At 66.3% G+C, this 56298-nt stretch carries 48 protein-coding genes and 1 riboswitch (2 of these 49 cut by a window edge); of the genes, 23 read left to right on the top strand and 25 right to left on the bottom strand.

Translation table 11 applies throughout. The features are described from left to right. A protein-coding gene (gene gcvH / locus AC1DCU_RS13545) for a glycine cleavage system protein GcvH (protein WP_025877788.1) crosses the window boundary here: on the top strand, positions 1 to 262 show its 3' portion. It extends 134 nt beyond the left edge of the window; only the last 262 of its 396 coding nucleotides appear in the window; the start codon falls outside the window, past its left edge; the stop codon is at positions 260 to 262. 283 nt (positions 263 to 545) lie between these two features. Here gcvH and AC1DCU_RS13540 read toward each other — a convergent pair whose 3' ends face one another. Continuing rightward, entirely contained in the window at positions 546 to 926 is a 381-nt protein-coding gene (locus AC1DCU_RS13540; protein ID WP_152543265.1) for a hypothetical protein, read from the bottom strand. A gap of 112 nt (positions 927 to 1038) precedes the next feature. Here AC1DCU_RS13540 and AC1DCU_RS13535 point away from each other — a divergent pair, with 112 nt between their 5' ends. After that, the gene (locus AC1DCU_RS13535) at positions 1039 to 1566 is read left to right on the top strand and encodes a hypothetical protein (protein ID WP_025877789.1); all 528 of its coding nucleotides are present in this window, start codon (positions 1039 to 1041) and stop codon (positions 1564 to 1566) included. Between the two features lie 63 nt (positions 1567 to 1629). Here the strand turns inward: AC1DCU_RS13535 and AC1DCU_RS13530 are convergent, their stop codons facing one another. Beyond that, on the bottom strand, positions 1630 to 2550 hold the full coding sequence (locus tag AC1DCU_RS13530) for a LysR family transcriptional regulator (RefSeq protein WP_032974957.1): 921 nt from the start codon (positions 2548 to 2550) through the stop codon (positions 1630 to 1632). A gap of 111 nt (positions 2551 to 2661) precedes the next feature. On the opposite strand from AC1DCU_RS13530, the gene AC1DCU_RS13525 reads away from it, so the two are divergent. Then, positions 2662 to 3420: an SDR family NAD(P)-dependent oxidoreductase gene (locus tag AC1DCU_RS13525; protein WP_032974956.1), complete on the top strand. Its 759-nt coding sequence runs from the start codon at positions 2662 to 2664 to the stop codon at positions 3418 to 3420. A 117-nt stretch (positions 3421 to 3537) separates the two neighbouring features. Here AC1DCU_RS13525 and AC1DCU_RS13520 read toward each other — a convergent pair whose 3' ends face one another. Next, positions 3538 to 4938: a serine hydrolase domain-containing protein gene (locus tag AC1DCU_RS13520; protein ID WP_025877795.1), complete on the bottom strand. Its 1401-nt coding sequence runs from the start codon at positions 4936 to 4938 to the stop codon at positions 3538 to 3540. A gap of 287 nt (positions 4939 to 5225) precedes the next feature. Between AC1DCU_RS13520 and AC1DCU_RS13515 the strand changes: the two genes are divergently transcribed. From AC1DCU_RS13515 to AC1DCU_RS13505, 3 genes are all read left to right on the top strand, one after another. Beyond that, positions 5226 to 6554, top strand: coding sequence for an NTP/NDP exchange transporter (locus tag AC1DCU_RS13515; RefSeq protein ID WP_032974955.1), 1329 nt, complete (start codon positions 5226 to 5228; stop codon positions 6552 to 6554). 80 nt (positions 6555 to 6634) lie between these two features. After that, positions 6635 to 7558, top strand: a complete 924-nt coding sequence (locus AC1DCU_RS13510) for a hypothetical protein (RefSeq protein ID WP_032974954.1) — start codon at positions 6635 to 6637, stop codon at positions 7556 to 7558. A gap of 27 nt (positions 7559 to 7585) precedes the next feature. Then, entirely contained in the window at positions 7586 to 7936 is a 351-nt protein-coding gene (locus tag AC1DCU_RS13505; protein WP_282280624.1) for a DUF1304 domain-containing protein, read from the top strand. A gap of 271 nt (positions 7937 to 8207) precedes the next feature. Here the strand turns inward: AC1DCU_RS13505 and AC1DCU_RS13500 are convergent, their stop codons facing one another. The 3 genes from AC1DCU_RS13500 to AC1DCU_RS13490 form a co-directional block, all read right to left on the bottom strand. Then, positions 8208 to 8675: a hotdog fold domain-containing protein gene (locus tag AC1DCU_RS13500; protein WP_282280623.1), complete on the bottom strand. Its 468-nt coding sequence runs from the start codon at positions 8673 to 8675 to the stop codon at positions 8208 to 8210. 70 nt (positions 8676 to 8745) lie between these two features. Beyond that, positions 8746 to 11223: an acyl-CoA dehydrogenase gene (locus tag AC1DCU_RS13495; protein ID WP_025877803.1), complete on the bottom strand. Its 2478-nt coding sequence runs from the start codon at positions 11221 to 11223 to the stop codon at positions 8746 to 8748. Then, a complete protein-coding gene (locus AC1DCU_RS13490; protein ID WP_033831779.1) occupies positions 11220 to 12137 on the bottom strand; it encodes an alpha/beta fold hydrolase in 918 nt (305 codons plus the stop codon). The genes AC1DCU_RS13495 and AC1DCU_RS13490 overlap by 4 nt, the downstream gene beginning before the upstream one ends. 142 nt (positions 12138 to 12279) lie before the next feature. On the opposite strand from AC1DCU_RS13490, the gene AC1DCU_RS13485 reads away from it, so the two are divergent. Then, on the top strand, positions 12280 to 12882 hold the full coding sequence (locus tag AC1DCU_RS13485) for a TetR/AcrR family transcriptional regulator (protein WP_025877807.1): 603 nt from the start codon (positions 12280 to 12282) through the stop codon (positions 12880 to 12882). A 138-nt stretch (positions 12883 to 13020) separates the two neighbouring features. Here the strand turns inward: AC1DCU_RS13485 and AC1DCU_RS13480 are convergent, their stop codons facing one another. The 3 genes from AC1DCU_RS13480 to hslO form a co-directional block, all read right to left on the bottom strand. After that, positions 13021 to 15783 carry a TonB-dependent receptor gene (locus AC1DCU_RS13480; RefSeq protein ID WP_025877809.1) on the bottom strand — a complete coding sequence of 921 codons (2763 nt, stop codon included), beginning with the start codon at positions 15781 to 15783 and terminating at the stop codon, positions 13021 to 13023. A 375-nt stretch (positions 15784 to 16158) separates the two neighbouring features. Beyond that, on the bottom strand, positions 16159 to 17013 hold the full coding sequence (locus AC1DCU_RS13475) for an XOO1806 family protein (RefSeq protein WP_032952038.1): 855 nt from the start codon (positions 17011 to 17013) through the stop codon (positions 16159 to 16161). Between the two features lie 120 nt (positions 17014 to 17133). Next, a complete protein-coding gene (gene hslO, locus AC1DCU_RS13470) occupies positions 17134 to 18027 on the bottom strand; it encodes an Hsp33 family molecular chaperone HslO (protein WP_059064830.1) in 894 nt (297 codons plus the stop codon). Positions 18028 to 18104: 77 nt separating this feature from the next. Here hslO and mtgA point away from each other — a divergent pair, with 77 nt between their 5' ends. From mtgA to AC1DCU_RS13455, 3 genes are all read left to right on the top strand, one after another. After that, the gene (gene mtgA / locus AC1DCU_RS13465) at positions 18105 to 18854 is read left to right on the top strand and encodes a monofunctional biosynthetic peptidoglycan transglycosylase (protein WP_025877813.1); all 750 of its coding nucleotides are present in this window, start codon (positions 18105 to 18107) and stop codon (positions 18852 to 18854) included. 105 nt (positions 18855 to 18959) lie between these two features. Then, positions 18960 to 19979, top strand: a complete 1020-nt coding sequence (locus AC1DCU_RS13460; protein ID WP_025877815.1) for a glycosyltransferase family 2 protein — start codon at positions 18960 to 18962, stop codon at positions 19977 to 19979. Next, positions 19939 to 20370 carry a CBS domain-containing protein gene (locus tag AC1DCU_RS13455; protein WP_025877817.1) on the top strand — a complete coding sequence of 144 codons (432 nt, stop codon included), beginning with the start codon at positions 19939 to 19941 and terminating at the stop codon, positions 20368 to 20370. Before AC1DCU_RS13460 ends, AC1DCU_RS13455 begins: the two co-directional genes overlap by 41 nt. Before the next feature lie 571 nt (positions 20371 to 20941). Here AC1DCU_RS13455 and AC1DCU_RS13450 read toward each other — a convergent pair. The 4 genes from AC1DCU_RS13450 to AC1DCU_RS13435 form a co-directional block, all read right to left on the bottom strand. Continuing rightward, complete coding sequence (locus tag AC1DCU_RS13450) at positions 20942 to 22915, bottom strand: AsmA family protein (RefSeq protein ID WP_032976585.1); 1974 nt, start codon at positions 22913 to 22915, stop codon at positions 20942 to 20944. A 113-nt stretch (positions 22916 to 23028) separates the two neighbouring features. Next, positions 23029 to 23667, bottom strand: a complete 639-nt coding sequence (gene trhA / locus AC1DCU_RS13445) for a PAQR family membrane homeostasis protein TrhA (RefSeq protein ID WP_025877819.1) — start codon at positions 23665 to 23667, stop codon at positions 23029 to 23031. Positions 23668 to 23763: 96 nt separating this feature from the next. Then, positions 23764 to 25368 (bottom strand): peptide chain release factor 3, encoded by a 1605-nt coding sequence (locus tag AC1DCU_RS13440; RefSeq protein ID WP_025877820.1) that lies wholly within the window; start codon positions 25366 to 25368, stop codon positions 23764 to 23766. 74 nt (positions 25369 to 25442) lie between these two features. Then, the gene (locus tag AC1DCU_RS13435) at positions 25443 to 26327 is read right to left on the bottom strand and encodes a M23 family metallopeptidase (protein ID WP_442251737.1); all 885 of its coding nucleotides are present in this window, start codon (positions 26325 to 26327) and stop codon (positions 25443 to 25445) included. A 137-nt stretch (positions 26328 to 26464) separates the two neighbouring features. Then, positions 26465 to 26583: riboswitch (SAM riboswitch) on the top strand. Positions 26584 to 26659: 76 nt separating this feature from the next. Between AC1DCU_RS13435 and metX the strand changes: the two genes are divergently transcribed. Genes metX through AC1DCU_RS13420 form a run of 3 tightly spaced genes read left to right on the top strand, consistent with a single transcriptional unit; the run spans position 26660 to position 29987 of the window. Further along, entirely contained in the window at positions 26660 to 27691 is a 1032-nt protein-coding gene (metX, locus tag AC1DCU_RS13430; protein ID WP_025877822.1) for a homoserine O-succinyltransferase MetX, read from the top strand. After that, positions 27688 to 28923, top strand: a complete 1236-nt coding sequence (locus AC1DCU_RS13425; protein ID WP_025877824.1) for an O-succinylhomoserine (thiol)-lyase — start codon at positions 27688 to 27690, stop codon at positions 28921 to 28923. Before metX ends, AC1DCU_RS13425 begins: the two co-directional genes overlap by 4 nt. Next, positions 28920 to 29987, top strand: a complete 1068-nt coding sequence (locus AC1DCU_RS13420) for a homoserine dehydrogenase family protein (protein WP_442251738.1) — start codon at positions 28920 to 28922, stop codon at positions 29985 to 29987. Before AC1DCU_RS13425 ends, AC1DCU_RS13420 begins: the two co-directional genes overlap by 4 nt. A gap of 90 nt (positions 29988 to 30077) precedes the next feature. Here AC1DCU_RS13420 and AC1DCU_RS13415 read toward each other — a convergent pair whose 3' ends face one another. Both AC1DCU_RS13415 and AC1DCU_RS13410 read right to left on the bottom strand, forming a co-directional pair. After that, positions 30078 to 31073: an alpha/beta fold hydrolase gene (locus AC1DCU_RS13415; RefSeq protein WP_032976590.1), complete on the bottom strand. Its 996-nt coding sequence runs from the start codon at positions 31071 to 31073 to the stop codon at positions 30078 to 30080. Between the two features lie 138 nt (positions 31074 to 31211). Then, complete coding sequence (locus AC1DCU_RS13410; protein WP_025877828.1) at positions 31212 to 32594, bottom strand: L-serine ammonia-lyase; 1383 nt, start codon at positions 32592 to 32594, stop codon at positions 31212 to 31214. Positions 32595 to 32695: 101 nt separating this feature from the next. Here AC1DCU_RS13410 and AC1DCU_RS13405 point away from each other — a divergent pair, with 101 nt between their 5' ends. After that, positions 32696 to 32926: a glutaredoxin family protein gene (locus AC1DCU_RS13405; protein ID WP_025877830.1), complete on the top strand. Its 231-nt coding sequence runs from the start codon at positions 32696 to 32698 to the stop codon at positions 32924 to 32926. 85 nt (positions 32927 to 33011) lie between these two features. Here AC1DCU_RS13405 and AC1DCU_RS13400 read toward each other — a convergent pair whose 3' ends face one another. From AC1DCU_RS13400 to AC1DCU_RS13390, 3 genes are read right to left on the bottom strand one after another with little or no spacing between them, the layout of a single operon-like run. Continuing rightward, positions 33012 to 33584, bottom strand: a complete 573-nt coding sequence (locus AC1DCU_RS13400; RefSeq protein ID WP_025877832.1) for a YceI family protein — start codon at positions 33582 to 33584, stop codon at positions 33012 to 33014. Positions 33585 to 33587: 3 nt separating this feature from the next. Then, positions 33588 to 34160: a cytochrome b gene (locus AC1DCU_RS13395; protein WP_032976591.1), complete on the bottom strand. Its 573-nt coding sequence runs from the start codon at positions 34158 to 34160 to the stop codon at positions 33588 to 33590. Next, positions 34157 to 34801 (bottom strand): YceI family protein, encoded by a 645-nt coding sequence (locus AC1DCU_RS13390; protein WP_032976592.1) that lies wholly within the window; start codon positions 34799 to 34801, stop codon positions 34157 to 34159. Before AC1DCU_RS13390 ends, AC1DCU_RS13395 begins: the two co-directional genes overlap by 4 nt. Before the next feature lie 165 nt (positions 34802 to 34966). Here AC1DCU_RS13390 and AC1DCU_RS13385 point away from each other — a divergent pair, with 165 nt between their 5' ends. Both AC1DCU_RS13385 and AC1DCU_RS13380 read left to right on the top strand, forming a co-directional pair. Beyond that, complete coding sequence (locus AC1DCU_RS13385; RefSeq protein WP_442251739.1) at positions 34967 to 38512, top strand: sensor histidine kinase; 3546 nt, start codon at positions 34967 to 34969, stop codon at positions 38510 to 38512. A gap of 96 nt (positions 38513 to 38608) precedes the next feature. Then, on the top strand, positions 38609 to 42139 hold the full coding sequence (locus tag AC1DCU_RS13380) for a hybrid sensor histidine kinase/response regulator (RefSeq protein WP_032976594.1): 3531 nt from the start codon (positions 38609 to 38611) through the stop codon (positions 42137 to 42139). A gap of 463 nt (positions 42140 to 42602) precedes the next feature. Here the strand turns inward: AC1DCU_RS13380 and mdtD are convergent, their stop codons facing one another. The 5 genes from mdtD to AC1DCU_RS13355 all read right to left on the bottom strand — a co-directional run bounded on the left by mdtD (position 42603) and on the right by AC1DCU_RS13355 (position 47234). Next, complete coding sequence (gene mdtD / locus AC1DCU_RS13375) at positions 42603 to 44012, bottom strand: multidrug transporter subunit MdtD (protein ID WP_025876990.1); 1410 nt, start codon at positions 44010 to 44012, stop codon at positions 42603 to 42605. A 91-nt stretch (positions 44013 to 44103) separates the two neighbouring features. Next, a complete protein-coding gene (hemE, locus tag AC1DCU_RS13370; protein WP_032951968.1) occupies positions 44104 to 45186 on the bottom strand; it encodes a uroporphyrinogen decarboxylase in 1083 nt (360 codons plus the stop codon). Positions 45187 to 45214: 28 nt separating this feature from the next. Then, positions 45215 to 45454, bottom strand: coding sequence for a WGR domain-containing protein (locus AC1DCU_RS13365; protein WP_025876992.1), 240 nt, complete (start codon positions 45452 to 45454; stop codon positions 45215 to 45217). 128 nt (positions 45455 to 45582) lie between these two features. Continuing rightward, a complete protein-coding gene (aroB, locus tag AC1DCU_RS13360; RefSeq protein WP_478013541.1) occupies positions 45583 to 46695 on the bottom strand; it encodes a 3-dehydroquinate synthase in 1113 nt (370 codons plus the stop codon). Further along, positions 46692 to 47234, bottom strand: coding sequence for a shikimate kinase (locus tag AC1DCU_RS13355; RefSeq protein WP_032976596.1), 543 nt, complete (start codon positions 47232 to 47234; stop codon positions 46692 to 46694). The genes aroB and AC1DCU_RS13355 overlap by 4 nt, the downstream gene beginning before the upstream one ends. A 98-nt stretch (positions 47235 to 47332) precedes the next feature. Here AC1DCU_RS13355 and AC1DCU_RS13350 point away from each other — a divergent pair, with 98 nt between their 5' ends. Beyond that, positions 47333 to 47536: a dodecin family protein gene (locus AC1DCU_RS13350; RefSeq protein ID WP_025876997.1), complete on the top strand. Its 204-nt coding sequence runs from the start codon at positions 47333 to 47335 to the stop codon at positions 47534 to 47536. A 6-nt stretch (positions 47537 to 47542) separates the two neighbouring features. Here AC1DCU_RS13350 and AC1DCU_RS13345 read toward each other — a convergent pair whose 3' ends face one another. Next, positions 47543 to 48370, bottom strand: a complete 828-nt coding sequence (locus AC1DCU_RS13345; RefSeq protein WP_313446577.1) for a kinase — start codon at positions 48368 to 48370, stop codon at positions 47543 to 47545. Between the two features lie 40 nt (positions 48371 to 48410). Here AC1DCU_RS13345 and pdxH point away from each other — a divergent pair, with 40 nt between their 5' ends. The 3 genes from pdxH (at position 48411) to AC1DCU_RS13330 (ending at position 50018) form a co-directional block, all read left to right on the top strand. After that, entirely contained in the window at positions 48411 to 49010 is a 600-nt protein-coding gene (pdxH, locus tag AC1DCU_RS13340) for a pyridoxamine 5'-phosphate oxidase (protein WP_032976598.1), read from the top strand. A 9-nt stretch (positions 49011 to 49019) separates the two neighbouring features. Further along, positions 49020 to 49367 (top strand): YqfO family protein, encoded by a 348-nt coding sequence (locus AC1DCU_RS13335; RefSeq protein WP_032976599.1) that lies wholly within the window; start codon positions 49020 to 49022, stop codon positions 49365 to 49367. Between the two features lie 186 nt (positions 49368 to 49553). After that, complete coding sequence (locus AC1DCU_RS13330) at positions 49554 to 50018, top strand: DoxX family protein (protein WP_442251742.1); 465 nt, start codon at positions 49554 to 49556, stop codon at positions 50016 to 50018. A gap of 145 nt (positions 50019 to 50163) precedes the next feature. Here the strand turns inward: AC1DCU_RS13330 and prpR are convergent, their stop codons facing one another. After that, complete coding sequence (gene prpR / locus AC1DCU_RS13325) at positions 50164 to 51747, bottom strand: propionate catabolism operon regulatory protein PrpR (RefSeq protein WP_032976601.1); 1584 nt, start codon at positions 51745 to 51747, stop codon at positions 50164 to 50166. Positions 51748 to 51900: 153 nt separating this feature from the next. On the opposite strand from prpR, the gene prpB reads away from it, so the two are divergent. The 3 genes from prpB to acnD all read left to right on the top strand — a co-directional run. Beyond that, on the top strand, positions 51901 to 52794 hold the full coding sequence (gene prpB / locus AC1DCU_RS13320; protein WP_032976623.1) for a methylisocitrate lyase: 894 nt from the start codon (positions 51901 to 51903) through the stop codon (positions 52792 to 52794). Between the two features lie 35 nt (positions 52795 to 52829). Beyond that, a complete protein-coding gene (gene prpC / locus AC1DCU_RS13315) occupies positions 52830 to 53987 on the top strand; it encodes a bifunctional 2-methylcitrate synthase/citrate synthase (RefSeq protein ID WP_025877010.1) in 1158 nt (385 codons plus the stop codon). A 109-nt stretch (positions 53988 to 54096) separates the two neighbouring features. Then, positions 54097 to 56298, top strand: partial view of a Fe/S-dependent 2-methylisocitrate dehydratase AcnD gene (gene acnD / locus AC1DCU_RS13310; RefSeq protein WP_033831767.1) — the 5' portion only. Its footprint extends 417 nt past the window's final position; the window shows 2202 of its 2619 coding nt (coding positions 1-2202); it begins with the start codon at positions 54097 to 54099; its stop codon lies beyond the right edge, outside the window.

Below are 56298 nucleotides of genomic sequence, written 5' to 3'. Positions count from 1 at the left end.
GCCCGAAGTCGGCGCGACCGCCAAGGCCAACGAGCAGATCGCGGTCGTCGAGTCGGTGAAGGCCGCCTCCGACGTCTACAGCCCGATCAGCGGCACCATCGTCGAGGTCAACTCGGCACTGGCCGACAAGCCGGAAACCATCAACGAAGACGCCTACGGCGATGGCTGGATGTTCGTTGTCGAAGTGTCCAACAGCGACGAGCTCAACGAGCTGCTGGACCCGGACGCGTACGCCGAAGGCCTGGAAGACGAAGAGCACTGAGTCGTCGTTTCCCCGGTACGAAAACGGCCACCCTCGGGTGGCCGTTTTCGTTTTGGAGGAGGCTTCGAACTTATGCCGGCCGGTTCGCCGCATGCCATCGCCATGGCATCAGTCGGTGTTGAGCGCGGGCAAAAGGCGTGCGCAGTTTTGCGCAAATCCGCGTTTCCACCCCCGCGGCGGCGCGCCCGGATGTGAAAAGTTTTTGGCCTTGTTGCAGGACCGTTGTGCTGGCGTTGGCGCGTGCGTTGCCATGCATGGCCGCGTCGCCGCGTGGCGTTCCGCTTCAGGCCCCTACATGACGCAGAGTGCTTATTTCAAGTGTTTTTTCTTCGCTGTTCGTGCGCAGTTGATGGCAGCGACGATGCGCGATGCAGTGTTTGCCGGCGCTCGCGGAGGAACATCGGCAGGCGCGGGAAGGGCTTCCGGGACGCGGCGGATGTGAAAATTTTTCGCGGGGGTTGTTGACAGTAAAAAAAACCGTGATTAGGTTTCGCCTCAGCAGACCTTGCCTGCCAAACCGAGTGCGCAGAATCAATCGTCCGATGCGAAGCAGCCCCTCGAAGACCACCGCGATCCTGACGACGGTGGAGATGGCCCCGCTTCCCCTCGAGAAATGCAAGGCAACCCCTGTTCCGATGCCTGCTCCGCCGATCGTGGCGGGCATCACCGCATCCGTAACGGCGCGCCCGACGCGCCGGCGGTCCCCGCACGCAGCATGGGCGGGTTTGATCCACCTGGGCGTTTCAACTCCCTATCACTGACGAGGAGCCATCACCATGGCAACCAAGAAAGCTGCGAAGAAAAAGCCCGCCGCCAAGAAAGCGGTGAAGAAGGTCGCCAAGAAGGCCGCTGCCAAGAAGGCAGTGAAGAAGGTCGCGAAGAAGGCGACTGCCAAGAAGGCAGTGAAGAAGGCTGCCAAGAAGGTCGCCAAGAAGGCCACGGCGAAGAAGACAGTGAAGAAGGCGGCCAAGAAGGTAGCCAAGAAGTCCGCTGCCAAGAAGGCCGTAAAGAAGACCGCGAAGAAGGCCGTCAAGAAGGTAGCCAAGAAGGCCACCAAGAAGACTGCCAAGAAAGCCGCCAAGAAGACCACTGCCCGCAAGCCGGCCAAGAAGGTCGCCAAGAAGGCAGTGAAGAAGGCGACAAAGAAGACCGCCAAGAAGGCAGTGAAGAAGACTGCGAAGAAGGCGACCAAGAAGGCTGCCCCGAAGAAGGCTGCCAAGAAGGTTGCCAAGCGCAAGCCGGCCGCCCGCAAGAAGAAGGCCGCTCCGGTGGCCCTTCCGGCAACTCCGGCACCGCTGATCTAAGTACTTCCCGATAGCCGTACCCTGAGACCCCTTCCCCGACTGCCCAGCGGGGAGGGGGTTTTTTTATGGGCTGCCTGCGCCTGGCCAGCTGCGTTCACCCGCTGCGTCGCAGGGAAACCGCTCGACCAGGAAATCCACGAAGCTGCGCAGCCGGGTGGAGTGATACCGGTCGTGCGGATAGACCACGTGCATGGGCCGACCGTGCCGGCCATGTTCCGGCAGCAACGGGACCAGGCTACCCGCATCGATGTCTGCTGCCAGCAGCAGGCTCGACTGCAGGATGATGCCCAGGCCCTGCAGCGCGGCCAGCCGCAACGCTTCGCCGTTGTTGATCTGCAACCGTCCCGAAGGCGGCGCTGGCAATGCCACTTCGTTGCCCAGCCAGTGCGACAGCGCAGCAGGATCCAGCGACAGGCATTGATGCTGCTGCAGCTCCTGCGCGTTGTGCGGCGTGCCATGCCGTGTGAGATAGGCCGGCGATGCACACAGGGTCAGCCGGTAGGCGCTGAGCGGACGCGCTACGAGATGCGTGGCGTCGGCCAGCGTGCCGATGCGGATGGCGGCCTCGAACCCCTCATCGGCCAGTTCGACCACGCGATCGGTCAGGACCAGTTCGACACTGACCTCGGGGTAGCGGTCCATGTAGGTCGACAGTGCCGGCACCAGCGCATGCGTGCCGAAGATCACCGGTGCACTGATCCGCAGCGTGCCCGCCGGTGCCAGGTGGTGATGCTGGGCCTGCGCATCGGTTTCCTCCACCAGGCGCAGGATCTCTTTGCAGCGGCCGAAGTAGGCCTCACCGAAAGCGGTCATATGCTGCCGACGGGTCGTGCGGTTCAACAACTGCATGCCCAGCCGTTCTTCCAGGGCGCGCAGGTGCTTGCCGGCCATCGTCGCGGAGATGTCCAGTGCCGATGCCGCGGCACTGAGGCTGCCCTTTTCCACGGCCAGCACATAGACCTGCATGCTCTCCAACAGGTTCATCTGACACCCCGGGTTCTGAATGTTGAAACCTCGCCGGAGTTTATCAATCGAGGGTGTTCAAAGAGCATGTCCGCACGGCCAGATGGGCCGGCAGAACTGGCAGGGCAACACATGAAACTGGATCTTGAAGGACGTACCGCGCTGGTCACCGGCGCAGGCAGCGGCATCGGCGCAGGTGTTGCGCGGGTACTGGCGAGGCAGGGTGTGCGCGTGGCGATCACCGCGCGGCGGCAGGCGCCGTTGCAATCGGTGGCGGCCGCAATCGAGGCGGCGGGTGGACCGGTACCCGTCGTGTTGGTGGGCGATCTGACCGACGCCGACGATGTGCAGCGCATCGCCAGCGCTTCGCTGCAGACGCTGCAGCACGTGGACATCCTGGTCAACGCGGCCGGTGGCGCACGGTTGGCCGGGGTGGCCGCAGCAGACGAGGTGTGGGACGAGGCGATGGCACTGAACTTCTCGGCGGCACGACGGCTGACGCAGGCGTTGCTGCCGTCGATGCGGGCCAATGGCTGGGGGCGTGTGATCAACCTCAGCGGGTCGATGGAGCCGCGTGCGGTGAATGCCGCGAGCCCGGCGAAGGCGGCGCTGCATCTGTGGAGCAAGGGGCTGTCCTGCGATGTGGCGGGCGAGGGCATCACCATCAACTCGATCGCGCCGGGGCGGATCAACAGCGCGCAGATCCTGGATCGGCTGCATCCCACCGAAGAGAGCCGGCGTGAGTTCATCGCCCGCAACATCCCGATGGGGCGTTTCGGCGAACCAGAGGAGGTGGCGCACCTGGTTGCGTTCCTGGCGTCGCCGTTGGCGGGGTACATCACCGGGGCGGTGATTCCGGTGGATGGCGGAATGCACTACTTCGCCCACTAGCATCCCGGGCGCGCCTGATTCTACGAAACGGTGAAGGCAGGGACGCTCAGCGCTACGTAAACAAGCGAAAAGGGCGACCCGTAGGCCGCCCTTCTGTTTACGGTCGAGCTCGCCAGCTCAGCGCGGCGAGGCCACCGCGCGGTTGCCCGAAGCGCCCTTGCCCTTGCGCTTGTCCTGCTGTGCCGGGGTGGCGCCCTCGGCCATCAGGTTGTCGCTGCCGAAGTCGGTGTCCACGTCCAGCCAGCGCTGCGACGGCAGCCCGAGGGCTGCGTCGAGCACGGTCGGCAGCAGGCCGCTGGGCAGGCCGCTTTCGCCGTTCCACATGATGGCGATGCCGAGGTCGCGCTCGGGCACCAGTGCAACAAGGCCGCGGTAGCCCTGCACCGCGCCGGCATGGAACACGACATCGTGACCGGCGTAGTCGAAGGTGCGCCAGCCCAGCGCGTAGCCGGCCGAGTGCAGGCGTTCGCGGCGCCAGCCCGAACGCATCTCGCCCGGTGTGTTGATCAGGCTGGAGTGCAGGGTCGCCAGCAGCGGTGCCGGCAGCACGTCCGGGCGGTGGCCGGTATGGGCCAGCAACCACTGCGCCATGTCACTGGCACTGGCGTTGACGCCGGCAGCAGGGGCGACGCGGTAATAGGTCGGCTTCGGCGTCAGCGACACCCAGCCGTTGCGGCTGCGCACGTGCGGGCGCGCCCAGCGCGAGCTGGCCTGGATGCCGGCCAGGCCGAGGCTGGCATCGTTCATGCCCAGCGGCTTGAAGATGCGGCGTTCGACCGACTGCTCGTAGAAGCTGCCGGAGGCCGCATACACGACGTCGCCGATCAGGCTGAAGGCCACGTTCTGGTAGGCGTAGCAGTCGCCCGGCAGGCACTTCAGGCTGGTGTTGGCCAGCTTCTGGGTCAGCGCGTAGTACTCGGCATTGCCTTCGATGTCGCGGTCATAGGCGTTGTACGGCAGGCCGACGCGGTGGCTGAGTACATCGGCCACGGTCAGGCGGTCGGTGGCCTCCGGCGAGTTCAGGCGGAAGCCCGGCACGTAGTCGGTGACCTTGCTGTCCCAGCGCAGGGTGCCATCGTTGACCAGCAGGCCGGCCATGGTGCCGGCGAAGGCCTTGGACAGCGACGCCAGGCGGAACACGGTGTGGGCGTCGACCGGCAACGGGTTGTTGACGTCGGTCACGCCGTAGCCGCGCGCGCTGAGCACGCGGCCGCCCTGCACGATGGCCACTGCCATGCCGGGCACGCGCTCGCCATAGGTGAGCTGCTGCGCCATCGATTCGATGTTGGCGACGTTGAAACCGGCAGCGGGCAACTGCACCTGCGGCACCAGCCCGGTGCGGTAGGCCGCAGGCTGGGTGTGGGCGACGGCGCCACCGGCGGCGGTTTCGATGTTGGTCGGCATCGGCGGCAACGCCGGCGGGGTCTGCGCGGTGGTGGACAAGGCAAGGGGCATCAACATGCCCAGCAAACCGGTGGCCGCCGAACGGATCGGACGACGCAGGCTGTTCTTTTTCATCGGTTGGAACCCGTGCGCGACTGCTGGGGATGATTCTAGCGCCGCTTTTCGCCTGTGCACAAACAAAGCGAAGATGAATGCGCATCTCGTTGAAAAAGTTGGATTTTTGACGCCAGAAGAGCGTGTATCACAAGGTGTCCGCCGGGCCAGTCCGTGACACTGCGTTGCAGCCATCGGCGCCGCCTGCGCTGGCGATGTTGCAGTGCATTGGATAACGTACGCGCTTCACTGCCCCCGGAGCCTGCCATGCCGCTGTCCAACCGCCGTTTGCGGGCGAGGGGAGCCGCGTGAGCGCGGCGCGGGAGAGCGGGGCACTGAAGGGCCTGCTGGCCGCGCTGCGCGAGTCGCCGGCGCTGTGGTGGTCGTTTCTGTACTTCTTCTGCCTGCTCAGCGGCTACTACGTGCTGCGGCCGGTACGCGAGGCGATGGCCGCTTCGGCCGACCTGGAGACGGTGTTCCCGGCGGCGTTGATCGCCTGGTTCGCCAGCCATGGCATCGCCCTGAAGGACTTCGTCCTGCAGTTCCTGTTCTCCTGCGTATTCGTGATCATGCTGGTGCTGCAGCCGGTCTATGGCTGGCTGGTCAGCCGCTTCCCGCGGCGGGTGTTCCTGCCGGCGGTGTACGGCTTCTTCGTCGCCACCCTGCTGGGCTTCTACGCACTGTTCGACAGCGGCGTACCGGGGCGGGGCATGGCGTTCTTCTTCTGGATCACCGTGTTCAACCTGTTTGCGGTCGCGGTGTTCTGGAGCTTCATGGCCGATGTGTTCTCCAATGCGCAGGCGCGGGCCTACTACGGCTACATCGGTGCGGCCGGCACTGTTGGCGCCTTCCTCGGCCCGATCATCACCAGTGCGCTGGTGCAGCGGGTGGGCATCGCCAACCTGATGCTGGTTTCGGCCGGCTTCCTGGTCGTGTGCCTGTTGTGCATCTGGCGCCTGCGCCACTGGGCGGTGCTGCGCGAGCGTGAGCAGCAGCTGGTGTCGGGTGAGCAGCCGATGGGCGGCAGCGTGCTCGATGGCCTGAAGCTGATCGTGCGCGAGCCCCTGCTGCGCTGGCTGGCGATCATGGTGGTGTTCGGCGTGGGTGTCGGCACCTTGCTGTACAACCAGCAGGCCAGCATCGTGCGTGCCTCGTTCAACGATGCAGGCGCTGCCACAGCCTTCTTTTCGCGCATCGACCTGGCGGTGAACGCGCTGGCGCTGTTGATGCAGCTCGGGCTGACCCGCTGGCTGCTGTCGCGCCACGGCATCGCCCCGGCGTTGCTGATTCCCGGTTTTGCGATCCTGATCGGCTTCTCGGTGCTGGCCGCATCGCCGATGCCGCTGATGGTGGCGGTGGTGCAGGTGATGACCCGCGCCAGCGAGTTCGCCCTGGCCAAGCCGGCCCGCGAAACCATCTACACCCGCGTGGACCGGCAGTGGCGCTACAAGGCCGGCGCGGCGATCGACACGGTGGTGTACCGCGGCGCCGACCTGACCTTCGCCTGGCTGCACAAGGGGCTGTCGTTGTTCGGTTCGCACGTGGTGTTCATCGGTGGTGTAGCCGTCGCCGGCTTGATGACCCTGGCGGCGTTCGGCGTGCTGCGCGAAGAGAAGAAGCTGCCGCGCGACCGTTGATTTGGGGGGGGGGCAGGCCGCCACTGCGAGCAGATGGATTCAGGCCTGATCTTTGATTGCAGTGCTTACTGGAGAAGGGAATGCCCAATGGGAGCACGCGGCGTCATGCGTTGGATGAACGTCAGTTGGAGGCGTGGGCATTTCATGCATTCAACCTGGTCAGTCGGCTTCGAATGGGGGCTCTGGAGAGCACCCTTCTAATGGATGCTCTTTCTGGTCAAGACAGCATGGGCAGGCAACTGGAGGGCAATCTGGGGCTGGTGAACTTTGCCGCGCAACGTTTTGAAGGTCGGCTCATTCTCACCGACGTCATTGGTCCCAGTTCCCGTGCATTGGCAGAGATGATCAAGGTTGCCCGTCAGGACCTGGAGTTTGACGTCCTCGCCTGCAACGAACAGGGAATGTTGAACGTACTGCGGAGAGGCAACGACCTGGAGGCCGAGTCATGGCTCAGCGCCGTTCCTCAGCTGACCGCTCCTCGGCTTCGGCCCCACTTCCAGAGAGCTTTCAGGCGGCCCACCCGCCGTTTGGACAGCCCCCGGGCTGCAGCTCGCTTGCACCTTGCTAAGAAGCGATCGGAGAGGCTGCGCAAGGAGAAGGTCTATCACGACTCTGAATTCTTGCTCTTGAACTACTTTGATCTGGCCGTAAGGCGTCTCTATCGATTTCCGCTCTGGAGACGGATGGAAGGAGTGGTGTATCTCTTCACGGAGCGGCGTCCATGCGAGGATTGTTGTCACGTCGTCACGCGACTGCTTCGTCGTTATCGCAGAATCCAGCTGGTGATCGTGAGGGTGACAGGCCATGGTGCTTCGGAGTGGGGCGCATTGGAAAGACTCTCGGAGCATCCCAGAGTGCATATGCACAGATTCGAGTTTCTGCCGTTGGCTGTTGAAGAACGATCGCCAATGGAAGAGCCTGGGACGGGGCCGTGGACAATCCCCCATCTCGACGGTACGCCCCGTAGGGGATGGGCGCCCAAGGGCGCAACGCAGCGTCAGTGAATTTTCCCTGCAAATACTGGACTTGATATGAGCTTGATTGCGCTGCTGCTGACCGTGCTGGTTGCCGTGCTGCACCTGTATTTTCTGGTGCTGGAGATGTTCCTGTGGACCCGGCCGCTGGGCCTGAAGACGTTCCGCAATTCACCGGAGAAGGCGGAGACCACGCGCGTGCTGGCGGCCAACCAGGGCCTGTACAACGGCTTCCTGGCGGCGGGCATCGTGGTGGGGCTGGTGCTGGCGCAGCCGGTGCTGGTGACGTTCTCGCTGGTGTGCGTGGTGGTGGCGGGGTGCTATGGCGCCTACAGCGTAAGCCGGCGCATCTTCATGATCCAGGCGGTGCCGGCGATCCTGGCGTTGGTGTTTCGCGCACTGGCGTGATTTCCGGCCAACGGCACAGCCCCTCGTGGGTTGGTCGCGTAGAGCTGTCATGGGTTGGTCGGGCGGGTTCCGTGCGCGGCCAGCCCACGGAGAAGAAAAGAAGATCGGCTGGGGGCGGTGGGTTCGCGGGGGTGTCCGCGGCATGGATGCCGCGGCCAAGCCCCCAGGGATGGGTTCACGGCGTCCCCCGCGAACCCACCGCCCCCAGCCAAACCAGCGCTTTCCGCGACCAACCGTCCACCCACGAGGGGCTGCGCCGTTCGCGGCAACATCACTTCGCCGGCGACACCCACATGTCGATGACCGCGCTGAACACCTCCGTCCCCGCGCGGTCGCGCACACTCACCGTCACCGGCAACGCATAGCCTTCGGTCGCCACCACGATCGGCTGCGCCGGCAATGCCGTCGCCTGCAGCGTGCCGCGCGCCTTGGCCAGGTACTGCACCTGCATGCCCTTCGGGATCCAGCGCATGCCCTTGGGCAGCGACGCATCGACCATCAGCCCGGCGGTCAGTTCGGCCAGGTTGCACATTGCGATCGCGTGCACCGTGCCGATGTGGTTGCGCACCTTGCGGCGGTCGGCCAGCGTGCCCTCGCAGCGGCCGTTCTCCAGGCGCATGATGCGCGGGGCGATGCTGGCGAAATAGGGCGCCTTGAAGCACACCGCGCGCGAGAACAGCCAAGTACCGGCAGGCCAGCGCTGCAGGCGGTGGTAGAGCGAAAGCAGGGGCGTGGACATGGCGGTTTCCGGTCGGCGGACAAAGCGACGGCGGGCCAGGCCCGCCGTCGAGGCAACGCGTCGCGGGCGATCAGGCCGCCTGCGAGTGCGGGTCCTTGTTCTGGCGGTCGTAGTAGCTGGCCGCGCGCAGTTCGTGGGTGTCGAAGTCGTCCACGGTGATGGTGTCCAGGGTCAGCGTACGCAGCTCTTCCAGCAGGCTGCGCTCGTCCTGGGTGATCACGCCTTCGGCCACGGCCTCGTCGAGCTGGCTGTTGAAGTCCAGCGCCTCGATGCCCTTGCTCTTCAGCGCCTTCAGGAACTTGCGCTCCACCGGCTCGGCCATGATCGCCTTGCTCAGGTAGCTGTTGATGCGGCCACCCGGGTTGTTCTCGCAGGGGGTCAGGAACACGCCGCTGGCGAGGCGGTCGCGGGCTTCGTTCGGGGCCATCAGCAGCGCAGCCACGCGACGGCTCAGGCGGTCGCCCGGGGCCTCGGCACGACGGCCCAGCGGGAAGATCAGTGCCCACATCAGCCAGCCGATCGGACGGATCGGGAAGTTGCGCAGGGCAGCCGACAGCGATTCCTCGATCTTGTGCACGCTGTCATGGAAGGCCCAGGCCAGCAGCGGCTGGTCGGCCTGCGGCGCGCCTTCGTCGTGGTAGCGCTTGAGCATGGCGCTGGTCATGTAGACATGGCTCAGCACGTCGCCCAGGCGGCCGGACAGCGATTCCTTGAACTTCAGCTTGCCGCCGAGCGTCATCATCGAGATGTCGGCCATCAGCGCCAGGTTGGCCGAGTAACGGTCCAGCTTGCGGAAGTAGCGGCGGGTGTAGGCGTCGCCCGGGGCAGCGCCGAAGCGTGCGCCGGTCAGGCCGAACCAGAACGAACGAACAGCATTGGAGATGCCGTAGCGGATGTGGCCGAACAGGCTGCGGTCGAAGTCCTGCAGGCCGGCACGGGTGTCGGGGTCCTGAGCGGCCTTCATTTCCTTCAGCACCCACGGGTGGCAGAGGATCGCACCCTGGCCGAAGATCAGCAGGCTGCGGGTCATGATGTTGGCGCCTTCCACCGTGATGGCGATCGGCGCGGCCTGCCAGCTGCGGCCGGCGAAGTTGCGCGGCCCCAGGATGATGCCCTTGCCGCCGATCACGTCCATCATGTCCGAGATCACTTCGCGGCTCATGTTGGTGCAGTGGTACTTGGCGATCGCCGACGGCACCGACGGCACGTCACCGCGGTCCACAGCAGCGGCGGTGGCCTGCGACAGCGCGCTGATCTTGTACGCCTTGCCACCGATGCGGGCCAGCGCTTCTTCCACGCCTTCGAAGCGGCCGACCGACAGGCCGAACTGCTTGCGGATGCGCGCATAGGCGCCGGTGACCGCGGCACCCGCCTTGGCACCGCCGCTGGCGGTGGAAGGCAGGGTGATGGAACGACCCACGGCCAGGCACTCGTTGAGCATGTTCCAGCCCTTGCCGGCCATCGCAGCGCCACCGATCAGCTGGGTCAGCGGAATGAACACGTCCTTGCCGCGGATCGGGCCGTTCTGGAACGTCGAGTTCAGCGGGAAGTGGCGACGGCCGATTTCAACGCCGGCGGTCTCGCGCGGCAGCAGGCCCAGGGTGATGCCGATATCGCGGGTCTGGCCGATCAGGCCATCCGGATCGTACATGCGGAAGGCCAGGCCGATCAGCGAGGCGACCGGCGCCAGGGTGATGTAGCGCTTGTCGAAGGTCAGCTTGACGCCGAGCACCTGCTCGCCGTTCCACTCGCCCTTGCAGACGATGCCGTAGTCGGGAATCGAGGTCGCGTCGGAGCCGGCGAACGGACCGGTCAGGCCGAAGCAGGGCACTTCACGGCCATCGGCCAGACGCGGCAGGTACTGGTCCTTCTGTTCCTGGGTGCCGTAATGCACCAGCAGTTCACCCGGGCCCAGCGAGTTGGGCACGCCGACGGTCGAACTGACCACCGAAGACACCGAGGCCAGCTTCTGGATCACCTTGTGGTGGGCCAGCGCGGAGAAGCCCAGGCCGCCGTATTCCTTCGGAATGATCATGCCGAAGAACTTGTTCTTCTTGATGAAGGCCCACAGTTCCGGCGGCAGGTCGGCATGGACGTGGGTGATTTCCCAGTCGTTGACCATCGTGCACAGCTGTTCGACCGGGCCATCGAGGAAGGCCTGTTCTTCAGCGGTCAGCTGCGGCTTGGGGTAGTTCAGCAGGATGTTCCAGTCCGGATCACCGGTGAACAGTTCGCCTTCGAAGCCGACCGAGCCGGTTTCCAGGGCGATGCGCTCGGTCTGCGACAGCGGCGGCAGCACCTTGCGGAACACCTTCATCATCGGGCCGGTCAGCAGCGGCTTGCGGATGAACGGCAGCAGCAGCGGCACGACGATCACGGCCAGTATCGCGGCGGCGACGATCGTGGCGGTCTGGTTGACGTAGGGGATGAACCAGCAGGCCACCAGCAGGGCCACGCTGATCAGCGTCCAGGTCAGCAGGCGCATGCGGTGGTAGGCGACGAACGCGCCTGCCAGCAGCAGGGCGAGGAAGGGAATGACGAGGCTCATGAGCGTGCTCCGGTGACGTGCTCGTTTATGGCGGACGAAGCCGCAGCATCCGCTGCGGGCAACACGTCCAGATAGTCCAACACAGTAGCGGTAAAGGCGTCGTTGTCATCACCGGCGACCATGTGCGTGGCCTGCGGCAACTGTACGTGGCGTGCGTGTGGCGCCAATGCCAGGAATTCGGCCACCGTCTGCGGGGTGACCAGGTCGCTGCGGCCACCGCTGACCAGCAGCAGGGGGCACTTCACCTGGCGCGCGGCTTCGGCCAGTGCGTCCTGGTGCTGCTCGCTGTCACGGGCCAGTTCGGCCACCAGGCGCGGGTCCCAGTGCCAGCGCCAGCGACCGTGGCCATCTTCGCGCAGCAGCGCGCGCAGTGAGTCTTCGGATTTGCGCGGACGATGCGGCACATAGGCCGAGATCACATCGGCAGCCTGCGACAGCGAGGCGAATCCTTCCGGATGCGCGGTCATGAAGGCGAGGATGCGCTCGACGCCAGCGGTATCCCAGCGCGGGGTGATATCCACCAGCACCATGGCCGAGAACAGGCCTGGCCAGCGTGATTCGGCCAGCAGGCCGAACAGGCCGCCCATCGAGGCAGCCACCAGCACCGGCGGTCGCGGTTGTTCGCCGGCCAGCACGATCAGGTCATCGGCGAACTGCTCACCGTGGTACGCCAGATCGGCCGCATTCCAGTCGGAATCGCCGTGCCCCCGGGCGTCGTAAGCCAGGGTCTGCAGGCCGGCAGCCGACAATGCCTTGGCCGTCGTCGTCCAGGCATGGCGGGTCTGGCCAAATCCATGCGCGAACAGTACGCGCCCGCGACGGCCCGAGGTGCTGGCGGTTGCAGCCAGCGAGGCACCGTGGGCGGCCTCCAGGCGCAGGTCATGGAATGCAGCGGGAGTAGGGGACATAACCATACTCGCTAGTATGGATGGGTTCGGCGGGATGTCAATACTGCACGGTATGGTGCGCTGCGAGAATGCCTCTCGGCCCGGCTGCCGACGGTTTCGGCCGCAATCGCGTACTGCAACGAACCCCGGCGTATGGTTAAATCAGCAAATGAATCAACCTGACGCTTCCGCCGGCGAACCGCGTGCCGGCCGCAACAGCCGCCTGAGTGCCGAAGACTGGGCCCAGGCGGCCCTCGATCTGATTGCCGAGCAAGGTGTGAGCGCCGTCGCGGTGGAGCCGCTGGCGCGCCGCCTTGGCGTGACCAAGGGCAGTTTCTACTGGCACTTCCCCTCGCGTGATGCGCTGCTGCAGGCCGCACTGGAACGCTGGGAACTGTTCGAGCAGGAACAGGTGTTCGGCAGCCTGGAAGACGTGCCGGATCCGCGCGTGCGCCTGCGCCAGCTGTTCCAGATGGTGGCGCACGAAGTGCAGCCGCACATCATCTACAGCGAGCTGCTGAAAGCGTTGGACCATCCGATGGTGCGGCCGGTGATCGACCGCGTGTCGCAGCGACGGCTCGATTACCTGATCGCCTCGTTCCGCCAGGCGGGCCTGAGCTCGACCGATGCACGCCATCGCGCACGCCTGGCCTACGCCGCCTATGTCGGCTTCCTGCAGTTGTCGCTGCAGCTGCAGCAGCCCAAGCAGGCGCGCGAGGATTTTGAAGCGTATGTCGAGCATCTGATCGACACGCTGATTCCGAACGGCTGAGGCGTTCTTCATCGCTGGATGCAGAAAGGCCGCGGCAGTGCCGCGGCCTTTTTCGTTGGTGTTGACGCCAGCAGCGAACGTACAAAAAACAACGGCCCCTTTCGGGGCCGTTGCTGCATCAGCTGATCAGAGGAGCGATCAGAACTTCTGCTTGTACTGCATGTACATGTAGCGGCCCGGCAGGTCGTACTGCGGGTCGAACATGTTGTACGAGGTCGAGTACGAGACCGGCGGCTGCTTGTCCCATGCGTTGTTCAGACCCAGCATGATCGTGCCCTTCCACGGGGTGTTGTAGCGCACCTGGATGTCGTGGTAAGTGGTCGAGCCCATGTGGTTCTTGCGGCCATCCGGATCGGAGCAGTAGCTGCGCAGTGCGCCGCCCAGCAGGCAGTCTTCGGTCATGCCGGACTTGTAACGCAGGCCGTAATTGACGCCGAAGTCGCCGAAGGACCAGTCGACGTACAGGTTGGAGCGGATGCGCCAGTACGGATCCTGGTCGAGATAGCGACCCTGGCGGCCTTCCACCTCGGAATCTTCGGTGGCCTTGGTTTCCCACTTGGAAAGGTAGGTGCTGTCCCAGCTGACGGTGAACTGGCCGAACGAGGTTTCCGGCAGGCGGTACAGCACGCCCAGATCCCAGCCTTCCACCTTGTACGACGCCAGATTCTGCAGCGGCATGTCGACGTTGGTGATGGTGTAGCGTTCTTCGATGGTGCCGTAGGCTGGATCACGGGTGATCAGACCGCAGTACGCGGCCTGTTCTGCCGGGGAACCGCCGTAGCAGTAGTTCATGATGTCCTGGATCGCCGGACGGGTGATGGCGTCTTCGATCTTGATCTGCCACCAGTCCAGGGTCACGTTCAGGCCGCTGACAAAGCTCGGGCTCCACACCAGGCCCAGCGTTTTGCTGGTCGAGGTTTCCGGCTTCAGGTTCGGGTTCGACTTCCAGGTGAACGGCTCGGCAGTCTGGGCCGCGCCCGACTGCGGAACGCCGTCGTCGTCCTTGGTGTTGGGCTGGACGAAGCCAGCCGGAACGCCCTGGGCGATACACTGGGCCAGCACCGCACCGGTCGGGCCGTTGGCAGCCGCGCACGGATCGGCGTAGGTTTCGAACGAGTCGCCGTCACCGCCATACAGGTTGCTGATGCTCGGCGCGCGGAAGCCTTCCGAGTAGTTGCCGCGGATCATCAGGTCGTCGATCGGCTTCCAGCGGAAACCGAACTTGTTGTTGGTGGTATTGCCGAAGTTGCTGTACTTCGAGTAGCGGGTCGCCGCGCTGAAGTCGAGCAGCTTGGCGCCCGGCAGGTCGGCCAGCACCGGGATCGACAGTTCCAGGAAGACTTCATCCAGGTCGTAGCCGCCCTTGGTCGGCTTTGCGCCGTTGCCGGTGCTCAGGCCTGCAGCGATGAAGGCGTCCGGATCGAACTGACCGGTCTCCTTGCGGTACTCGTAACCGGCAGCGAAGGCCAGAGCGCCGGCCGGCAGCTGCACGATTTCACCGGAGATGTTGGCGTAGTAGCCCTTGGACACCAGGCTGGCCGAATCGTGTGCGGTGAACGAAGTGTAGTCGAGCGCGGCCTGGCTGATCGAGCCTTCCGGGCCCAGAGCGTTGACCGGCACGCACTCCGGAATGATGTCGCCGCCCGGGGCGGTGACGCAGACCGGCACGCCGCCACGCATTTCGGACGGGCCGTAAGCGTTGCGCAGGTTGGCCAGATTGAACAGGCCGTAGGTCAGGTCGTTCTGGTCGGTCTTGTCGTAGCGGTAGCCGACATCCCAGTCGAAGTTACGGTCCGCGAACTCGAAGAAGCCTTCGAAGCCACCGTAGAAGTGCCAGTTCTTGACGTTCTGGTTGAACGAACGGCCGCCGCTTTCATTRAAACGACGGTTGACGCCGGTCAGGTCTTCACCCGTCGGGTTGTACATGCTGTTGGCGCTGAGGCGCATGCTGGTGACCGGCATGGCCGCCAGCAGCTGCTCGGACTTGCGCTCGTTGTACATCGCCTCGGTACGGAAGGTGATGTTGTCGGTAACGTTGTACGAACCAGAAGCGAACAGCGACGTACGTTCCTGCGGGGTCAACAGGTAGTTGTCCGGGGCGGTGTTGTAGCCGTGGACGTTGGCGTTGAACGGCGTCTCCACGCCGTTGATCAGCACATAGCGCTCGTCGTTGCGGATGTAGGAGCCCGGCATGCCGGTGCTGCTCTGGCCGTCGAAGAACGGCGGGCCACCGGCGGAGATCTTGCGATCGCCGGCCATGACCTTGCCTTCCTTGACGTAGGAGACACCCAGCATCAGCGATGCGCGATCGGTGGTGGTGCCGATGGTGAAATCGGCCGCTTCACGCTCGCCGTCACCGTCGCTGTACTGGCCCTTGTAGAAGTTCGCTTCGGCGCCGTCGAAGTTCTGCTTGGTGATGATGTTCACCACGCCGGCGATGGCATCCGAACCATAGATGGTCGAAGCGCCGTCCTTCAGGATGTCGATGCGCTCGATCATCGCGGTCGGGATGGTGTTCAGGTCGACGCTGCCGTCCAGGCCGGTGGTCCAGCGACGGCCATTGACCAGCACCAGGGTACGGTCCGAGCCGAGGTTGCGCAGGCTGATACCGGCCGAGCCGTCACCGCCGTTGTTGAAGGTGCGGTTCAGGGCGGCACCGTTGGCGGCAACGCGCTGCAGGATGTCGGCGACCGAGGTCACACCCTGCTTTTCGATGTCGGCGCGGGTCAGGCTCAGGACCGGCTGCGAGGTTTCGATGTCGGTGCTCTTGATGCGCGAACCGGTCACCGAGATGCGATCCAGGTTGGTCGCTTCCTGCGCCTGGGCCGTTACGGACGTCGCCGCACCGGCGATCAGCGCGACGACGACAGCGTCACGCAGCTTGTTGGACTGGAAATTCATTGGCTCTCTCTCTCCAAGAAATCTTGGCTGGGGTAGTGCCTGCGCGGCGGTGCCAAAAAAGAAGGCTCCAAAATCGCGAGGCTGAATCGATAGTAACGGCCCCCAGCCAAAAATTAAAGCTGCGTTAATTCACGCTGTGGTTACACATGAATGCGCTCTGATTTCTTTTAGTTCAATGAGTTATCTGGATGTGGGAAGGGACGCAACCGCGCCTGCCTGCCCTCAACGCACAAAAAAGTTTCAGTTGATGCATGTCGTGATGTATCCGTTTGTAACGGATAGGTGCTTTTCGCACTTGACAGATGTGTCCAGAAACAATTCGGGCGCCCCTGGGCGCCCGATGTTCAACACAGCTTGTTCGCGGCCGATGAGCGACTACAGATCCTGCTCGTAGCGCACGTACGGCACGGTGCCGTCATCGTTGCTTTCGTTGCGCGGGGAGAACGGGTTCTTGCCGCGGCTGATGACGTTTTCCGCGCCGACGGTGAGCTGGCCGGACCACGGGGTGCGCCAGGTCAGGCCAATGCCCAGGCCTTCCCACTTGCCGGGCTTGCCGGGAACGTCAACCACGCGGCCGATGATGCTGCCGCTGAAATTGCCGTAGCCGGCGCCCAGGCTCAGGCTCTTGCTGTCCCATCGGTCAACGATGGCCGGTGAGGCGTCGGCCAGGGGTACCAGGCGTGCCTTGGCATAGGTGCCGGCGATGGAGACAAAGCCTTCGCGACCGATGTTCTTCTGCGCGAACACGGTCAGGTCATTCTGTTCGGCGCGCAGCGACGGGGTCTTGCTGGGCGTGGCCAGCCAGGCGGGCAGGGTCTCGCGGCCGGTGCCGGCAGTGATTCCCAGGCGGCCGGTGCCACGGTTGAGCGCGGCGGTACCCGTCAGGCGCCGGTTGGAGCCGATGGCATCATCGTCGTCGCCCAGGCTGGCCAGCATGCAATGGCTGGCCAGTCCGCTGATGCTGGAGCCGCTGCTGCTGTTGCACAGCAGGCCCAGCGAGTCGCCCGAAGACAGGCCGAACGCAGCATCGAGCGAATTGCGGCCGAAATGCCAGCGTGCGCCCACGGCCTGCTCGCCGGTCGGTTCCAGGTACAGCAGGGCCTCGACCTTGCCACTGCCCTTGTTCCAGACCGGAATGACGGTGCGGGTGTCCTTGCTCTGCGCGTGCACGCCCGTGATCGCGCCAAGGGCGATCAGAAGGGCCAGCGGTAGACGCAGGAAGGTACGCATCGGACCAGTTCAGACAGAGACGGGCAGTGAAAGTTCCCGCTGGGGCGGGAACTCGATCCTAGGGTGTTTATGAATTCTTAACAAGCCTTGTTCCTCCCCAGATACAAGACTCATTGGGTATTACTGAAGTCGTTCAGGTGCCGGTACAGCCCCCTGGGCACCGTGGAACAGTATGCCGAACTCCGTCAACGGAAAGTGATACTCCTGTCCGCAGAATTCGCAACGTACGTCTACGGCGCCGGTGTCTTCGGCAGCCGCACGGGCCTCTTCCTCGCCCAGCGAGAACAGCATCGAGGCGACCCGTTCACGCGAGCAGGAGCAGGCGAAGGACAGGGCCTTGTCACCCACCAGCTCCGCCTTCTCCTCGTGGAACAACCGGTGCAGCAGTTCCTCGGCCGGGGTGGCCAGCAGCTCCGCCTTGCCCAGGGTGTCGAACAGCGCGCTGGCGCGGGACCAGCCATCGTCGTCGCCTTCGTCGCCCGGCAGCTTCTGCAGCAGCAGGCCGGCAGCACCGTCGCGGCCGGCGGCCAGCAGCAGTCGCGTCGGCAGCTGCTCGGACTGGCGGAAGTAGTCTTCGAATGCTTCATCCAGTTCCGGCGCGGTCAGTGCGACCAGGCTCTGGTAGCGCTGCGGTTCGCGCGGGTCCAGGCCGGGATTCTCGATGGTGATGGCCAGCAGGGCGTCCCGGCCCAGGTCGGTCAGGTCACGGGGGGCGTCACCGCCCTCGGCAATCTGGACGATGCCGCGCAGGGTGCCGGCGGCGGTGCATTCGGCGAACAGGGTACGCAGAGCGGTATTGCTGCGCAGCTGGATCGACAGGCGGCCGTCCACCTTGGTGTGGCCGGTGAACAGGGCCGATGCCACGCAGGCTTCGCCGAGCAGTTCGGTGGCGCTGTCCGGATACTCGCCGTGGGACTGGATGTCCTGCCAGGTGGCCTGCAGGCGCACGTGGACGCCACGGACACCGGCGTCGGGGAGCAGGAAACGGATAAGGGAATCGGATTGGGCGGTCATCGGCTCACATCGCGCGGAAACGGGGATGGTTGCCGGATAATGCGCCGACAACCAGGCATAAGAAGGATGCACCAGTAATGGGGGCAGGGGGAGAGCAGGACAAGGTAGTGGCCGCCGCCGACGCGGCACCGCGCAGGCGCTGGCGCTGGAAGCGGCTGCTGTGGCTGCCGGTGCTGTTCGTGGCCTTCAGCTGCCTGCAGGTGCTGGTGCTGCGTTTCATCGATCCGCCGCTGTCCACGGTGATGGTCTGGCGTTTCGGTGAGGCACTGGGTGAAGGCGACTGGTCCTACCGGCTGCACTACCAGTGGCGGGACCTTGACCAGATGGCGCCGAGCCTGCCGATTTCGCTGGTGGCCGCAGAAGACCAGCGCTTCCCGGACCATAGCGGGTTCGACCTGCAGGCCATTGAAAAGGCGCGCGACCACAACGCGCGGGGCGGGCGCCTGCGCGGGGCCAGCACGATCAGCCAGCAGGTGGCCAAGAACCTGTTCCTGTGGCAGGGCCGCAGCTGGATCCGCAAGGGCCTGGAGGTCTGGTACACGGTGCTGATCGAAGCCTTCTGGCCGAAGCAGCGGATCCTGGAGATGTACGCCAACATCGCCGAGTTCGGCGACGGTGTGTATGGCGCCCAGGCAGCGGCGCAGACATTCTGGGGCAAGGACGCCGCGCGGCTGAGCCCTGCCGAGAGCGCGCGTCTGGCGGCAGTGCTGCCGGCGCCGCGCCGCTACAACGCGGCCAAGCCAGGCCCCTACGTTCAGCGTCGTGCGGCGTGGATCCAGCGGCAGGCACGGCAGCTGGGTGGAGCGGGGTACCTGGCGGAGGACTGAGGGGCCACGACACCAGGTGTCCGTGGTGCCTTCCGATGCGGGAAGCGGGTATTTCGAACGCTGGACTGACGGGCTGCATCCCCGTCAACGACGTACAATCCGGCGATGACTCGTGAGCGTCTTACCTTCGTCATCGCCGCACACAACGAAGAGCTGGTGCTGCCCCAGCTGCATCCGCGATTGTGCGCGGTACTGGACGGCCTGGCCGGAATCGATGGTCACATCCTGTACGTGGATGACGGCAGCAGTGACACGACCTGGTCGTTGATCGCCTCGCTGGCCCAGGCCGACCCGCGGGTATCGGCGCTGAAGCTGTCGCGCAACTTCGGCAAGGAGGCGGCGCTGACCGCCGGCCTGGACCATGTGCGCGAAGGCGCGGCGATGATCCTCGACGCTGATGGCCAGGACCCGCCGGAACTGGTGCCGCACTTTGTCGAACGTTGGCGGCAGGGCTACGACAACGTCTACGGCACGCGCCTGGTCCGTGACGGTGAGAGCTGGAGCAAGCGCGCTGCCGCATCGGTGTTCTACCGGGTGATTGGTCGCCTCTCGCGGACGCCCATTCCGGCCGATACCGGCGATTTCCGCTTGTTGTCGCCGCGCGCGCTGAGCGCATTGCGCGAGATGCGCGAACGTCACCGGTTCATGAAGGGGCTCTTCAGCTGGGTCGGTTTCCGCCGCGTGGCGGTGCCGTATCACCGGCATGCCCGTTTGGCCGGCAGCAGCAAGTTCAGCCTGTGGCGGCTGTGGAACTTCGCACTGGAAGGGATCACCGGCTTCTCGACGGTCCCGCTGCGGGCGGCCACCTACATGGGGCTGGCCACCGCAGGCGTGGCCTTCGTGTTTGCCATCTGGGTGATTGCGAAGGCGGCGTTGTACGGCGACCGGGTGGCCGGGTGGCCGACCATGATGGCGGTGATCCTGTTCCTCGGGGGCGTGCAGTTGATCGCGCTGGGGCTTATCGGCGAGTACCTGGGACGCCTGTACGAGGAGTCCAAGCAACGGCCGTTGTACCTGGTTGACGCATGGTTGGCCCCTTCCGTGGCAGACTCGGAGCTGCAACCCACCCTGGGAGGGCAGGCAGATGACGTCGGTACGGCAACTGTTGGACGGCAAGTCCCCTGAAGTGCATGCGGTCGCGCCAGGCGCGGCGGTGATCGATGCGATCCGGTTGATGGCGCAGAAGGGCATCGGCGCGGTGCTGGTGATGGATGGCCCGCGACTGGTCGGGATCCTCTCCGAGCGTGATTACGCACGCAAGATCGTGCTCCACGATCGTTCGTCGCGTGACACCGCAGTGTCGGAAATCATGACCGCGAAAGTAGTGACGGTGAGTCCCGGTGAGCAGGTGGAACACTGCCTGCAGCTGGTGACCGATTACCGCATCCGCCATCTGCCGGTGGTCGAGGGCGGGCAGGTACTGGGGGTGATTTCCATCGGTGACCTGGTGAAGTCGGTGATCGATGCGCAGCGGCGCGAGCTGGATCAGCTGCAGCAGTACATCGTGGCGGGGTGAGTTCTGTCGCTGGCGGGCCTGCGGCCCGCCGGCCCGCTTTTTCAAGCAACTGCCAAAGCCAAAGCCAAGGCAGCGCCTTCCTGTTACGCAGGGGAGGCGGCGGGCATGGCCGTGCAGGACACGCCGTAAACCCGTCCATGGGGGCTCGATGGCGCCATCCATGGCGCCAACGGTCCTGCACGGCCATGCCCTCCGCCTCAGGACACGTTCCTGCGAGCGCGGCCGCCTTCACCCTGACTGTCTGCCGTTGGTAGATGCCAACCTTGGTTGGCACTGCTTTTGATTCTGCTCTGTACGTCTTCTTTTGACTTTGAATTTCTGCTCTCGTTCCGCGCGCGCAGGAAACTTTCGGGAGGGTGACGGGTGGCCCAGGCAGGACCGTTGGCGCCATGGATGGCGCCATCGAGCCCCCATGGGTGAGGGCGCTTTGCTTGCGAAGCACTGCTTCGCAAGCGCCCGAACGCACAGCCGCCAGCGGCTGGGCCGGACCGCGGAGCGGGGTTCACGGCGTGTCCTGCCTGGGCCACCCGTCACCCTCGTCCCATTTGCAGTAGGGCGCCGAACGCCCGCTCTACTTCGCGTAATGCCCACCGCAGTCGGCATCCTTGCCCGGACCCAGTTCGATGGTGGCCAGCAGTGCCGCCGGCGGCGCGATGCTGCCCAGCGTCAACGCGACCGCACCCCGGATACCCAGCGCCTTGAAGTCCGGGCGGAACGACGGGTCCTTGAAGGTGCCGCCGATGCGCAGCGGCGAGCGCAGCACCAGGATGCTCCTGTCCTTCGGTCGTGGCTTCAGCAGCAGGTCCAGCGTTTCATCGCGCAGGCTGACATCTCCCTCGCCGAGGATGATCGTATCGGTGGTGTCCACTGCCATCGACCGGGTATGCATCAGGCCCTCGCGCACGCCGAAGTCGGCGAAGGCGCATCGCAGCGGAATCTGTTTGTCGCCGGTGAACAGGAATTTCAACGACTCGGTGATGTCCAGTCCCGCCACTTCCATCAGCAGGTTGCCGACGTGGCCGCGGCCCATGCCCAGCGCCACGTTGCCGCTGCTGCTGCCGAGCATCGCGGCGATCGAGTTGCCGTTGCCGGTCAGGTCAATGGCGCCGCTGATACCCCCCTTGGCCTGTTCGGCCAGCTTGGCGTCGGGGAACAACTGGCCCAGCTGCACTCCGCGCACGCTGGCCTTCAACGAGGTTGCAATCTGCGGGCGACGTGCGTCCATGCGGATCGTGCTGCGGATGTCGCCGCCGGCAACGCCGAAGTTCAGCGGGTCCAGCCGCAGTACACCATCGTCCAGCAGCAGGTGTGCATCCATGTCGTCCAGCGGCAGCTTGGGTGCATTGATGCGCTGGGCCTTCCAGCGCACGTCGGCATCCATCGCGCGCAGCTTGCCCAGGTTGTACGGCGTGGCCGGCAGCACTTTGGCGCTGGCGGCTACGCGCGCAGCCTCGGCCCGCTGTTCTGCATTGGCGGTCTCGCCGCCACCGGTCTTCGGGGGGGCACCGACGAAGCCGGCAAGGTCATCGAAATCGAGGCGGCGCGACACCAGGTTCGCGGTCATCCGTGGGCGTTCCCTGGAGACATCGAACTGCACATCGCCGCCCAGGTCACTGTCGCCGACTTTGCCGGTGAAGCGCTCGTAGCGCCAGACCTGGTGATCGCGCTTCAGGCGGCCATCCAGTGCGTAGGGCGGGGAAGGCGGAATGGCGATGCCCAGCAATGGATACAGGTCGGCCAGGTCTTGACCGCTCAGCGCGAACTGCAGGTCGAACACCTGCAGCTGGAACGGGTTGGTCAAGGTGCCGCTGGCAACGGCATGGGTGGCTCCGGCGCGGCCATCCAGATGGATGCGGAAGGGGTGTGCGCTGTCAGTCAGTTCCAGCGGCGATTCGGTCCCACCGCTCAGGGTAAAGGGATTGCCCTGCCAGCGGCCCTTGCCGGCCACCAGCAACGGTGGTGCGGCGTCGGCCTGTTTCGGTTGCCCGCTGCGCACGTTCACCAGGATGTCGGTGCGGCCGAGTGCGTCCAGGAACTGCAGGCGACCGTCGTCAATGTGCAGGCGCTTGAGCTGCGGCGTGGTGCCGCCCTTGCTGTCGCCGAGGAAGTTCCAGTTGCCGGGGTCACCTTTGCGCGGGGCGGTTTCCAGCAGTACGTCCGGGCGGGTCAGGCGCACTTCGGGCAGTTGCACGCTGCCACGCAGCAGCGGCCACACCCGTACGTCGATCTCGACCCGGTCGGCGCTGACCATGGTGGGCTGCTTCGCCCAGGGCGCATTGGCAAAGGTAAGGGTATCGGCGCGCACGGTGCTGGTGCGGCCGAGGTCGACATCCAGGTTGCCGATGTGCAGGGCGCGGCCGGTGCGCGCCTGTACCGCACGTTCGACCGGGCCCTTGAACCAGTTCCAGTCCCACAGGGCGATGAGGACCAGCAGTGCCGCGAACAGGAACACCAGCACGGCGAGCCAGCGCTGCCCGCGGCGACCGGGACGACGCAGGCGCCAGCGCGGCACCTTGGGAGCAGCAGGAGCAGAGGCAGCATTCACACCGCCATGGTTGCCCCGTCGGGGTGGACGGGGCGCGAAGCGATCATGTGCATCGTGTGCAGAGCCGGTGCCTGCTCGCCGGCCAGGGGCCTGGCGTTACCCTCAATACGGGGTCACAGCACCTGTCGAGTAACGGCGACGAAGTGGCAGACGCTGCCACCGATCACGAACAGATGCCAGATCGCATGCGAATAGGGGATGGATTCGCGGTGGTAGAAGTACGTGCCCAGCGTATAGGACAGGCCACCGCCGAACAGCCAGGCAAGCGTCCCACCATCGATCGAGGCCCACATCGGCTTGATCGCCACCACCACCAGCCAGCCCATGGCGATGTAGATCACCGTGGACAGCAGCTTGAAGCGGCCGGTGTAGAACAGCTTGAACACCACGCCGCCGAGCGCCAGCGCCCAGATCGCGGTGAACATGCCCCAGCCCCAGGGGCCGCGCAGGCCGATCAGGGTGAACGGGGTATAGGTACCGGCGATCAGCACATAGATCGCGCAATGGTCGAACACCTTCAGGCGGCCCTTGGCCTGCGGGTGCTGGATGGCGTGGTACAGCGTGGAGGCGGTGTACAGCAGCAGCAGGGCGATGCCGAACACGATCGCACTGGCCAGCTGCCAGCCATCGCCGTAGATCGCGGCCAGGGTGATCAACACCGCGCTGGCGGCCAGGGCAAGCACCGCACCCAGCCCGTGGGTCAGGGCGCTGGCAATTTCTTCGCGGATCGAATCAACGGAAGTCGTGGACATGGCATGGGCATCGTCTGCAGGGAGGGGGACCTGCACCCCCCTATCATCGCCGCGATGGCGGGCGCGTGCACCCCCGCCACCGTATGGTCGCTGGAATCAGTTGCCGGTGACCGTATGCGCGGCTTCACGGGTTGCCGAGAAACGCACGTCCGGCGCACGTTCCTGCGCCAGCTGCAGGTTGACCCGGGTCGGCGCCAGGTAGACCAGGTGGCCGGCCGCGTCGAGGGCCAGGTTCAGCGCGTTCTTCTCGCGGAACTCCTCCAGCTTCTTCTCGTTGCTGCAGTGGACCCAGCGCGCCGTGGTCACGCTGACCTGCTCGAAGGTGGCTTCCACGCCGTATTCGTCCTTCAGGCGGTAAGCGGCCACATCGAACTGCAGCACGCCCACCGCGCCCAGGATCAGGTCATTGCTGGTCAGCGGACGGAAGAACTGGGTCGCGCCTTCCTCGGACAGCTGTGCCAGGCCCTTCTGCAGCTGCTTGAGCTTGAGCGGATCGCGCAGGCGGGCGCGACGGAACAGTTCCGGGGCGAAGTTGGGGATGCCGGTGAAGGTGATCGCCTCGCCTTCGGTGAAGGTGTCGCCGATGGAAATCGTGCCGTGGTTGTGGATGCCGATGACATCGCCCGGCCACGCCTCGGCGGCGATTTCACGGTCGCTGGCCATGAAGGTCAGCGCATTGGCCAGCTTCATGTCCTTGCCGGTGCGCACGTGCAGGGTCTTCATGCCGGCAGTGAACCGGCCCGAGCAGACGCGCATGAACGCCACGCGGTCACGGTGCTGCGGGTCCATGTTGGCCTGGATCTTGAACACGAAGCCGGTCAGCTTCGGCTCCTGCGGGGCGACGTCGCGACCGGTGGTGGAGCGCGCCTGCGGCGACGGTGCGTGTTCGACGAAGAAGTCCAGCAGCGGCTGCACGCCGAAGTTGTTCACGCCCGAACCGAAGAACACCGGGGTCTGCTTGCCGGCCCGGTAGGCCTGCAGGTCGAACGGGTGGCTGGCACCCTGCACCAGTTCCAGTTCGTCGCGCAGGTCGGCCAGCATCCGCTCGCCGATCTTCTCGGCCAGCCCGGGCGAATCGATCGAGGGGAAGATGGTCGAATCCTGACGGGTGAAGTTGCGGCCCTGCTCGTACAGATGCACTTCGCCGGTGATCAGGTGGACCACGCCCTTCAGGCGCTGGCCCATGCCGATCGGCCAGGTGACCGGTGCGCACTGGATGCCGAGCACGCTTTCAACCTCGTCCAGCAGGTCGATCGGCTCCTTGCCCTCGCGATCGAGCTTGTTGATGAAGGTCATGATCGGGGTGTCGCGCAGGCGGCACACTTCCATCAGCTTGATGGTGCGCTCTTCCACGCCCTTGGCCACGTCGATCACCATCAGCGCCGAGTCCACCGCGGTCAGCACGCGGTAGGTGTCCTCGCCGAAGTCGGCGTGGCCTGGGGTGTCGAGCAGGTTGATGATCTTGCCTTCGTACGGGAACTGCATCACCGAGGAGGTGACGGAGATGCCGCGCTCCTTTTCCAGCGCCATCCAGTCCGAGGTGGCGTGGCGGGCAGCCTTGCGGCCCTTCACCGAGCCGGCCATCTGGATCGCGCCTCCGAACAGCAGCAGCTTTTCGGTCAGCGTGGTCTTGCCGGCGTCAGGGTGGGAAATGATGGCGAACGTGCGGCGACGCGACGCTTCGGTGGCGACTTCGGACATGGCAGTGGCGCCCGCACGGGGCGCTTTTCAAAGAGATAAGCGCCCGATTATACCGGCCTGCCGGCGTCGGCGGGTCAGCGCCCGGCGCTGGCGTCCCCGCTGCCCTCACGGGCGAAGTGCAATTCGCCCTGCGGGGCGAGGATGCGCACCGGCACCGAACGCAGCCCCATGCCCCGGTTGAGCTGCACCACGAAGTGCAGGTGCGGTGCGGTGCTGTAGCCACTGTTGCCGGACAGGCCGATCGGCTGCCCGGCCTGCACGGCCTGGCCGGGACGCACGCGCATGCCGCCGGCCTGCAGATGGGCGTACATCGCCATGCTGCCGTCGCTGTGCAGGATACGAACGAAGTTGGCGCGTCCGGCATCGCGTTCACGGTCCAGACCATTGCCGCGGAAACCGTCCTGTACCTGCATCACCGTACCCTCGCGGGCGGCCAGGACCTGCGTTGCTTCGGGCAGGGCAAAGTCGATGGCGTCGCGGTTCTCCTCGTCATCGTGGCTGAACCGGCCCTGCGGCGCCTGGTCCACGCGCAGCTGGGCAGCCTGGAACGGCAGGCGATAGGCGACGTCTTCGGCGCGCGCGGCCGGATTGCCCGGCACCGACTGCAGACGAAGATCCAGTGCCTTGCCGTTGGCAGGAGAGGGAAGATGGCCCACCACCAGGCTGCCGGTGGCCTGCACCAGTGACTGCAGCGGCAGGCCCTCCACCTGTGTGCCGGGGGCGGCGCGCAGCTCGATCTGCACCGGGCCGGACAGTGGGTTGTCGATCCGCGCCTGCCACTGGTCGCCCAGCGACTGCAGGCGCAGGCGGGCCATCGGCGCCGCCTGCGGCGTGGCGCCGGCCGTGCGCGCGGCCGGCGTCTGTGGCACCAGTCCCCAGCCCTGGCGCCAGTCGGCAGCGTTCGCGGGGGCGCTCGCCAACAGGGGCAGCAGGAGGCAGGGCAGGGGCAGGCGGCGCATCGAAGGCTCCAGCGACATGGACCGCCGGGACTCTACGCAAGCTGTCGGGACGGGGGAAGGGTGGGGGCTTTGCATTCATCCATCTCTTTATCCGCATGAAAGGATTGACATGCCCGAAAAGGACTGGCATCGTGGCTCCACCATCGAGACCGGCAGAGGGACAGGCCCTTTGAAGCCGGGGCAGCCCGCAGACGCGAAAGCGCCTGCGTAGGTGCCAAATCCTGCGGGGACCGTGGCGTCCACCGAAAGATGGTTCGAACCTGCACCCAACGTGCACTTCGAACGCGAGCCCCGCGAAGGCTCGATGGCCGATTTCCCTACCGGAACCCGCCATGAGCTTCGCCACCAGCACCGTGCTTCGCCCCGAACCCTTTGTCCCCGTCAGCGTGCCGGTCGATGACCGCGTGCACGCCGAGCGCGGCGAGTTCGCCGCCGTGCTGTCGATGCGTCATGCCGGCCCCTGCCCGGTGCGCCTGCGCTATGAGTGGGTCGGTCCGGTCAACGCACCGGTGGTGGTGCTGGCCGGCGGCATTTCCGCGCACCGCCATGTAGCCTCCAATGCGCAGTTCAGCGAGAAGGGCTGGGCCGAAGGCCTGGTCGGCAGTGGCCGCGCACTGGATCCGCAGCAGCTGCGTGTGCTCGCGTTCGATTTCATCGGCGCCGACGGTGCGTTGGATGTGCCGATCGATACCGCCGACCAGGCCGATGCGTTGGCGCTGCTGCTGGATCACCTCGGCATCCGCGCATTGAAGGCATTCGTCGGCTATTCCTACGGCGCGCTGGTCGGCCAGCAGTTCGCGATCCGCCACCGTGCCCGGGTACGCCAGCTGGTGCTGGCCAGCGGTGCGCACCGCCCGCACCCGTATGCCGCCGCCTGGCGTGCGCTGCAGCGCCGTGCCGTGGCGCTGGGCCAGCTGCAGTGTGGCGAAGACCACGGCCTGGCGCTGGCCCGCCAGTTCGCCATGCTCAGCTACCGCACACCGGAAGAATTCGGCGAACGCTTCGATGCAGCACCGGAGGTGGTCAATGGCCGCGTCCGTGTCGCGGCCGAAGACTATCTCGACGCGGCTGGTGCGCAGTACGTCGCGCGCACGCCGGTCAATGCCTACCTGCGCCTGTCCGAGTCGATCGACCTGCACCGCGTGGACCCGAGCGCGATCCTGCCGCCGACCGTGGTGGTTGCCGTTGAAGGCGACCGCCTGGTTCCGCTTGCCGACCTGGTCGGCCTGGTCGAGGGACTGGGCCCACGCGGCAGCCTGCGCGTGCTGCGCTCGCCCTACGGTCACGACGCCTTCCTGAAAGAAACCGATCGCATCGACGCGATCCTCGCCACCGCCTTCCGCACTTCTGGAGAGTCCGCATGAGCCTGCACGCCGCTGAACCGTCCTGTTGTCGCACCACCGCCGCCGTCCGCGCCGGCATCGATCGCGACACCGCCCATGGCGCGGTCACGCCGCCGATCGTGCTGTCGTCGAACTTCAGCTTTGAAGGCTTCGGCAACAAGCGCCAGTACGACTACACCCGGAGTGGCAATCCCACGCGCGACCTGCTGGGTGAGGCGCTGGCCGAACTGGAAGGCGGCGCCGGCGGCGTGGTCACCGCCACCGGCATGGGCGCGATCAACCTGGTGCTGAACGCACTGCTGCAGCCCGGCGACACCCTGGTGGTGCCACACGATGCGTACGGCGGCAGCTGGCGCCTGTTCAACGCGCTGGCGAAGAAAGGCCATTTCGAACTGGTCACTGCCGACCTGACCGACCCGCGCGCGCTGGCCCAGGCCCTGGCCACGCAGCCGAAGCTGGTGCTGGTGGAAACCCCGTCCAACCCGCTGCTGCGCATCACCGACCTGCGCTTCGTGATCGACGCGGCGCACAAAGCCGGTGCGCTGGTGGTGGTCGACAACACGTTCCTGTCGCCGGCATTGCAGCAACCGCTGTCGTTCGGCGCGGACCTGGTGCTGCACTCCACCACCAAGTACATCAACGGCCACAGCGACGTGGTCGGTGGTGCGGTGATTGCCCGCGATCCCGCCGTGCATGAACAGCTGGTGTGGTGGGGCAATGCCCTGGGCCTTACCGGCTCGCCGTTCGATGCGTTCCTGACCCTGCGCGGCCTGCGTACGCTGGATGCACGCCTGCGCGCGCACCAGGAAAACACCGCCGCGATCGTGGCGCTGCTTGATGCGCATCCTGCGGTGGCCAAGGTCTACTACCCGGGCCTGGCCGATCATCCGGGCCACGCCGTTGCCGCGCGTCAGCAGAGTGGTTTCGGCGCGATGCTGTCCTTCGAACTGGCCAGCTGTGCCGGCGATGATCCGCATGCTGCTGTACGCGCGTTCGTCGATGGCCTGCGTTACTTCACGCTGGCCGAGTCGCTGGGAGGCGTGGAAAGCCTGATCGCACACCCGGCGACCATGACCCACGCGGCAATGACTGCCGAAGCACGCGCGGCTGCGGGCATCAGTGAAGGCCTGCTGCGTCTGTCGGTCGGTATCGAGGGCGAGCGCGACCTGCTGGCCGATCTGGGCAGCGCTCTGGCGCGCGCCGAGGCGGTGATCGATGCGGTGGCGCGCGGCAAACAGGTGGCAGACGCATGAGCGCTTTGCCTGTCGAGATTCCGCTGCTGGGGACCGGCCGCCTGGCGCTGCTCGGAACCGGCACCGTCGGTTCGGCCTTCGTGCAGCGCTACCAGGCGTTGCAGGCGCGTGGGCTGGAACTGCCCAGCGTGCAGTGGCTGGCCAATTCACGCACCGCGCTGGCGATCGACCGCGATCTGGCGTTGCCGCTGGAACTGGCACGGCGTGCGCCGCGCGATGGGCAGAGTTCGCCGCCGTGGGCCAGCGCTGAAGGGCTGGAGCGTGGCGACGTGGTGGTCGATGCCACCGCCAGCGAAGATGTAGCGGCGCGCCACGTTCAGTGGTTGGCGCGCGGTGTGCACGTGGTGACCGCCAACAAGCTTGGCCGCGGTGCGCAGCTGTCGCGCGCGCAGGCCATCGCCGATCGTTGCGCCGACAGTGGTGCGCGTTACGGCGACAGCGCCACCGTCGGCGCCGGCCTGCCGTTGCTCAGCAGCCTGCGCGCGCTGGTTGCCGGTGGCGACCACATCCATGCCATCGAGGGCGTGCTTTCCGGTTCGCTGGCGTGGCTGTTCAATCGTTATGACGGCCAGTCGCCGTTCTCGGCGGCGGTGCGTGAAGCGCTGGCGGCCGGCTACACCGAGCCGGACCCGCGGCTGGATCTTTCCGGCGAGGATGTGCGCCGCAAGCTGTTGATCCTGGCCCGCAGCAGCGGATTGGCGCTGGACGCGTCGCAGGTGCAGGTCGACTCACTGGTGCCGGATGCGCTGGCTGCGCTGCCGCTGGAAGATGCAGTGAATGCGCTGGAGCAGCTGGATGCACCGCTGCAGGCACGTTGGCAGCGGGCGTGCGACAACGGCCGGGTGCTGCGTTTTGTCGGGCGCGTCGATGGCGAGGGTGCGCAGGTGGGCCTGCGTGAGCTGGCTGCCGACCATCCGCTGGCGCAGGGCGCGGGCACCGACAACCGCGTGGCCATCCACAGCGATCGCTATCGCGCGCAGCCGCTGTTGATCCAGGGGCCGGGCGCGGGTGCGGAAGTGACCGCAGCGGCGCTGCTGGATGACGTGCTGCGGATCGTGGGGTGAGCCCGGCCGCCGCTGCGCTCGCCGGGCGTGGCCCGGCGCTACCCACGCCGATCCTCGTAGCGCCGGGCCATGCCCGGCGGTTATGGAACTTCAACGCGCTTTGAGTGCCTTCAACAATGCGGCATTGAACTGCTTCGGGTCCTGCACCTGCGGCGAATGGCCCAGTGCCGCGAACTCGACCAGGGTCGAGCCGGGTATCGCCGCCGCTGCCGCTTTGCCCAGTGCCGGGTAGTTGCCCAGCGTCGCCTTCAGTTCGGGCGATGCCTGGTCACGGCCGATCGCCGTGCGGTCCTTCTGGCCGATGAACAAGGTGGTCGGCACCTGCAGGTTCTTCAGTTCGTAGACGACGGGCTGGTTGAACACCATGTCCGAGGTCAGTGCCTGGCTCCAGGCCACCTGCTGCTTGCCTGCGCCTTCGTACATGCCCGACTGCATGCGCGCCCACGGTTCATACGCCGGCTTCCACTTGCCGTCGTAGTACACATCCAGCTGGTAGCGGCGGATGCTGTCATAGCTGATGTTCATTTCGCCGGCATACCACGCGTCCACGCTGCGCCAGGGCACGCCCTGCGCCTTCCAGTCTTCCAGCCCGATCGGATTGACCAGCGAAAGACTGCGCATATCCTGCGGATACATCAGCGCATAACGGATGGCCAGCATGCCGCCCATCGAATGGCCGACCACGTGCACCGGTACATCACCCAGCTGCAGCTGCTGCAGCAGCGCATGGGTATTGTCGGCCAGCTGCCCGAACGAATACTGGTAGCGCTCGGGCTTGCTGGATTTGCAGAAACCCACCTGGTCCGGCGCGATCACCCGGTAGCCTGCCGCCACCAGCGGCTTGATCGTCTCCTTCCAGGTTGCCGCGCAGAAGTTCTTGCCATGCAGCAGCACCACCACGCCGATCGGCTTCTTCTTCGGCGCAACATCCAGATAGGCCATCTCCAAGGCCTGGCGCTGCGATTCCAGTGCAAAGGTCTTCACTGGATAGCCGTAGTCGAAGCCCTCCAGCCGCGGCCCGTAGGTTGGCGCAGCGAGAGCGGACAGCGGAAGGCAGGCAAGCAGGGCGGTGGCGATCACGCGCATGGGACATTCCGGGGCAGGGGGATGCCCGAGCCTAACCGGAAAACGGTGACGGTGTTGTCCGGTCGAGAACGGCACTGCAGAGCCGGGTCGATGCCCGGCCCTGCAGTAGAGCCAGGCCATGCCCGGCCCTGCAGACCATCAGCACTCGATGACGTTCACCGCCAGGCCGCCGCGGCTGGTTTCCTTGTACTTGTCCTGCATGTCGCGGCCGGTATCGCGCATGGTCTTGATGACCTTGTCCAGCGACACCTTGTGCTTGCCGTCGCCGCGCATGGCCATGCGCGAGGCGTTGATCGCCTTCACCGCACCCATCGCGTTGCGCTCGATGCACGGGATCTGCACCAGGCCACCGATCGGATCGCAGGTCAGGCCCAGGTTGTGCTCCATGCCGATTTCCGCCGCGTTCTCGATCTGGCTCGGGTTGCCGCCCAGCGCCGCGACCAGGCCACCGGCGGCCATCGAACAGGCTACGCCGACCTCGCCCTGGCAACCCACTTCGGCGCCGGAGATCGAGGCGTTTTCCTTGTACAGGATGCCGATCGCCGCCGAGGTCAGCAGGAAGTCGAACACCCGCTGTTCGTTCGCGCCCGGGCAGAAGCGGTCGAAGTAGTGCAGCACCGCCGGCAGTACACCCGCCGCGCCGTTGGTGGGTGCGGTGACCACGCGGCCACCGGCAGCGTTCTCTTCGTTCACGGCCAGTGCGTACAGGTTGACCCAGTCCAGCGTGGTCAGCGGGTCCCGCATCGCCGCTTCCGGCTTCGACGACAGCTCGCGGTACAGCGCCGGCGCGCGGCGGCCCACTTTCAGGCCACCCGGCAGCACGCCTTCCTCGCGGATGCCGCGCGCCACGCAGGCCTGCATTGCGCTCCAGATCTCGCGCAGGTTGTCGCGGATCTCGTCCTCGCTGCGCCAGCATTTCTCGTTCTCGAACATCAACTGGGCGATGCTCAGGCCACTGCGCGCGGTCTGCGCCAGCAGCTCGTCGCCGCTCTTGAACGGGTAGGGCAGCGGCGTTTCGTCAGGCACGATACGATCATCGGCAGCATCGTCCTGGTTGACCACGAAGCCACCACCGACCGAGTAGTAATCGCGGGTGGCCAGCACTTCGTCATCGGCGTTGTACGCGGTGAAGCGCATGCCGTTGGTGTGGTAGGGCAGCTTCTGCCGCTTGTTCAGGCCGAGGTCGCGCTTTTCGTCGAAGGCGATCTCGTGCTGGCCCATCAGCATGATCCGCTTGCTGCTGCGGATGCGCTCCAGCGTGGACGGAATGATGTCCGGGTCGATCAGGTTCGGACGCTGCCCTTCCAGGCCGAGCAGGATCGCCTTGTCGGTGCCGTGGCCGCGACCGGTCAGTGCCAGCGAGCCGTACACGTCGGCACGGATGCGTGCGACCTGCGCAAGCTTGCCCGGGTCGAGCAGCCACCGATGGATGAAGCGCTCGGCGGCCCTCATCGGCCCGACGGTGTGCGAGGAGCTCGGGCCAATGCCGATCTTGAAAACGTCGAACGTGCTGACAGCCATGGTTGCCGTACTGCGGGTACCGGGAGAGACCGCTATTCTAGCGGTTCACGCCGCACTTCCATGACTGCGGCGCAGCATTTCCGCCAAGGGAGCAAACCCCGGTGTTGACCCTGTTCCAGCGTGACGACTGCCATCTGTGTGACATGGCCCTGGCCGAACTGGCCAGGGCGCGGGCGCCCGAGTTCGAATCGGTGTTCCTCGATGACCAGCCGGCGCTGGAGGCGCGCTATGGGGCGCGGGTGCCGGTGCTGCGCGATGAGCGCGGTGGGCGGGAGCTGGACTGGCCGTTCGATGCGGCCACGGTGCAGGCCTGGCTGTTGGCAGGCAGGTAACGCCGGGCCATGCCTGGCGAGCGCGAAGCGCGGCCAGCGGTGGAAGCCGCCGGGCATGGCCCGGCGCTACCAGAACGAAGGCGTCTTATTTCGCGTCGAACTTCACGATCGTGCTGATCGCGGTTTCGTCCGGGATGGTCTTGGTATCAGCCCAGTCGCCGCCACCGACACCGAAGTCCAGGCGCTTGACCGTGGCCTTGCCGGTCAGCACCGGCTGCGCGCCGGGCTTCCAGGTGAAAGTGAAGGTGACCGGCTTGCTCACGCCGCGCAGTTCCAGCGTGCCGTCGGCGGCGAACTGGTCGTTGCCGAGCGCGCGGAAGCCCTTGGCGGTGTAGCGTGCGGTAGCGAACTTGCCGACGTTGAAGAAATCCGCGCCCTGCAGGGTGGAGTCGCGGTCGCTGTTGCCGCTCTTGGCGCCGGCCAGCGGAATCACCACGTCCAGCGAACCTGCGGACGGATTGGCCGGGTCGAAGCTGAGCTTGGTGGCAAAGCCCGGGAAGCTGCCGGTGAACACTTCACCGTCGTACTTGGTGGCAAAGGCCAGGAACGAACCGGCACCCGGCGCCTGGGCGTAATCGGCGGCGAGCACCGGTGCGGTGGCCAGCATGCCGGCAAGGGCGGCGGCCACGGCGGCCGGAGTGGTCAGTTTCAGGTTCATCGGTCAGTCCTTCTGGGGAGAGGCGAGCCAGCCACGCGGCAACATCCGGGACAGGGTGGCATCGCGCTGGAACAGGTGGTGGTAGAAGGCGGCACCGGCATGGGCCAGCACCACCGCGATCAACAGCCAGAAGCCGTATTCGTGCAGGGCATGGGATGCCGCCACGATCTGCGGATCCGGTCCGCTCAGCTTGGGCACATCGACCAGACCGAACCAGCGGAACGGACGCAGGCCGCTGGCCGAGTCGTACAGCCAGCCCGACAACGGGATGGCGAACATCAGCACATACAGCAGCACATGGGTGGCGCTGGCGATGCGCTCCTGCCAGCCCGGCACGCCGGGTACCGGCTTGGGGGCACCGGCATACAGGCGCCAGCCCAGGCGCAGCACCACCAGTGCCAGCACGGTGATGCCGATCGACTTGTGCGCGGTATAGACCCAGAAATACTTTGGCGTCTTCGGCAGCTCGCCCATGGTCAGGCCGACGATGCCCAGGGCGAGAATCAGCAGTGCGATCAGCCAGTGCAGGGTCTGGCTGACACTCCCCCAGGCGGCAGGGGTGTTCTTGGCGGTCATGAAGGGTCCTTGGTGGCCGTCTGGCTGTCGGAGTGGGGTTGGGGCGGGGGAGTTCCCGGAGAATCGCTGCGGTCGAGCGTGGCTTCAGCCTCGATACGCACCTGCACCGCATCACCGATCACGCCCGGCCATGCGGTGATGCCGAAGGCACGCCGGCTCAGCGTGGTGGTGGCGGAGAACCCTGCAGTACGCCGGAACGGCGGCAGCGGATAGCGTTTGACCTGGTTCAATGTCACCTCCAGCGCGACTTCCTGGCTGACCCCGCGCAGGGTCAGGGTGCCCAGTACGCGCGCATGGCGGGCATCGATCGGTTCGACATGGTGGGAGACGAAGCGGGCGGTGGGGAAGCGTTCGCCATCGAGCAGGCTGCGCGCCAGGGTTGCCTGGTTCCACTTGGCATCACCAAGGTCCAATCGCGACACCGGAATCTCGACGTCCAGTGTCGCATCGCGCCAGTTGTCGCTATCGAACTGCAACTGGCCCTGGCTTCCGGAGATCGTACCCAGCGCCTGCGAGTAGCCGGCATGGTCGATCGCAAACAGCACACGGGTGTGCACCGGATCGATGCGGTAGGCCTCGTTGCCTGCCCAGGCGGGGGCCACGGCAAGCAGCATCGGCAGCAGGGCCAGGCAGTGGCGCATCGGCGGGGGGCTCCGGGAAAAAGACCGTTTGATCATACCCATAGCCCCCGCGCAACGCTGTGTGCACGGCTGCAACAGTTCGTGGTGCCGATGTGGCCGGAAACAGGCTGTTGCAGCGATGGCTGCAGCCCTGTGTGACAATCGGCACAGGACAGGGGGTTCAGGATGAAGAGCGGCTGGCGCCGGTGGTGCCAAGGCATTGCAGGAGCAGGTCTGGTGCTGTTGGCGCTTTCGGCTGCAGCGGCGACCTTGGACATGGCCGGTGAAACACCGCGCCTGCGCCGTTTCGGCGCGGCCGAGGGATTGCCCTCGCGCATGGTGGTGGCGCTGGCCGAAGACCGACAGGGCCGCGTGTGGGCCGCCACCGACGGCGGCCTGGCCCGCTATGACGGCGGTGAGCTGCGGGTCTGGCAGCACGACCCGGCACAACCGGATTCGCTGCCCGGCAACGAGATCGAAACCCTGCTGGTCGACCCGCTCGACCGGGTATGGGTGGGCATCAACGGCAAGGGGCTGGCCCGGCTGGATGCCGACCGCGAACGTTTCAAGACCTTCGATTCCGTCACTGAAGGGTGCCAGGGACAGTTCTGGACACTGGCCTACGCCGAGGATGCGCTATGGGTCGGCAGCAGCAGCCATGGGGTCTGCCGGGTCGGCGAAGATGGCTCGCTGCGCCATTTCCAGCATGATCGGGCGCAGCCCGGCGGTCTGCCGAGTGACACCGTCTTCAGCAGTCTGGTGGATGCGCAGGGACGGCTGTGGGTGGGCACCGAAGCCGGTGTGGCGCGCTGGAACGGCCACGCCTTCGAAGCCGTGGCGCCGCGCGAACTGGCGGCGGTGAGCGTGCTGCGGCTGAGCCGCGATGCCGATGGCGCGATCTGGGTCGGTACGCAGAACGACGGCCTGTACCGCATCGATGCGCAGGATCGGGTGACGCGACCGGCCTGGGCCGACAGTGCCCGCCTGCGCTCGGCACTGGTCCTGGCCGACAGCCACGGAGGCTACTGGGCGGGAACTTCCGATGGCCTGCTGCGTGGTGACGGCCAGGTGCTGCGCAGGCTGGAAGGCGACCGTGGCAGTGGTTTCCTGACCGGCCACAGTGGCGTGCTCGACCTGATGCAGGACCATGAGGGAGGGCTGTGGGTCGCACTGCTGACCCAGGGCCTGGCTTACCTGCCGCCCGACTGGCGACGCTTTTCAACCTGGTACCAGTTCGATGGCAAGCCGCTGGACAGCCAGTACCTGTTGAGTGCTGCCAGCGACGGCCGCAGCTACTACGTCGGCTCTGCGCATGGCGTCTACCAGATCGATGCACAGGGGACGTTGAGCCTGCTGGTCAGCGACCGCGAACTGGGCAGCGGCGCGGTGTGGTCGGTGCTGCCACGTCCCGACGGCAGGCTGTGGCTCGGCCGCGCGGGGCGCATCAGCGTCTACGACCCCGCCACCGGTGTGCTGCGCGACTGGCGTATTGGCGGTGGCGCCGACCTTCGGCAGCGGATCGATCTGATGCGGCAGGCCCCCGATGGCACGGTCTGGGTATCGGTGATGAACCTGGGCCTGCAACAGCGCAGTGCCGACGGCCGCCTGCTGCGCAGTTTCGACGGCGCTACGCTGCGAGGCAGCACCGACGCGCCGGTCGAGCAGATCCGCTTCGATGCCGGCGGGCACGCCTGGGTGGTCGGGGAAATGGGCATCTGGCGCGAGCAGGGAGACCGCTTCGAAGCGGTGCCCGGCGTTTCCAGGGGGCCCATCTACGATCTGGTATGGATCGATCCCCGGCAGTTGTGGATCGCACGCCAGGGCGCATTCGAGCGCTACCAGTGGGATGGCCTGAGCCTGCGCCTGATCCAGCGTGTCGATGCCAGTGCCGGCGTGCCGCCGGTCAGCATGGGTGGGCTGGCCCTGGCCCGGAACGGCCAGTTGTGGGCGACGACGCCCCGCGGCCTGCTGCGCTGGGATCCGAAACAGCGTCGCCTGCAGATCTTCAATGAACGCGACGGCCTGCTTGATGCCGAGTTCACCGGACGCCCACCGGCAATCGATGCCGATGGCCGGGTGCTGGCCGTTACCCAGACCGGCATGGTGGGCTTCGATCCGAATGCTGCCGACGCCGAGCTGCCACCCTCGCAGCTGGTGATCGCGCAGGTTCGCGTCCGTCGCGATGATGCGCGCGGCTGGCAGCCCTTGCCGACCTCCGGCCTGCTGTTGCTGGGGCCCGACGACCGTGACCTGCAGATCGATGCACGCCTGCTGTCCTACGCCAACCCGCAGGGCAACCGCTACCGGTTCCGCGTGCAGGGATACGACCAGAACTGGGTGGAACAGGGCGGGGACGGCCAACGCACGTTGTCGCGGCTGCCGCCCGGCACCTACGCCATCGAGGTGCAGGCCGCGACGGCCAGTGGTCCGTGGACGCCCTCGCAGCAGTTGCACATCAAGGTACTGCCCCCCTGGTGGCGCAGCGGCATGGCGATTTTCGGCTATGCAATGCTGGGCTCGCTGTTGCTGTTGGCACTGCTGTGGTCGATCCGCAGGCGGCTGCGGCGACGCCAGCAGTGGCAGTTGACGGTGCACAAGCAGCAGATCGCCGAGCAGGCATCGCAGGCCAAGAGCCGCTTCCTGGCGACCCTGGGCCACGAAGTGCGCACGCCGATGACCGGTGTACTGGGCATGAGCGAACTGCTGCTGTCCACCGAACTGGACCCTGTGCAGCGCAGCTATGCCGGTTCGATCCAGCAGGCCGGCAGCCATCTGCTGCGCCTGGTCAACGATGCGTTGGACCTGGCCCGGATCGAGGCCGGCCGGCTTGAACTGGACATCCGCCCGTTCGACCTGGGCGGACTGCTGGACCAGGTGCAGGCGTTGATGCAGCCGATGGCACAACAGCGCAGGCTGGCGTTCCAGCGCGGGGCGGCATTGCCAGGCCCGATCTGCGTCAGTGGCGATGAGATGCGCGTCCGCCAGATCCTGCTGAACCTGCTGGGCAACGCGATCAAGTTCACCGAGCGTGGCCATGTTGGCCTGGCGGCGCGCCTGGACGACGACGGCGGCGCGGTGACGTTCGAGGTCAGCGACAGCGGGCCGGGCATCAATGCCGAGCAGCAGCAGCGCCTGTTCCACCGCTTCGAACAGGCCGATGGCCCGCGTACCGCCTCGCGCTATGGTGGCAGCGGGCTGGGCCTGGCGATCTGCCAGGAGCTGGCGGTGGCGATGGGCGGCCGCATCGATGTCGACAGCCAGCCGGGGCGTGGCGCACGCTTCGCCGTGCGGCTGCCGCTGCCGTGGAGCCGGCAGCAGGCCTCCAGCCCTGGCGAGGCAGCGTCGCCGATGCTGCCTGCACTGCGCATCCTGCTGGTCGAGGACGATGCCACCGTTGCCGAGGTCATCGCCGGTCTGCTGCGCAGCCGTGGCCATGAGGTGGTGCACGTGCTGCATGGCCTGGGCGCACTGTCGGAAATATCCACCGAGGGGTTCGACGTCGGCCTGCTCGACCTCGACCTGCCGGCACTCGATGGCACCGCCATCGCCCGCCAACTGCGCGCGATGGGCTACGAACTGCCGTTGGTGGCCGTTACCGCGCGCTCGGATGCCTATGCCGAGGCGCAGGTGCTTGCGGCCGGATTCGATGGTTTCCTGCGCAAGCCGGTGACCGGCGATCTGCTGGTGGCGGCGATTGCCCAGGCGCGCAGTAAACGCCAGATCATCAGCTGAGCGCGGCATCCTGCGGCGTGAATCGCGCAACTTTCGGTTTACCATGCCGACGCCCACGGCGTGGGCATCATCAACAGCAGCGTGAGGAGGCCATCGGTGGTGTATCTGCGGGCAGTGACGCTGCTGATGCTGCTGCTGTGCTGCCTGGTGCCCGCTGCCGCGCAGCCGGTGCCACCTTCGCCGCGCCAGGTCACCGTGTTCGATGGGCTGCCGTCCAACACCGTCAACCGCATGGCCGAGGACCGCTACGGCTACCTGTGGATTGCCACCAACGATGGCCTGGCCCGGTACGACGGGCGCAACTACCGCATCTGGCGTTCCGAAGACGGCCTGCGCGACAACCGCATCTGGAGCGTGTTGGTCGATGCCCGCAACGAGCTGTGGATCGGCACCGAAAATGCCGGCCTGGTGCGGATGTCGGCCGATCGCCGCCAGCTGCGCTTCTACGATCGCAGCAGCCAGCCGCTGATGGGCAGCAACACCGTCTGGAGCCTGGCTGCGACACCGGATGGCGCGATCTGGTTCGGCACCCACGAGGGCGGCCTGTACCGGCTGGACAGCAATGACCGTCTGCAGCGGTTCCTGCCCGAAGCGAACAACCCGCGCAGTCTGCCGGCCGCGTCGGTGCCCTACCTGGCCACGCTTGCCGATGGCAGCCTGTGGGTCGGCACCAAGCATGGCGTGGCGCGCTGGACCGGTACCGATTTCGAACGCATCGGCGGCGACCTGGTGCCCAGCCTGCTGATCAATGGACTGACCGCAGAACCCGACGGCAGCCTCTGGATCAGCACGCTGGCCGGGGCCACGGTGCGGCGCCCGGATGGCCGTTTCGAATCCGTTCCCTGGACATTGCCGGCCGGCGACCAGGTGCTGGGCATGATGCTGCGCGACGAGCAGGGCGGGCACTGGCTGGATACGCGCAGCGGCCTGGGCCGGGGCATCGATGGCCGCTACCAGACCGTGCCGCTGTACAGCGCCATCGCCCGTGGCCTGGTGCGGCCGAACTGGACCGGTGCCTATGAGGACCGCGAAGGCGGCATCTGGCTGGCCAGTACCAATGCCGGCCTGTGGCACCTGCTTCCGCGCTGGTGGCAGTTCTCGGTGTTTTCGCGGCTGGAGGATGATCCGTCCTCGCTGCGCAATTCCTATGTGCTCGGTACCAGCCCCTCCAGCAATGGCGGGGTGTGGACGGTCGGCAGCCATGGCGCGCTGGACCGCTTCAATCCGCGCACGGGCGTGATCGAGCAGCACCGCACCTTCGTCAACGGCATGCACTGGCTGACCTCGGTGCGCGAAGACCGGCAGGGCCAGGTGTGGGTGGGCTCGACCGACGCCCTGATGCGCTACGACCCGCGTCGTGGCGAGCTGCGGCGCTGGGGGCGGGACTCGGGCGCGGACGCGACCATGGAAGGCAACATCGAGGCGATGATGACCTGCGATGGCGACAGCCTGTGGTTGATGCTGTCATCGGGGCTGCAGCAGCGTGATCTGGACGGGCACGTGCGCCGGCGGCTGGAAAACGGCCAGGACGGTCTGCAGGCCGGTCAGCTCAATCTTGACGTGGAATGCGGCCCGCAGGACCGGATCTGGCTGGCCAGCAGCCGCGGCCTGCTGCAATGGCAACCGGATGCGCAGCGCTTCCAGCCGGTGCCCGGTGCGCCGGCCACTGCGGTGTACGCCCTGCATGTGGGCAAGGACGGCCAGGTCTGGTTGTCCGAGGATGGTCGCCTGTCGCGGTATCTCTGGAGCCAGGGCCGGCTGGAACGGCAGGCGGTAGTGGGCGCCGAGCAGGGCTATCCGGCGATTTCCGCTACCGGCCTGGTGGTCGACGCGCAGGGCGTGGCGTGGGCCACCAGCGCCCGCGGCCTGGTGCGGGTGAGTGCCGATGGCGAGAGCGTACGCCTGTACGGGGTGCACGATGGGCTGCCCAGCCAGGAGTTCCGCGAACACACCCTGATCGCCTCCTCGGCGGGGCGCATGGTGGCAGGTACCCCCGCCGGTGTGGTGGTGTTCGATCCCGAGCAGGTGCGGCCTTCCACCCGCCGTGCGCCGCTGGTGATCGAGCGGGTGGAGGTGCGCCGCAACGAGCAGTTGCTGGACCTGACCCATGACTCGCCGCTGCAGATCGCCGATGGTGACCGCGACCTGCGTATCGTCGCGCGCCTGTTGTCCTTCGCCGATTCGGCTTCCAACACCTACCGCTACCGGTTGGCCGGCTACGACCCGGATTGGGTCGAGGTGGGCCCGGCAGGCGAGCGCCTGTTCTCCCGCCTGCCACCCGGCGCCTACCGGCTGGAAGTGCAGGCGCGCTCGGCCGACCACGTGTGGTCGCGGGTGCAGACCCTGGAATTCCATGTGCAGCCGCCGTGGTGGCGCAGCTTGTCCGGCCTGCTGGTGCTGGCCTCGATCGGGTTGCTGCTGACCAGCTGGTTCGCCTGGTTGTACCGGCGCCGGCTGCAGCGCCAGCACGCCTACCAGCTCGCCCTGCACAAGCAGGATCTGGCCGAGCACGCATCGGCGGCCAAGACGCGCTTCCTTGCCAATCTCGGCCATGAAATCCGCACGCCGATGACCGGGGTGCTGGGCATGAGTGAACTGCTGCTGGCCTCGCCGCTGGATCCGCAGCAACGCGGCTATACCCAGTCGATCCGGCATGCGGGCGAGCATCTGCTGCACCTGGTCAACGATGCGCTGGACCTGGCGCGGATCGAATCGGGGCGCCTGGAACTGCAGTCCAACGCGTTCGGTCTCAATCGCCTGCTGCAGGACCTGGCCGCGCTGATGGGGCCACTGGCTGCACAGAAGGGCCTGCGGTTCATCCTCGACAACCAGTTGCCGGCGGGGCTGCAGGCGACCGGCGATGCGATGCGGGTGCGGCAGATCCTGCTCAACCTGCTGTCCAACGCGGTCAAGTTCACCAGCCGCGGCAGCATCACGCTGCATGCGCGTTGCGAGGAAGGGCCGCGTGGGCTGTATTTCGAGGTGCGTGATACTGGTCCGGGCATCAGCCAGGAGCAGCAGCAACGGTTGTTCCGGCGCTTCGAGCAGGCCGACGGTGCGCGCACCGCAGCGCAGTACGGCGGCAGCGGCCTGGGCCTGGCGATCTGCCGCGAGCTGGCACTGGCCATGCAGGGCCGGATCCGGGTGGAAAGCCAGCTGGGCAGCGGTACCTGCTTCGGTGTCAGCCTGCCGTTGCCGCTGCAGCAGGGGGCGGCCAGCGACGGAGGTGCCGACAGTGACGCCGCCGCTGCTGCGGTCAACATGCCGCCGCTGCGGGTGTTGCTGGTGGAGGACGATGCGACCGTGGCCGATGTGATGTGTGGGCTGCTGACCACCCGTGGCCATGAGGTGGTTCACGCGGCCCACGCACTGGCCGCGCTGCGTGAAATCAGCGCGGGTGATTTCGATGTCGGCCTGCTCGATCTGGATCTGCCGGGCCTGAGCGGTTTCGAACTGGCCCAGCATCTGCGCAACCAAGGTTACACGTTGCCGCTGCTGGCGGTGACCGCACGCACCGACCCGGACCTGCAGCAGCAGGTGGAAGCGGCCGGCATCGGTGGTTTCCTGCGCAAGCCGGTGACCGGTGAGCTGCTGGTGGAAGCGATCGCCCGCGTGCTGGGGCGGTAGGGGTTAGGCAGGGCTGCGCCCTGCACCCGCCGAATCAACGGCAAAGCAAAAGCAAAAGCAAAAGCAAAAGCAAAAGCTGGCATTCCGTGGGATGGCGGGGTGGGTCCGGTGGCGGGGGACGCTGCAAGTACGCCCATGTAAGCTCGGTCGCCGCATCCATGCGGCTCACGCCCCCGCAACCGGACCCACCCCGCCTTCGACAGATTTTCGCGATCTGTCGGAACCGCGTTCTGTGTTGCTGTTGGCAGGTGTCGACCTTGGTCGACCAGTAGATCCACGCCACGCGTGGATGCTTTTCGAGATATTCGATTTCCAATGGAGATTCATCCACGCATGGCGTGGATCTACTGCAGATCGCGGAAATCCGACACCGCCCCGCCATCCCACGGAATACCTGCTGTTGCTGTTGCCGTCGCCCTTGCTTCGGCCTCTGCAGGTGCAGGGCGCAGCCCTGCCGAACCCTCTACTCCGCTACTTCTTCTACCTGGCGCGGCTCGGGCTTGGTGTCGGGCAACTGCCAGAAGATCAGCGTCGACGTGAGCGTGATCGCGCCCACGCACAGGAACGTGGCGTGCAGCGCAGCCGTGGCGCCGTGGCCTTCCAGCTGCGTGCCGAATGCGGCCAGCAGGCTGCCTGCGGCGGCTGCACCGAAGCCGGCGGCGAGCATCATCACCATCGACAGCAGGCTGTTGCCGGAACTGGCGAACTCGCGGTCGAGGTCGCGCAGGGTGACGGTGTTCATCACGGTGAACTGCAGCGAATTGACCGCACCGAAGAACGCCAGCTGCAGCAGGCGCACGGCAAGGTGCTGGCCCGGTGTCATCAGGATGAAGCTGGCCATCGCCAGGCCGACCAGCACGGTGTTGGTCATCAGCACGCGGCGATAGCCGTAGCGTTCAACCAGTTTCACCGCCAGCTTCTTCGACACCATGCCTGCGGCGGCCACCGGCACCATCATCAGGCCGGCGTTCATCGGCCCGAGGCCAAGGCCGACCTGCAGCAGCAGCGGAATCAGCATCGGCATGGCACTGCTGCCGATGCGCGAGAACAGGTTGCCGAGAATGCCGATGCGGTAGCTGGGCACGCGGAACAGTGCAAGTGAGAACAGCGGTGCCGTTGAATTTGCCGCGTGCAGCCAGTAACCGACCAGCGCGGCCAGGCCGGCCACGGTCATCAGCATCACCAGCGCGTGAGGTGTACCGAGCCCGGAAATCCCATCCAGTGCCAGCGACAGCACCACCATCGCAAAGGCCAGCATGGCGTAGCCGCGAAGGTCGAACCGGGTGCGGTGGCTGGCGTAGTGGTCGGGCATGATCTTCATCGCCGCGATGAAGCCGATGACGCCGATCGGCAGGTTGATCAGGAACACCCAGTGCCACGAGGCGATCTCGACCAGCCAACCACCCAGCGTGGGGCCGATCAGCGGACCCACCAGTGCGGGAATGGCGATGAAGCTCATCGCACGCAGGAAGTCCTCGCGTGGCACCGAGCGCATCACCGCCAGGCGCCCGACCGGCAGCAGCATCGCGCCGCCGATGCCCTGCAGTACGCGCGCGGCCACCAGCTGGTGCAGCTGCTGCGCCATCGCGCAGGCCAGCGAGCCTAGGGTGAACAGGATGATCGCCACCAGGAAGGTGCGTCGGGTTCCGTAGCGGTCGGCGATCCAGCCGGAGGCGGGAATGAAGGTGGCCACTGCCAGCGCGTAGCTGAAGACCACCGACTGCATCTGCAGGGGGCTTTCGCCAAGGCTGGCCGCCATCGCCGGCAAGGCGGTGTTGACGATGGTCGAGTCCAGCATCTGCATGAAGATCGCCAGCGAAACCAGCCACAGCAGGGGACGCTGGCGGGTGTAGGTCGATGGCGCTGTGGACATGGGGCGTGGCCGGTGCAACGTGGGGGCGCCATGATCGCGCACTGCGGGTCACGGCGCGATCAACATCGCGCCGTGATTGCCTGCGCGATGCTCAGCGTTGGCTGTGTGCGTGCACTGCGTCGACCAGCACCTGTACATGGGCCGGGTCCATGTCCGGCGACATGCCGTGGCCGAGGTTGAACACATGGCCCTCGCGTGAACCACCGTTGCCGGCGGCATAGGTATCGAGCACGCGTGCGGCCGCCGCGGCGATCGCATCAGGCGAGGCATACAACGTGGTCGGATCCAGGTTGCCCTGCAGCGCTACGCGGCCACCGGTGCGGCGCAGCGCTTCGTCCAGGTCCAGCGTCCAGTCCAGGCCGAGCGCATCGGCGCCGGTCTGCGACAGCGCTTCCAGGTGCAGGCCGGTGCCCTTGCCGAACAGGATCAGCGGCGTGCGCTCGCTGCCTTCGCCGCGCTCCAGGCCTTCGGCGATGCGCTGCAGATAGCGCAGCGAGAACTCGCGGTACATTGCCGGCGACAGCACGCCGCCCCATGTGTCGAACACCTGCAGGGCCTGCGCACCGGCCGCGCGCTGCGCGCCGAGGTAGGCAATCACCGCGTCGGTGGTTACCTCCAGCAGGCGGTGCAGGGCCTGCGGATGGTTCAGCGCCATCGCCTTGATGCGCGCGAAATCCTTGCTGCCGCCGCCTTCGACCATGTAGCAGGCCAACGTCCACGGGCTGCCCGAGAAACCGATCAGCGGCACCTGGCCATCCAGTTCGCGGCGGATCAGGCGCACCGCGTCCATCACATAGCCCAGATCCTGCTCCATGTCCGGCACCGCCAGCCTGGCGATGGCCGCTTCATCGCGTACCGGGTGGCGGAACTTCGGGCCTTCGCCTTCGACGAAGTACAGCTCCAGGCCCATTGCATCGGGAATGGTGAGGATGTCCGAGAACAGGATGGCCGCGTCCAGCGGGAAGCGACGCAGCGGCTGCAGGGTGACTTCGCAGGCGATCTCCGGGTTCTTGGCCATGGCCAGGAAGCTGCCGGCCTTGGCCCGGGTGGCGCGATATTCCGGCAGGTAGCGGCCGGCCTGGCGCATCAGCCAGACAGGGGTGCAGTCCACCGGTTCGCGGCGCAGGGCGCGCAGCAGGCGATCGTTGCGGAGAGGGCTGGTCACAGTGGGCATTCCTTGGGCGAAAAGAGCAGCGGCGCAGTCAGTCGCCGTGCGAAAGAATCTGGAAGCCCCGATGCAGTTCGGCATCGCGGGCCTTGTCGTAGGCGTGGCGGGCTTCGTCGGCCGTCAGGTACAGCTCGCGCCGCAGCTGCGAGCGGGCGCCGACGCGGCCGGATTCACGCAGCAGTTCCCAGCCGCCGAACAGGTCCGGGACCAGGGTCAGGCGCAGGAAGCGCGGTGCCTGGGCACCGTCGGCGGGTTGTTGCAGGTGGACGTGCATGGCACCGATTGTAGCGGGGGCGAGGTGAGCCCTGCCGCAACGCTGATCCGGTAATGCCGGCCGCTGGCCGGCAACCTCATGAAACCTCCCAGGTAGCGCCGGGGCATGCCCGGCGAACGCGGAAGCGGTCAGCCTGCGCCCAGCACCTTCAGTACCGCCGCTTCATCCACGTCCGGTACGACTTCGGCGCGGCCCATGCCACGCCACAGCACCAGGCGCAGGCGACCGGCCACGTTCTTCTTGTCCAGGCGCATGCGGCCGAGCAGGGCCTGCGGGTCCAGCCCGGCGGGGATTGCCACCGGCAGGCCAAGCTGTTCAAGCAGCGCCTGCAGGCGCACCCGGTCGGCGTCGTCGGTCAGGCCCAGGTGGGTGGAGAGGCGTGCCGCCAGCACCATGCCCACCGCTACGGCCTCACCGTGGTTCAGCGCATCACGCCCCGGTGCCGAGTAGCCCTGTTCGGTTTCGATCGCGTGGCCGAAGGTGTGTCCCAGGTTGAGCAGGGCTCGCTCGCCCTTCTCGAAGGGATCGCGCTCGACGATGGCGGCCTTGTGCCGGCAGCTGCGGGCGATGGCCTCGGCGATGACCGCATCTTCGCCGGCCACCAGTGCGTCGGCATGCTGCTGCAGCCACTCGAAGAACACCGCATCGCCCAGCGCGCCGTACTTGACCACTTCGGCCAGGCCTGCGCGCAGTTCACGCGGCGGCAGGGTGGCCAGCACGCGGGTGTCGGCGATCACCGCACGGGGCGGGTGGAACGCACCGACCAGGTTCTTGCCGGCCGGGATATCCACGGCGGTCTTGCCGCCCACCGAGGAGTCGACCATCGCCAGCAGCGTGGTTGGCAGCTGCACGCAGTCGACGCCGCGCATCCAGCAGGCCGCGGCAAAGCCGGCGAGGTCGCCGACCACACCACCACCTAGGGCGAACACGCAGGCATCGCGGGTCGCGCCGAGTGCGGCCAGCGCCTCGATGACCGAGCCGAACTCGGCCAGGGTCTTGGAGGCTTCGCCGGCGGCCAGCACATGCTCACTCAGGATCAGGTCCGGGCGTGCGGCCAGCAAAGTTTGCTTGACGGCATCCAGATAGCGTGGCGCAACCTCGGTGTCGCTGACCAGCAAGACATGGCGGCCACGCACATGGCTGGCCAATGCGGCGCCATCGGCCTGGGCGCCGGCACCGATGGTGATGGAATAGGGACGGTCGCCGCCAACGGCGACCTGCAGCAGGGCAGGGGAGGTCATGCAGTGGGGTCCTGTCGCTGCCAGTGCGTGGCCAGCTTGACAACAAGCTGGGCAGTGGCATCGGCGGCGGTAAACGGGTCGGTATCAAGAGTGACATCGGCGAGGTCGCGATACAGCGGGTCGCGATGCGCGGCCAGATCATGCAGCACCTGTTCGCGGTCCGGCCGCTGCAGCAGTGGCCGGGCCTTGTCGCGTGACAGACGCTCCAGCTGGGCTGCGACGCTGACCCGCAGGTAGACGACAAAGCCTCGCTTGGCGATCAGGGCGCGATTGTCCGGGTCAAGCACGGCACCGCCGCCGGTGGACACCAGCTGGCCACGGCCGGCCAGCACCTGCGCCAGCGCCTGGCGCTCATGGGCGCGGAAACCGGCTTCGCCGGAATGCTCGAAGATCGTGGGGATGCTGGCCCCGGTCGCATCGACGATGGCCTGGTCGACGTCGACGAAGTCCAGCGTGAAGCGCTCGGCGAGGCGGCGGCCGATGCAGGTTTTACCGGCACCCATCGGGCCGATCAGGATCAGGTTCGGAGCGGGATTCATGCCCTCTGATGCTAACACCTCCGTGCCTTGGCCTTTACGTTCTTCACGTCAGGGTGGGGGTTCCTGCGGGGTATCCCGCGACTGRTGGAGTGCCTGCCATGTCGGTTGCCAAGGTCATCGAAATCAATGCGTCCTCGCCCAAGAGCGTGGAGGACGCAGTGCGCAGCGGATTGAAGAAGGTGTCCGGGACGGTCAAGGGCATCCAGGGCGCCTGGATCAACGAGACCAAGGTGGTCACCGACGGCAACGGTGAGATCACCGAATGGCGGGTGAATCTGCGGGTCACCTTCCTGGTGGAGTGAGGCTGCTCAGCGCAGCCCTTGCACCTGGCGCTGGGCATCCAGCGCCACTACCCGGTCGGCAATGGCCGGCAGCGCACGCAACGCCTGCCGGCTTACCCGCTCGTAGTACTGCACGAAGCGCTCCAGCTGGGGTCGGTTCATGCCGTGCCGCCCCGGCTGGGCCGCCTGCAGGTTCTGCTCCTGCTGCCAGCGCCAACGCGGCACCACCGAAAAATCAGGGGGTTGCAGGAACCACAAGCGGTCGCAACGCTGCCACAGCGCCGGATAGTCGCGGGCCAGCGCTTGGTTGCACCAGCGCCGCCAACGCCCATCGGCATCGGCCTCGCGCTCCAGGGCGTTGAGCGGGACATCCAGTTCGGCATCGTCCTGCGCCGGGGTGCCCAGGAACCAGCCCTCGAACACCAGCAGGTCCAGCGGCGTTTGCAGCTGCGGCCACTGTGCTTCGGGCAGGCGCTCGTCGGCCAGCTTGTCGAAGCGGGGCAGGGCCAGAGGCTTTCGTGCGGCCACTGCATCCAGTACCGCATGTGCCAGCGGCAGGTCGTGGGTGCCAGGTGGGCCACGGGTGATCAACAACGGATGCACCTGCCGGGCCAGGCGCTGGCGTTGTGCGCGGGTCAGGTAGACATCGTCGATGGACAGCGTTGCGGCGTTCAGGCCACGCGCCTGGGCACGGGCAACCACCTGCGAGGCCAGCGTCGATTTGCCGCTCCCCTGCAGGCCGCTGATCGCCAATACTGGAACGGCTGTGCTGCTGCCCAGCGCGTCATCCAGCGCCTGCTCGACCATTGTTTCGGGGAATCCTTTCACCTGGGGCATGTACGCAGCGGCGACCATGCCGCCACAATAGCCCAAACCGTGTGAGAAGAATGCTGTCATGAGCGACCTGTACGCCGAAGCCCTGTCGACCTTTGCCGCCCTTTTCGAAGAAGCGAAACAGAGCCGCGAAGTCGAGCCCAATGCGATGACCGTGGCGACCGCCGATGTGCAGGGCCGGCCATCGGCGCGCACCGTGCTGTTGAAGGCGTTCGATGAGCGCGGCTTCGTGTTCTACACCCACCTGGACAGCCACAAGGGTAACGAGCTGCAGGCCAATCCGCAGGCGGCGCTGCTGTTCCTGTGGCGCAGCCTGCGCGAGGCCGGCATCCAGGTGCGCATCGAGGGCCGCGTTGAGCAGGTGGCCGATGCCGAGGCCGATGCCTATTTCGCCAGCCGTCCGCGCATGAGCCAGATCGGCGCGTGGGCGTCGCTGCAGTCGAAGACGTTGAACTCGCGCGACGAGTTCGACGCGCGCGTGGCCGAGGTCGAGGCGCGCTTCGAGGGCAAGGACGTGCCGCGCCCGGACGGTTGGAGTGGTCTGCGGGTGGTGCCTGACCGCATCGAGTTCTGGTACGGCGCGCAGTTCCGCCTGCACGAGCGCTGGTGCTATGAAGCGGGTGTCGAAGGTCGCTGGAGCAAGCGCTTGTTGTACCCGTAAGGCACCGTGATGCAACGCGTGCCGCTGTATCGCGTGGTGGTGTTCGTGCCGGTGCCTGCCCTGGAGGCGGTGAAGCAGGGCATCCTTTCGGTGGATGCACTGGCGGCCGGCGATTACGAGCACGGCCTGTGGTGGTCCGCGCCGGGGTTCGAACAGTTCCGGCCACGCGTGGGTGCGATCCCCACGCAGGGCGAGGCGGGGCAGACCGAGGTGGTCGACAGCGTGCGGCTGGAGTTCTGCCTGCCGCGCGATCCGCAGCGGCTACAGCGCATCCTCGAGCACGGCATCGTGCCGCATCACCCGTGGCAGGTGCCGGTGGTGCAGGTGGAAGAGATCGAGCTGCTGCTGGCCGGGTAGATCCACGCCATGCGTGGATGGAAAGGTCGGTACACCTGCATCGTAGGGTCGAGCCTGTACGACTGCCATTGTTCCAACGCGTACCACTGCGAGAGCCTTTTGTCGCGAACGGACCGGCCAGCTTCATGTGCGAGCAGGTCAGCGAACCGCACACTCCGACCGATGCCCTCGAAATCCGGAGTCGCCATGCCCTCCTGGCGTTGCCTGTTTACCGTGCCACCGCCGCGCCAGGGCGTGGAGGCGTTCCTGTTGCTGCTCGCCCGTGTCGTCGCCGGGGTGATGTTCTGCGTATCGGGCTGGAACAAGGTACTCACCGACGCCGGGCGCGAGCGCATGGTGCATACGCTGGTCGATGCAGGTATCCCGTTTCCCGTGTTCAGTGCGCCGGTGCTCGGCGGCATTGAATGGATCGCAGGTGGACTGCTTGTACTGGGCCTGCTCAGTCGTCCATCGGCACTGCTGCTGGCGGGGATCTGCGCGGTGGCGGCGCTGACCGATGGCATCGCGCGTATCCCTGCGGGGCTGAGCGTGCCGGATTGGCTGAGCTGGTTCTTCTACCTGAGCGAAGTGCCACTGGGCGTGCTGCTGCTATGGGTTGTGGCCGTGGGCAGTGGACGGTTCGCCATCGAAGCGCGCGCGGCGCTCCAGTAGATCCACGCCATGCGTGGATGGGGTGCTTGAGAAAATGCGGTGCGCACCAAGGTTTGCACCCACCTGGCATCGGTCTGCCCTCAACAGACATCGGCGGTTCGCCCCCTGCCTTGCATCGGTTCTGCACCACCCAGACGGCAGGACGTTACAGCCCCTCCGCGCGCAGCCATCGCCACAGCGTGGTGCGTGACACACCCAGCGCCTGCGCCATGCCTTCGCGGTCATTGCGGTGTTCCTGCAGCAGCGCTTGCAGCTGCGCACGCGGCGGGCGCTTGCCGTTGTTTTCCACTGGCAGTGTGGCGGCGCCTTCGTTCACCAGCTCCGGCGCCAGCTGCAGCAGGCGCGCTGCATCGATCAGCCCCTCACCCGGCTGCCAGTGGATGCGCAGCCTATCCACCAGATTGCGCAGTTCACGTACGTTGCCTGGCCAGTCGGCAGCGCTGAGCAGGGTCAGCGCTTCTGCATCCAGCGGTGCATCGATGCCGCGCAGTTCGCGGAAGAAGTGCGTGGTCAGCAGCGGGATATCGCCTCGACGTGCACGCAGAGTGGGCAGTGCGATGCGCAGCGCGGCCAGCCGGTAGTACAGGTCGCGACGGAAGCTGCCAGCCGCCGCGCGCTGCTCCAGCGATTGCAGGGTGGCGGCAACCACGCGCAGGTCGACCGGGGTCGGTTCGGTGGCGCCCACGCGCAGCACTTCGCGTTCTTCCAGCACCCGCAGCAGGCGGGTCTGCAGCGGCAGCGGCAGTTCACCGATCTCGTCCAGGAACAACGTGCCGCCATCGGCTGCCTCGACCAGGCCGACGCGCCCCCCGCGACGCGCACCGGTGAAGGCGCCGTCGCTGTAGCCGAACAGCTCCGCTTCCAGCAGTGATTCGCTGATCGCACCGCAGTTCAGCGCAACGAAGCGACCGCGACGACCGCTGGCGGCGTGCAGCTGGCGTGCAACCAGTTCCTTGCCGGTGCCGGTCTCGCCGGTAACCAGTACGGTGCTGTCGTGCGGGGCGTACAGCGCGATCTGTGCGCGCACGTCGGCCATCGCATTGCTGTCGCCGAGCAGGGCATGCGCATCGTTGCGTGCGGCGGTGCGGCGGCGCGGAGCAGGCCGGCTGCCGCCGGAGCGAGCCATGGCCTGGGTCAGCTCCAGCGCATGCTCGAACGCCTGCCGCACCGAATCAGCCGAGTACAGCAGCACGCCGGGCAGTCCGGCCTGTTCAGCATGGTCGATGGCCATGCCGGTGCCGACGATCACTTCGATACCGTTGGCGCGCAGGTCGGCGATGCAGTCGCGGGCATCTTCGCGGGTGACGAAGCGGCGGTGCTCGATGTCCAGGCCGAAGCTCTGCTGGAAGCTGCTGAACACCGGCACGTCGCTGGCATGGGTGACCAGGCCGATGCGTGGGGCGATGCGGCGGGCGCGCGCCAGCGCTTCCATCAGGTCGAAGCCATTGGCATGGATCGGTACCAGCGGCAGGTCCAGGCGACCGCGCAACCAGGCTGCATTGGAGCCGCCGGCAATCACCACGTCGCAGTGCTCGCGGCGCAGGCGCTGGCCGATCACTTCCACGGCCTCCTCGAAGCCCAGGTTGATCTGCTCGATGCGCGCGCGGCGGTCGAATTCGGGAATGACATCGCCCAGCAGGCCAGTCAGGCGCGAAACGCTGACCGTCCAGATCACCGGGCGGCCGGGGTCGGCATCGGCGTGGCGCAGTGGCGAGCGGGGCAGGTACATGCATGGATACCGGGAGGCGATGTTTCATGATACATCTGTTTCAATGTTTCATATGTTTCAGCGTTGCGGGCCCGTCATCCCCGTGAAATCAACCGCTTGCAGGTTGGCATGGTGTTTGCGCTTACCCCTGTGTCCTTCAACCTGGATCGCCGCATGACCGTTTCGACCCTCTCTTCCGCCGGTGCCCGCTTCCGTGAGGCGCTGGCTGCCGAATCGCCGCTGCAGGTGATCGGCGCGATCAACGCCAACCATGCGCTGCTGGCCAAGCGCGCGGGTTTCCGTGCCATCTACCTGTCCGGCGGTGGCGTAGCCGCCGGCTCGCTGGGCCTGCCGGACCTCGGCATCAACACGCTGGAAGACGTGCTGGTGGACGTGCGCCGCATCACTGACGTCTGCGACCTGCCGCTGATGGTCGACATCGACACCGGCTTTGGCCCGAGCGCGTTCAACATCGCGCGCACGGTGAAGTCGCTGATCAAGGCTGGCGCGGCCGCCTGCCATATCGAAGACCAGGTCGGCGCCAAGCGCTGCGGTCATCGCCCGGGCAAGGAGATCGTCTCGCAGGGCGAAATGGTCGACCGCGTGAAGGCCGCTGCCGATGCCAAGACCGATCCGGACTTCTTCCTGATCGCGCGCACCGACGCCATCCAGGTGGACGGCGTGGACAAGGCCATCGAGCGTGCCATCGCCTGCGTCGAAGCCGGTGCCGACGGCATCTTCGCCGAGGCCGCCTATGACCTGGATACCTACCGTCGCTTCGTTGATGCGGTGAAGGTGCCGGTGCTGGCCAACATCACTGAATTCGGCGCGACCCCGCTGTTCAGCCGCGACGAGCTGGCCTCGGCCGGCGTGGCCATCCAGCTGTTCCCGCTGTCCGCTTTCCGCGCCGCCAACAAGGCCGCCGAGAACGTCTACCAGACGATCCGCCGCGAAGGTCACCAGCGCGACCTGATCGACAGCATGCAGACCCGCGAGGAGCTGTATGACCGTATCGGCTACCACGCCTTCGAGCAGCAGCTCGATGCGCTGTTCGCCGCCAAGAAATAAGCAGTACCCTGCACCATCAAGTTTCGGAGGGAAACATGAACGATACGACCGCAACCCCGACCTTCAAGCCGAAGAAGTCCGTCGCCCTGTCCGGCACCGCTGCCGGCAACACCGCGCTGTGCAGCGTCGGCCGCAGTGGCAACGACCTGCACTACCGTGGCTACGACATCCTGGACCTGGCCAACACCAGCGAGTTCGAGGAAATCGCCTACCTGCTGGTGCATGGCAAGCTGCCGACCCGCGCCGAGCTGGTCTCCTACAAGGCCAAGCTGAAGTCGCTGCGTGGCATTCCGGCCGCGGTGAAGGCCGCGCTGGAAGAACTGCCGCCGTCGGCGCACCCGATGGATGTGATGCGCACCGGCGTGTCCGTGCTCGGCTGCGTGGCGCCGGAGAAGGATGACCACAACCATCCGGGCGCGCGCGACATCGCCGACAAGCTGATGGCCTGCCTCGGTTCGATGCTGCTGTACTGGTACCACTGGAGCCACAACGGCCGCGCGATCGACGTGGAAACCGATGATGACTCCATCGGTGGCCACTTCCTGCACCTGCTGCACGGCGAGAAGCCGCAGGATTCGTGGGTGAAGGCGATGCACACCTCGCTGATCCTGTACGCCGAGCACGAGTTCAACGCTTCGACCTTCGCCTGCCGTGTCATCGCCGGCACCGGCAGCGACATGTACAGCGCGATCTGCGGTGGCATCGGCGCGCTGCGTGGCCCCAAGCACGGCGGCGCCAACGAAGTGGCGTTCGAAGTGCAGAAGCGCTATGACAATCCGGACGAAGCCGAGGAAGACATCAAGGCCCGCGTGGAGCGCAAGGAAGTGGTGATCGGTTTCGGCCACCCGGTCTACACCGTGTCCGATCCGCGCAACAAGGTGATCAAGGACGTCGCCCGCGAACTGTCCGAAGAGCAGTCGAGCATGAAGATGTACGACATCGCCGAGCGCCTGGAAACGGTGATGTGGGACATCAAGAAGATGTTCCCGAACCTGGACTGGTTCAGCGCCGTCAGCTACCACATGATGGGCGTGCCGACCGCGATGTTCACCCCCCTGTTCGTGATCGCCCGCACCGCCGGCTGGAGCGCGCACATCGTCGAACAGCGTATCGACGGCAAGATCATCCGCCCGAGCGCCAACTACATCGGCCCGGAAGATCGCGACTTCGTGGCCATCGACAAGCGTTCCTGATCATCGCCACTGTTCCATCGCTGCATGCATCCGGCCGGCCCCGCGCCGGCCGGATGCCGTCACCGCCGTATTGCCGGCACCCGGCCCGCCACGAGCATTCCGCCAGCCCATGAATACCGATTACCGCAAGACCCTCCCCGGCGCCTCGCTGGACTATTTCGATGCGCGCGCCGCCGTCGACGCGATCCAGCCCGGTGCCTACGCCACGCTGCCGTACACCTCGCGCGTGCTGGCCGAAAACCTGGTGCGTCGCTGCGATCCGGCCACGCTGACCGACTCGCTGAAGCAGCTGATCGAGCGCCGTCGCGACCTGGACTTCCCGTGGTTCCCGGCGCGCGTGGTGTGCCATGACATCCTCGGCCAGACCGCGCTGGTCGATCTGGCGGGCCTGCGTGATGCGATCGCCGACAAGGGCGGTGATCCGGCCAAGGTCAATCCGGTGGTGCCGGTGCAGCTGATCGTCGATCACTCGCTGGCAGTGGAGTGCGGTGGTTTCGATCCGCAGGCGTTCGAGAAGAACCGCGCCATCGAGGACCGCCGCAACGAGGACCGCTTCCACTTCATCGACTGGACCAAGCTGGCCTTCGAGAACGTGGACGTGATTCCGCCGGGCAACGGCATCATGCATCAGATCAATCTGGAGAAGATGTCGCCGGTGATCTACGTGCAGGATGGCGTCGCTTTCCCCGATACCTGCGTGGGCACCGACAGCCACACCCCGCATGTGGATGCGCTGGGCGTGATCGCCATCGGCGTGGGTGGCCTGGAAGCAGAGAACGTGATGCTGGGCCGTGCGTCGTGGATGCGCCTGCCGGACATCATCGGTGTCGAGCTGACCGGTCGGCCGCAGCCGGATATCACCGCCACCGACGTGGTGCTGGCCCTGACCGAATTCCTGCGCAAGGAGCGCGTGGTCGGCGCCTGGCTTGAATTCTTCGGCGAAGGTGCCGCTGCACTCACCATCGGTGATCGCGCCACCATCTCCAACATGTGCCCCGAATACGGCGCAACCGCCGCGATGTTCTACATCGACGGCCAGACCATCGACTACCTGCGCCTGACTGGTCGCGAGGAAAAGCAGGTCGCACTGGTTGAAAGCTACGCGCGCAGCACCGGCCTGTGGGCCGATGACCTGGCCACTGCGGAATACGAGCGCGTGCTGCACTTCGATCTGTCGACGGTGGTGCGCAACATGGCCGGCCCGAGCAATCCGCATCGCCGCCTGCCGGTATCGGAACTGGTCGAGCGCGGCATCGCCGATGCCGCCAAGCTGGAAGCCGGCAAGGCCGAGCAGGCACAGGGCCTGATGCCCGATGGCGCGGTGATCATCGCTGCCATCACCAGCTGCACCAATACCTCCAACCCGCGCAACGTGATCGCCGCCGGCCTGCTGGCACGCAAGGCCAACGAGCGCGGCCTGCTGCGCAAGCCTTGGGTGAAGTCGTCGCTGGCACCCGGTTCCAAGGCAGTGCAGCTGTACCTGGAGGAAGCGGGCCTGCTGCCGGACCTGGAGAAGCTGGGCTTCGGCATCGTTGCCTTCGCCTGCACCACCTGCAATGGCATGAGCGGCGCGCTGGATCCGAAGATCCAGCAGGAAATCATCGACCGTGACCTTTACGCCACGGCGGTACTGTCGGGCAACCGCAACTTCGACGGCCGCATCCATCCATATGCGAAGCAGGCGTTCCTGGCCTCGCCGCCACTGGTGATCGCCTACGCCATCGCCGGCACCATCCGCTTTGACATCGAGAAGGATGTGCTGGGCGTGGACACCGACGGCAACGAGGTGCGCCTGAAGGACATCTGGCCGAGTGATGCCGAGATCGATGCGGTGGTGAAGGCGGCGGTGAAGCCGGAGCAGTTCCGCAGCGTCTACAACCCGATGTTCAACGTACGCGTCGAACACGGCGCAGCGGTGAGCCCGCTGTACGACTGGCGCCCGCAGAGCACCTACATCCGTCGTCCGCCGTACTGGGAAGGTGCATTGGCCGGTGAGCGCTCGCTGGCCGGCATGCGTGCGCTGGCGGTGTTGCCCGACAACATCACCACCGACCACCTGTCGCCGTCCAACGCGATCCTGGCCTCGAGTGCGGCTGGCGAATACCTGGCGAAGATGGGCCTGCCGGAAGAGGACTTCAATTCCTACGCCACCCATCGCGGTGACCACCTGACCGCGCAGCGCGCCACCTTCGCCAACCCGAAGCTGTTCAACGAGATGGTGCGCAATGAAGACGGCAGCGTGAAACAGGGTTCGCTGGCGCGCGTCGAGCCGGAAGGCAAGGTGATGCGCATGTGGGAAGCCATCGAGACC

The sequence above is a fragment of the Stenotrophomonas sp. 10L48 genome (genome assembly GCF_056395105.1).
This window is presented reverse-complemented; position numbering and strand designations above follow the sequence as displayed.

Excerpts from the sequence above, each read along its gene's own strand:
- AC1DCU_RS13540 (WP_152543265.1), bottom strand. The coding sequence starts at position 926 with ATGCCCGCCACGATCGGCGGAGCAGGCATCGGAACAGGGGTTGCCTTG.
- AC1DCU_RS13535 (WP_025877789.1), top strand. The coding sequence starts at position 1,039 with ATGGCAACCAAGAAAGCTGCGAAGAAAAAGCCCGCCGCCAAGAAAGCG.
- AC1DCU_RS13530 (WP_032974957.1), bottom strand. The coding sequence starts at position 2,550 with ATGAACCTGTTGGAGAGCATGCAGGTCTATGTGCTGGCCGTGGAAAAG.
- AC1DCU_RS13525 (WP_032974956.1), top strand. The coding sequence starts at position 2,662 with ATGAAACTGGATCTTGAAGGACGTACCGCGCTGGTCACCGGCGCAGGC.
- AC1DCU_RS13520 (WP_025877795.1), bottom strand. The coding sequence starts at position 4,938 with ATGAAAAAGAACAGCCTGCGTCGTCCGATCCGTTCGGCGGCCACCGGT.
- AC1DCU_RS13510 (WP_032974954.1), top strand. The coding sequence starts at position 6,635 with ATGCCCAATGGGAGCACGCGGCGTCATGCGTTGGATGAACGTCAGTTG.
- AC1DCU_RS13505 (WP_282280624.1), top strand. The coding sequence starts at position 7,586 with ATGAGCTTGATTGCGCTGCTGCTGACCGTGCTGGTTGCCGTGCTGCAC.
- AC1DCU_RS13500 (WP_282280623.1), bottom strand. The coding sequence starts at position 8,675 with ATGTCCACGCCCCTGCTTTCGCTCTACCACCGCCTGCAGCGCTGGCCT.
- AC1DCU_RS13495 (WP_025877803.1), bottom strand. The coding sequence starts at position 11,223 with ATGAGCCTCGTCATTCCCTTCCTCGCCCTGCTGCTGGCAGGCGCGTTC.
- AC1DCU_RS13490 (WP_033831779.1), bottom strand. The coding sequence starts at position 12,137 with ATGGTTATGTCCCCTACTCCCGCTGCATTCCATGACCTGCGCCTGGAG.
- AC1DCU_RS13485 (WP_025877807.1), top strand. The coding sequence starts at position 12,280 with ATGAATCAACCTGACGCTTCCGCCGGCGAACCGCGTGCCGGCCGCAAC.
- AC1DCU_RS13475 (WP_032952038.1), bottom strand. The coding sequence starts at position 17,013 with ATGCGTACCTTCCTGCGTCTACCGCTGGCCCTTCTGATCGCCCTTGGC.
- hslO (WP_059064830.1), bottom strand. The coding sequence starts at position 18,027 with ATGACCGCCCAATCCGATTCCCTTATCCGTTTCCTGCTCCCCGACGCC.
- mtgA (WP_025877813.1), top strand. The coding sequence starts at position 18,105 with ATGGGGGCAGGGGGAGAGCAGGACAAGGTAGTGGCCGCCGCCGACGCG.
- AC1DCU_RS13460 (WP_025877815.1), top strand. The coding sequence starts at position 18,960 with ATGACTCGTGAGCGTCTTACCTTCGTCATCGCCGCACACAACGAAGAG.
- AC1DCU_RS13455 (WP_025877817.1), top strand. The coding sequence starts at position 19,939 with ATGACGTCGGTACGGCAACTGTTGGACGGCAAGTCCCCTGAAGTGCAT.
- trhA (WP_025877819.1), bottom strand. The coding sequence starts at position 23,667 with ATGTCCACGACTTCCGTTGATTCGATCCGCGAAGAAATTGCCAGCGCC.
- AC1DCU_RS13440 (WP_025877820.1), bottom strand. The coding sequence starts at position 25,368 with ATGTCCGAAGTCGCCACCGAAGCGTCGCGTCGCCGCACGTTCGCCATC.
- AC1DCU_RS13435 (WP_442251737.1), bottom strand. The coding sequence starts at position 26,327 with ATGCGCCGCCTGCCCCTGCCCTGCCTCCTGCTGCCCCTGTTGGCGAGC.
- metX (WP_025877822.1), top strand. The coding sequence starts at position 26,660 with ATGAGCTTCGCCACCAGCACCGTGCTTCGCCCCGAACCCTTTGTCCCC.
- AC1DCU_RS13425 (WP_025877824.1), top strand. The coding sequence starts at position 27,688 with ATGAGCCTGCACGCCGCTGAACCGTCCTGTTGTCGCACCACCGCCGCC.
- AC1DCU_RS13420 (WP_442251738.1), top strand. The coding sequence starts at position 28,920 with ATGAGCGCTTTGCCTGTCGAGATTCCGCTGCTGGGGACCGGCCGCCTG.
- AC1DCU_RS13415 (WP_032976590.1), bottom strand. The coding sequence starts at position 31,073 with ATGCGCGTGATCGCCACCGCCCTGCTTGCCTGCCTTCCGCTGTCCGCT.
- AC1DCU_RS13410 (WP_025877828.1), bottom strand. The coding sequence starts at position 32,594 with ATGGCTGTCAGCACGTTCGACGTTTTCAAGATCGGCATTGGCCCGAGC.
- AC1DCU_RS13400 (WP_025877832.1), bottom strand. The coding sequence starts at position 33,584 with ATGAACCTGAAACTGACCACTCCGGCCGCCGTGGCCGCCGCCCTTGCC.
- AC1DCU_RS13395 (WP_032976591.1), bottom strand. The coding sequence starts at position 34,160 with ATGACCGCCAAGAACACCCCTGCCGCCTGGGGGAGTGTCAGCCAGACC.
- AC1DCU_RS13390 (WP_032976592.1), bottom strand. The coding sequence starts at position 34,801 with ATGCGCCACTGCCTGGCCCTGCTGCCGATGCTGCTTGCCGTGGCCCCC.
- AC1DCU_RS13385 (WP_442251739.1), top strand. The coding sequence starts at position 34,967 with ATGAAGAGCGGCTGGCGCCGGTGGTGCCAAGGCATTGCAGGAGCAGGT.
- mdtD (WP_025876990.1), bottom strand. The coding sequence starts at position 44,012 with ATGTCCACAGCGCCATCGACCTACACCCGCCAGCGTCCCCTGCTGTGG.
- hemE (WP_032951968.1), bottom strand. The coding sequence starts at position 45,186 with ATGCCCACTGTGACCAGCCCTCTCCGCAACGATCGCCTGCTGCGCGCC.
- AC1DCU_RS13365 (WP_025876992.1), bottom strand. The coding sequence starts at position 45,454 with ATGCACGTCCACCTGCAACAACCCGCCGACGGTGCCCAGGCACCGCGC.
- aroB (WP_478013541.1), bottom strand. The coding sequence starts at position 46,695 with ATGACCTCCCCTGCCCTGCTGCAGGTCGCCGTTGGCGGCGACCGTCCC.
- AC1DCU_RS13355 (WP_032976596.1), bottom strand. The coding sequence starts at position 47,234 with ATGAATCCCGCTCCGAACCTGATCCTGATCGGCCCGATGGGTGCCGGT.
- AC1DCU_RS13350 (WP_025876997.1), top strand. The coding sequence starts at position 47,333 with ATGTCGGTTGCCAAGGTCATCGAAATCAATGCGTCCTCGCCCAAGAGC.
- AC1DCU_RS13345 (WP_313446577.1), bottom strand. The coding sequence starts at position 48,370 with ATGGTCGCCGCTGCGTACATGCCCCAGGTGAAAGGATTCCCCGAAACA.
- pdxH (WP_032976598.1), top strand. The coding sequence starts at position 48,411 with ATGAGCGACCTGTACGCCGAAGCCCTGTCGACCTTTGCCGCCCTTTTC.
- AC1DCU_RS13335 (WP_032976599.1), top strand. The coding sequence starts at position 49,020 with ATGCAACGCGTGCCGCTGTATCGCGTGGTGGTGTTCGTGCCGGTGCCT.
- AC1DCU_RS13330 (WP_442251742.1), top strand. The coding sequence starts at position 49,554 with ATGCCCTCCTGGCGTTGCCTGTTTACCGTGCCACCGCCGCGCCAGGGC.
- prpR (WP_032976601.1), bottom strand. The coding sequence starts at position 51,747 with ATGTACCTGCCCCGCTCGCCACTGCGCCACGCCGATGCCGACCCCGGC.
- prpB (WP_032976623.1), top strand. The coding sequence starts at position 51,901 with ATGACCGTTTCGACCCTCTCTTCCGCCGGTGCCCGCTTCCGTGAGGCG.
- prpC (WP_025877010.1), top strand. The coding sequence starts at position 52,830 with ATGAACGATACGACCGCAACCCCGACCTTCAAGCCGAAGAAGTCCGTC.